47 protein-coding genes and 1 tRNA gene (1 of these 48 running past the window's edge) are annotated in these 56651 nt (G+C 65.9%); 12 read left to right on the top strand and 36 right to left on the bottom strand.

Annotation, left to right across the window (positions count from 1 at the left end; translation table 11 throughout):
- Positions 1–70: 70 nt before the first annotated feature.
- The 3 genes from ACFPOU_RS14730 to ACFPOU_RS14740 all read right to left on the bottom strand — a co-directional run bounded on the left by ACFPOU_RS14730 (position 71) and on the right by ACFPOU_RS14740 (position 3513).
- Positions 71–144: transfer RNA gene (locus tag ACFPOU_RS14730), tRNA-Gly, on the bottom strand.
- Between the two features lie 1075 nt (positions 145–1219).
- Positions 1220–2305, bottom strand: coding sequence for a sugar-transfer associated ATP-grasp domain-containing protein (locus tag ACFPOU_RS14735; protein ID WP_379722554.1), 1086 nt, complete (start codon positions 2303–2305; stop codon positions 1220–1222).
- Between the two features lie 167 nt (positions 2306–2472).
- The gene (locus ACFPOU_RS14740; RefSeq protein WP_379722557.1) at positions 2473–3513 is read right to left on the bottom strand and encodes a TraB/GumN family protein; all 1041 of its coding nucleotides are present in this window, start codon (positions 3511–3513) and stop codon (positions 2473–2475) included.
- 290 nt (positions 3514–3803) lie between these two features.
- Here ACFPOU_RS14740 and ACFPOU_RS14745 point away from each other — a divergent pair, with 290 nt between their 5' ends.
- Both ACFPOU_RS14745 and ACFPOU_RS14750 read left to right on the top strand, forming a co-directional pair.
- Positions 3804–4337, top strand: coding sequence for an LPP20 family lipoprotein (locus ACFPOU_RS14745; protein WP_379722560.1), 534 nt, complete (start codon positions 3804–3806; stop codon positions 4335–4337).
- Entirely contained in the window at positions 4327–5511 is a 1185-nt protein-coding gene (locus tag ACFPOU_RS14750; RefSeq protein ID WP_379722563.1) for a flagella assembly protein FlgT middle domain-containing protein, read from the top strand. The genes ACFPOU_RS14745 and ACFPOU_RS14750 overlap by 11 nt, the downstream gene beginning before the upstream one ends.
- Here ACFPOU_RS14750 and ACFPOU_RS14755 read toward each other — a convergent pair.
- The 17 genes from ACFPOU_RS14755 to ACFPOU_RS14835 form a co-directional block, all read right to left on the bottom strand.
- A complete protein-coding gene (locus ACFPOU_RS14755) occupies positions 5495–7009 on the bottom strand; it encodes a UdgX family uracil-DNA binding protein (RefSeq protein ID WP_379722566.1) in 1515 nt (504 codons plus the stop codon). The genes ACFPOU_RS14750 and ACFPOU_RS14755 overlap by 17 nt on opposite strands.
- Positions 7006–8238, bottom strand: a complete 1233-nt coding sequence (locus ACFPOU_RS14760) for a putative DNA modification/repair radical SAM protein (RefSeq protein ID WP_379722569.1) — start codon at positions 8236–8238, stop codon at positions 7006–7008. The genes ACFPOU_RS14755 and ACFPOU_RS14760 overlap by 4 nt, the downstream gene beginning before the upstream one ends.
- 115 nt (positions 8239–8353) lie before the next feature.
- Positions 8354–11128: a M16 family metallopeptidase gene (locus tag ACFPOU_RS14765; protein WP_379722572.1), complete on the bottom strand. Its 2775-nt coding sequence runs from the start codon at positions 11126–11128 to the stop codon at positions 8354–8356.
- A gap of 74 nt (positions 11129–11202) precedes the next feature.
- Positions 11203–12765 carry a tetratricopeptide repeat protein gene (locus ACFPOU_RS14770; RefSeq protein ID WP_379722576.1) on the bottom strand — a complete coding sequence of 521 codons (1563 nt, stop codon included), beginning with the start codon at positions 12763–12765 and terminating at the stop codon, positions 11203–11205.
- Positions 12766–12789: 24 nt separating this feature from the next.
- Positions 12790–15042 (bottom strand): EAL domain-containing response regulator, encoded by a 2253-nt coding sequence (locus ACFPOU_RS14775; protein ID WP_379722579.1) that lies wholly within the window; start codon positions 15040–15042, stop codon positions 12790–12792.
- A 7-nt stretch (positions 15043–15049) separates the two neighbouring features.
- Complete coding sequence (locus ACFPOU_RS14780) at positions 15050–17146, bottom strand: HDOD domain-containing protein (RefSeq protein WP_379722582.1); 2097 nt, start codon at positions 17144–17146, stop codon at positions 15050–15052.
- A 317-nt stretch (positions 17147–17463) separates the two neighbouring features.
- A complete protein-coding gene (locus ACFPOU_RS14785; protein WP_379722585.1) occupies positions 17464–18744 on the bottom strand; it encodes a multidrug effflux MFS transporter in 1281 nt (426 codons plus the stop codon).
- A 3-nt stretch (positions 18745–18747) separates the two neighbouring features.
- On the bottom strand, positions 18748–19977 hold the full coding sequence (locus ACFPOU_RS14790) for a THUMP domain-containing class I SAM-dependent RNA methyltransferase (protein WP_379722588.1): 1230 nt from the start codon (positions 19975–19977) through the stop codon (positions 18748–18750).
- A gap of 150 nt (positions 19978–20127) precedes the next feature.
- Positions 20128–20541, bottom strand: coding sequence for a CopD family protein (locus ACFPOU_RS14795; RefSeq protein ID WP_379722591.1), 414 nt, complete (start codon positions 20539–20541; stop codon positions 20128–20130).
- Positions 20542–20568: 27 nt separating this feature from the next.
- The gene (locus ACFPOU_RS14800) at positions 20569–21834 is read right to left on the bottom strand and encodes a glutamate-5-semialdehyde dehydrogenase (protein WP_379722594.1); all 1266 of its coding nucleotides are present in this window, start codon (positions 21832–21834) and stop codon (positions 20569–20571) included.
- A 55-nt stretch (positions 21835–21889) separates the two neighbouring features.
- A complete protein-coding gene (holA, locus tag ACFPOU_RS14805; protein ID WP_379722597.1) occupies positions 21890–22903 on the bottom strand; it encodes a DNA polymerase III subunit delta in 1014 nt (337 codons plus the stop codon).
- Positions 22904–22910: 7 nt separating this feature from the next.
- Positions 22911–23435, bottom strand: a complete 525-nt coding sequence (locus ACFPOU_RS14810; RefSeq protein ID WP_379722600.1) for an LPS-assembly lipoprotein LptE — start codon at positions 23433–23435, stop codon at positions 22911–22913.
- A gap of 3 nt (positions 23436–23438) precedes the next feature.
- A complete protein-coding gene (gene leuS, locus ACFPOU_RS14815; RefSeq protein WP_379722603.1) occupies positions 23439–26096 on the bottom strand; it encodes a leucine--tRNA ligase in 2658 nt (885 codons plus the stop codon).
- A 54-nt stretch (positions 26097–26150) separates the two neighbouring features.
- Entirely contained in the window at positions 26151–26951 is an 801-nt protein-coding gene (locus ACFPOU_RS14820; RefSeq protein WP_379722606.1) for a YdcF family protein, read from the bottom strand.
- 310 nt (positions 26952–27261) lie between these two features.
- Positions 27262–27588 carry a barstar family protein gene (locus tag ACFPOU_RS14825; protein WP_379722609.1) on the bottom strand — a complete coding sequence of 109 codons (327 nt, stop codon included), beginning with the start codon at positions 27586–27588 and terminating at the stop codon, positions 27262–27264.
- Positions 27589–27592: 4 nt separating this feature from the next.
- Positions 27593–28402, bottom strand: coding sequence for a 4-hydroxy-tetrahydrodipicolinate reductase (dapB, locus tag ACFPOU_RS14830; RefSeq protein ID WP_379722612.1), 810 nt, complete (start codon positions 28400–28402; stop codon positions 27593–27595).
- 7 nt (positions 28403–28409) lie between these two features.
- Entirely contained in the window at positions 28410–29045 is a 636-nt protein-coding gene (locus ACFPOU_RS14835) for an outer membrane protein assembly factor BamE (RefSeq protein WP_379722616.1), read from the bottom strand.
- Positions 29046–29125: 80 nt separating this feature from the next.
- Between ACFPOU_RS14835 and fur the strand changes: the two genes are divergently transcribed.
- Positions 29126–29563, top strand: coding sequence for a ferric iron uptake transcriptional regulator (fur, locus tag ACFPOU_RS14840; protein ID WP_379722620.1), 438 nt, complete (start codon positions 29126–29128; stop codon positions 29561–29563).
- Between the two features lie 102 nt (positions 29564–29665).
- Here fur and hrcA read toward each other — a convergent pair whose 3' ends face one another.
- Together hrcA and ACFPOU_RS14850 are read right to left on the bottom strand one after the other, a co-directional pair.
- Positions 29666–30688, bottom strand: a complete 1023-nt coding sequence (gene hrcA / locus ACFPOU_RS14845) for a heat-inducible transcriptional repressor HrcA (protein ID WP_379722623.1) — start codon at positions 30686–30688, stop codon at positions 29666–29668.
- 78 nt (positions 30689–30766) lie between these two features.
- Positions 30767–31483 (bottom strand): HAD family hydrolase, encoded by a 717-nt coding sequence (locus ACFPOU_RS14850; protein WP_379722626.1) that lies wholly within the window; start codon positions 31481–31483, stop codon positions 30767–30769.
- A gap of 208 nt (positions 31484–31691) precedes the next feature.
- Between ACFPOU_RS14850 and ACFPOU_RS14855 the strand changes: the two genes are divergently transcribed.
- Entirely contained in the window at positions 31692–32300 is a 609-nt protein-coding gene (locus ACFPOU_RS14855; protein ID WP_379722629.1) for a hypothetical protein, read from the top strand.
- 17 nt (positions 32301–32317) lie between these two features.
- A complete protein-coding gene (locus tag ACFPOU_RS14860; protein ID WP_379722632.1) occupies positions 32318–32959 on the top strand; it encodes a hypothetical protein in 642 nt (213 codons plus the stop codon).
- A gap of 224 nt (positions 32960–33183) precedes the next feature.
- Here the strand turns inward: ACFPOU_RS14860 and ACFPOU_RS14865 are convergent, their stop codons facing one another.
- The 5 genes from ACFPOU_RS14865 to ACFPOU_RS14885 form a co-directional block, all read right to left on the bottom strand.
- A complete protein-coding gene (locus ACFPOU_RS14865; protein ID WP_379722635.1) occupies positions 33184–33375 on the bottom strand; it encodes a hypothetical protein in 192 nt (63 codons plus the stop codon).
- Positions 33376–33588: 213 nt separating this feature from the next.
- Positions 33589–34383: a 16S rRNA (adenine(1518)-N(6)/adenine(1519)-N(6))-dimethyltransferase RsmA gene (rsmA, locus tag ACFPOU_RS14870; RefSeq protein ID WP_379722638.1), complete on the bottom strand. Its 795-nt coding sequence runs from the start codon at positions 34381–34383 to the stop codon at positions 33589–33591.
- An 11-nt stretch (positions 34384–34394) separates the two neighbouring features.
- A complete protein-coding gene (gene pdxA, locus ACFPOU_RS14875; RefSeq protein ID WP_379722641.1) occupies positions 34395–35495 on the bottom strand; it encodes a 4-hydroxythreonine-4-phosphate dehydrogenase PdxA in 1101 nt (366 codons plus the stop codon).
- A 73-nt stretch (positions 35496–35568) separates the two neighbouring features.
- Complete coding sequence (locus tag ACFPOU_RS14880) at positions 35569–36960, bottom strand: peptidylprolyl isomerase (RefSeq protein WP_379722644.1); 1392 nt, start codon at positions 36958–36960, stop codon at positions 35569–35571.
- Positions 36961–37034: 74 nt separating this feature from the next.
- The gene (locus ACFPOU_RS14885) at positions 37035–39260 is read right to left on the bottom strand and encodes an LPS-assembly protein LptD (protein WP_379722647.1); all 2226 of its coding nucleotides are present in this window, start codon (positions 39258–39260) and stop codon (positions 37035–37037) included.
- 95 nt (positions 39261–39355) lie between these two features.
- Between ACFPOU_RS14885 and ACFPOU_RS14890 the strand changes: the two genes are divergently transcribed.
- Genes ACFPOU_RS14890 through ACFPOU_RS14905 form a run of 4 tightly spaced genes read left to right on the top strand, consistent with a single transcriptional unit; the run spans position 39356 to position 43674 of the window.
- The gene (locus ACFPOU_RS14890) at positions 39356–40414 is read left to right on the top strand and encodes an aminoglycoside phosphotransferase family protein (RefSeq protein ID WP_379722650.1); all 1059 of its coding nucleotides are present in this window, start codon (positions 39356–39358) and stop codon (positions 40412–40414) included.
- Positions 40415–40433: 19 nt separating this feature from the next.
- Positions 40434–41153: an N-acetylmuramate alpha-1-phosphate uridylyltransferase MurU gene (gene murU, locus ACFPOU_RS14895; RefSeq protein ID WP_379722653.1), complete on the top strand. Its 720-nt coding sequence runs from the start codon at positions 40434–40436 to the stop codon at positions 41151–41153.
- Complete coding sequence (locus tag ACFPOU_RS14900; protein WP_379722656.1) at positions 41150–42481, top strand: aminopeptidase P N-terminal domain-containing protein; 1332 nt, start codon at positions 41150–41152, stop codon at positions 42479–42481. The genes murU and ACFPOU_RS14900 overlap by 4 nt, the downstream gene beginning before the upstream one ends.
- Entirely contained in the window at positions 42481–43674 is a 1194-nt protein-coding gene (locus ACFPOU_RS14905) for an FAD-dependent monooxygenase (RefSeq protein WP_379722659.1), read from the top strand. Before ACFPOU_RS14900 ends, ACFPOU_RS14905 begins: the two co-directional genes overlap by 1 nt.
- Positions 43675–43742: 68 nt before the next feature.
- Here ACFPOU_RS14905 and ACFPOU_RS14910 read toward each other — a convergent pair whose 3' ends face one another.
- Genes ACFPOU_RS14910 through ACFPOU_RS14920 form a run of 3 tightly spaced genes read right to left on the bottom strand, consistent with a single transcriptional unit; the run spans position 43743 to position 46679 of the window.
- Positions 43743–45215 carry an NAD(P)(+) transhydrogenase (Re/Si-specific) subunit beta gene (locus ACFPOU_RS14910; protein WP_379722662.1) on the bottom strand — a complete coding sequence of 491 codons (1473 nt, stop codon included), beginning with the start codon at positions 45213–45215 and terminating at the stop codon, positions 43743–43745.
- Complete coding sequence (locus tag ACFPOU_RS14915; protein ID WP_379722665.1) at positions 45212–45541, bottom strand: NAD(P) transhydrogenase subunit alpha part 2; 330 nt, start codon at positions 45539–45541, stop codon at positions 45212–45214. Before ACFPOU_RS14915 ends, ACFPOU_RS14910 begins: the two co-directional genes overlap by 4 nt.
- A gap of 10 nt (positions 45542–45551) precedes the next feature.
- Positions 45552–46679, bottom strand: coding sequence for a Re/Si-specific NAD(P)(+) transhydrogenase subunit alpha (locus tag ACFPOU_RS14920; protein ID WP_379722669.1), 1128 nt, complete (start codon positions 46677–46679; stop codon positions 45552–45554).
- 244 nt (positions 46680–46923) lie between these two features.
- Between ACFPOU_RS14920 and ACFPOU_RS14925 the strand changes: the two genes are divergently transcribed.
- The 3 genes from ACFPOU_RS14925 (at position 46924) to ACFPOU_RS14935 (ending at position 50555) form a co-directional block, all read left to right on the top strand.
- A complete protein-coding gene (locus tag ACFPOU_RS14925; RefSeq protein ID WP_379722673.1) occupies positions 46924–47433 on the top strand; it encodes an NUDIX hydrolase in 510 nt (169 codons plus the stop codon).
- Position 47434: 1 nt separating this feature from the next.
- Positions 47435–48547: a tRNA 2-thiouridine(34) synthase MnmA gene (mnmA, locus tag ACFPOU_RS14930; protein ID WP_379722676.1), complete on the top strand. Its 1113-nt coding sequence runs from the start codon at positions 47435–47437 to the stop codon at positions 48545–48547.
- A 274-nt stretch (positions 48548–48821) separates the two neighbouring features.
- The gene (locus tag ACFPOU_RS14935) at positions 48822–50555 is read left to right on the top strand and encodes a methyl-accepting chemotaxis protein (protein ID WP_379722679.1); all 1734 of its coding nucleotides are present in this window, start codon (positions 48822–48824) and stop codon (positions 50553–50555) included.
- Positions 50556–50645: 90 nt separating this feature from the next.
- Here ACFPOU_RS14935 and ACFPOU_RS14940 read toward each other — a convergent pair whose 3' ends face one another.
- From ACFPOU_RS14940 to feoB, 6 genes are all read right to left on the bottom strand, one after another.
- A complete protein-coding gene (locus ACFPOU_RS14940) occupies positions 50646–52460 on the bottom strand; it encodes a putative bifunctional diguanylate cyclase/phosphodiesterase (protein WP_379722682.1) in 1815 nt (604 codons plus the stop codon).
- Between the two features lie 198 nt (positions 52461–52658).
- A complete protein-coding gene (locus ACFPOU_RS14945) occupies positions 52659–53066 on the bottom strand; it encodes a response regulator (RefSeq protein WP_379722685.1) in 408 nt (135 codons plus the stop codon).
- A gap of 55 nt (positions 53067–53121) precedes the next feature.
- Positions 53122–53910, bottom strand: a complete 789-nt coding sequence (locus ACFPOU_RS14950) for a 5'-3' exonuclease (RefSeq protein ID WP_379722688.1) — start codon at positions 53908–53910, stop codon at positions 53122–53124.
- Between the two features lie 5 nt (positions 53911–53915).
- Entirely contained in the window at positions 53916–54587 is a 672-nt protein-coding gene (locus ACFPOU_RS14955; protein ID WP_379722691.1) for a glutathione S-transferase family protein, read from the bottom strand.
- A 94-nt stretch (positions 54588–54681) separates the two neighbouring features.
- Positions 54682–54993 (bottom strand): DUF6587 family protein, encoded by a 312-nt coding sequence (locus ACFPOU_RS14960; RefSeq protein WP_379722694.1) that lies wholly within the window; start codon positions 54991–54993, stop codon positions 54682–54684.
- Position 54994: 1 nt separating this feature from the next.
- On the bottom strand, positions 54995–56651 hold the 3' portion of the coding sequence (gene feoB / locus ACFPOU_RS14965; protein ID WP_379722697.1) for a ferrous iron transporter B. 224 nt of this gene lie beyond the right edge of the window; only the last 1657 of its 1881 coding nucleotides appear in the window; the start codon falls outside the window, past its right edge; it ends in the stop codon at positions 54995–54997.

A 56651-nucleotide genomic window follows, 5' to 3' on the forward strand; every position in this document is an offset into this window, starting at 1 on the left:
GCTGGTCTTTGCCGCAAAAAAAGGGAGGTCCGCTGAAAATCGTCAATTGATCAGCGCTTCCCTAGGTGACTGGAGCGGGTGAAGGGAATCGAACCCTCGTCGTAGGCTTGGGAAGCCTCTGCTCTACCATTGAGCTACACCCGCCTTGTCCCAAAGGGATAGACGCATTTTCCCCGACGGGGATATACGTTATCCCCGTGGGTGTGATTTTACAGACCTATCTTGCGACAGATCACCTGATGGAAGTCTGCACGCTTTCGCGTCAGGGCGATCGTTTCATCCCCTATCCCCTCCGTTACAGAGAGGCGTTCGCTTTTTCCATCATCCTTTACCTGCTTGCGACATCAGACCGTTCTCTCGTTCAGTCCTTGTCTGCGAACCACACAGACGGTCACATCAGGCTTACCTCGTTCCGTATAAGCAACAGAGTTGGGAAGGTCCTGCCTTTTCACCGGTGATGTTATGTCAGCGTGTCTGGACCAAGCAGCCAGACAACCAATCACTTGCCATTTTGGCAGAGCCCAGTTGCGTTTGGCTCGTTAAGCTTGACGGTGTTTACTAGCAGTTCACATTACATTAACCATCCAACCCAGCCTAGCTCCTCATCCGGGTGCAACTCCCGAACTCACGCCAGACCCCTCGCGGGATATGGCGTACCCCGTAAGGTGGCTTCATTGTCAGATCGCTATAACACCCCACCGTTGCCAGTGACGCGCCGATCCTAGGCTACAAAGGGCTGAACCCTTGGTCTTGTCAGGTACTCCACTTGGACATCCAGATCATGAACGAACAAAATTCATAATATGAACGCCGGCGCTTCGCAGCCAGCAAGACAATTTCTTATACGGCCTTCGCCGTGTGTACAACTTACAACAATGCCGGACTTCTCACACTCTTAACGTGGTGTGAAGGGTCGACAGGGCCTGTACGCGACTCGAGTCGCACGCTTGGGAAGCTTCTGCTCTACCATTGAGCTACACCCGCATTGCCGCGTATTCTACGCGACTCCTGGCCATTTTGACACAGCAACTGATGCCGCCTGGCCTGCGCCTACTCACTCGACCGGAAATAAATGTGAATTTTTGCGAACAGAACCGGATGCGCTGCAAGCCGGCACGTGCAACGCAGTGCGGGCACTGCAAGCCCTGCAAGCGGAGCGGAGCCAACACAGCAACGCGCCGGTTCTGGAATCAAAAAACATTGATGCGCGGTCGAATACTTAACAGTCCAGTTTCTCGTCGATGACTTTCCGAAACCCCCGCTTATAGGCGACCTGCAGGATATCGATATCGTAGCGCCAGTTCGCTTCGACAATGACCGGACCGTCTTCCAGGATCGCGACATCCCAGCCGACCGTGTGCAAGCCCTCGATCGATTCGTGGGCTTTGGTCACCAGCGCCAGCACTTCAGGCCAGCAGGGAAGCATGACGCCGAGGATGGGTGCGCCCGAGCCGGGGTGGACCGCGACGTCCTGCATGGCGGGCCAGGTCTTGGACTTCGACCCGATCGAGGTGATCATCTCGCCGGTGCCGATATCCACGGCCGCCACCAGGTTGCCGCTGGCGCCGTGCGAGAAATTGTCGACGTCGGACTCGCCGACGACGATACGGACGGCGCCGGCAATGACATCGATCCTGCCTCGATGCCGAATCGTGACGACGCGGATCGTCGACAAGCCTTTCGACTGCGTGATGCCCTTGATGACATGGTGGTTCGACAGCTTGGGCTGGACGATCAAGGCCCGCGTGTAGGCGAGCGCCTCTTCGCAGTAGTGCCGCAGATCGTCGAAACTGCCGCTGTGACCGCCGCTCCAGTGCACGCTCGACGTCGTCACGCTGAGCGAAAACGCGCCTTTGCCGTGCGAACCGCTGGCGGGCTTGACGAAGTATTCACCGGGCGCCAGCACCCTGGCCAGGTCGGCTGCCGCCAGCACATGGGGAATCGTGCTGTCGCCGGCAGGCGCTCTGGTAATCAGCGCAACAATGTTCGCCGTCGGTATCGCGTGCCGGCTGCAATGCTCGAAGAACTTGATCTTGTTGTCGGCCAGCTCGCACCCCTCTTTCGAGGCGATGGCGGCATAGCGCTTCTTCAGCGGCTCGTTGTCGAGGTAATCCGACCAGGTGTGCTTCGGCACGTCGGCCAGGCTGTAGAGCGAAAACAACTTGGCGCCGAGGCCGAGATTCGTACGCGCATAGAGGGGGCCCCAAAGCAGATGCATGTCGGACGGACGTCTGATCGACGAGAGGGCATATCGCTGCGCGCGCATGTACTGCGAGGCGACATCCAGTACTTTTGACAGCTTCATTGCTCTACCCTTTACTTGACAGGTTTGCCCCTGGGCCCCGCACCAGTGCGGATCGTGCACGAACGGGGGCAAACATGATAACGCATTAACAGTTCAGCCCGCTTCAATCGGGCCTTGCCGGACGGGCGCTGCGCAACGACGACGGGCGCGCACAGGACCTTGTGGGATTATTGCGGCGCTTCGACCGTATAGCCCCTGGCCTGCAGCGTCGCGATCACGCCTTTCGGATTGAGGATTTCCTTGATATGCACGACCGTGAAGGTGCTCGCATTGGTGGCGAGCGCCTTCTCGGCAGCGGCGACCCATTGCGCCAGGGCAGTCTCCTGCGCGGTCTTGAGTTCCGGCTGATTTCTCCCGAGCGAACCCGTACTCAGGGCGTGGATGCAGGCATTGGCCCGGTCGTCGAAGCTCAGCTTGCGAATGTCGTCCAGGTCGCCGATCGCCCAGGCATTGGCATGGGCGCGCATGGCCTCGACGTCGGTGTCCAGGCTTTCAATCGTTTTCAGCAGACAAGGCACATCGTCCATTGCCGACTTCTTGAACTCGCGCGCCGCCTTGCCGGGATCCTTGATGGTGACGCGATAGGTGGCGTCCGTGAACTTGAGATTGTGCTTCTCCGCCAGTTTTCCGACCTGGATGCGCACCGCGTCGCCGCCCGAAAGTCCGGCTTGCTTCAGGGCGCGTGCATACAGTTCCCCGGCGACGAAGGCGGGGCGTTGGCGTTCGATACCGCTGTCGTTGGCGAAAAACTTGGCCTTCAAGGGCTCCCAGCGCGCATACAGCGCCGGTGGCAGCACGTCCTTGAGTTCGGCGCCGTCCGGATTCTTCTTGATTCCGATCAGGAAGGGCAGCGCCGTCACGGCTCCCAAGCCGACCTCGATCGAGACACCCGGCGCCTTCAGGTATTCCTGGGAGGTCGCGATGACCCGCTCGACCCTGCTCGAGCGCCATTCCATTTGCGCCGGCAGCGGCGCATAGGTGCCGAGCACCCACATCACCTTGCCGTCCTTCGATACCTTCCACAAACCCGGTCCCGGGCGGCTGCCGGAAACGAGGATCGTTTGCGGGATCGCCTCGCCATCGTCCATGGTCGGCACGGCCGCCGCGCTCGCCGCGGCCGGCGAAGCGACCGGCGGCGCCTCGGTTTGTGCCCATGCGGGCAAGCGCAAGAAGCACAGGCACAAGGCGGGAATGACGTGTTTCAACATCGTGGCATCTTTCTAGTTGTTAGCCGAACGATATTGTGTTGCCACTAATCGATATATGCAAGCGACAAGATGTTACAAGAGCCATATGCATGGCTAATAACTCGGGCAGGCGGCTTTCGCGTGCCGCGCGCGCGGGACGGTGCGCGAGGGAAGCGCGACACGCTGGCAACCCACGCACGGACAGGCGCGATTTTGGGATAAATATTTCCTGCAGCCATCAAGATCCGGCGCCAACGGCCGTTATCCAGACTGATAGCGCCACCTGGCGCCTGCACTTACCCGGATCGATCATGAAACTCGCCGCTGTCCTCATCCTTGCCGCCGCTTCGCTGCTGTCCGCCTGCGGCGCCATGCGCATGTCGAAACCCGTCCCGGCGCAGCCGGCCATCGTGACCCTGAACGCCACCGGCTACGGCGCCGTCAACATGGCCGCCTGCGACGGCCAGTGCGACCGCGTCGCGCCGGCCCAGCGCAAGCTGCTGGCCATGCGCGCCGCGCGCCTGGACGCTTACCGCGCCATGGCCGAACAGGTCTACGGCCTGCGCATCGAAGGCGGCAGCACGGTTGGCTCGCTGGCGCTGAAAGACGACAGTTTCAAGGTGTATATTGACGCCTTCATCCGTGGCGCGCGCGTGACGAACAACGTCCAGCGCGAAGACGGCACCTACGAGACGACCGTGGAGATGGATTTCGACACCAATGCGGCCCAATCCCCCGCTCCTTCCGCGCATGCCGCCCCGACGGCGGCCAAGAACGCGCGCACCCTGGTGGGCAATGCCGGTTCCGGCGCCGCCTACGGCGCGTCGTTCTACCATGCCCGGTAAGTCCGGATTGCTTGGCGGCGCCTTGCTGGCGCTGCTGCTGAATCTTTCCATCCCCGCCCGCGCCGCGCCGATCGAAGCCGAAGGCGTGGCCTCGGTCGCCGACGGCGGCCTGGCGCGCGCCCGCCAGAACGCCATCCGCGACGCCCTCGAACAGCTCGGCCTGCGCAGCGGCGCCCGTGTCGACCTGGCCGCCGGCGCCGCCACTGGGGGCAAGACGGTCGGCAGCAGCCGCGTCCAGCCGACCGCCGATTTTTCGCGTTATACAGTGCTGCGCGAATGGCAGGCCGGCCAGCTGCTGCACGTGCGAATCGCGGTGGACGAAGCCGACGCGCGCCCGCGCGGCAGCGTCGATCTCGGCTACAAGAAAAAGCTCGTCGTCACGCCCTTCCACGTGCGCCGCTCGCCGCAGCTCGACGACGTCGACGACATCGCCATCCGCCTGCCGCAGGAGCTGCTGCGCCGCATGGGCGCTTCCGGCAAATTCCTCGGCAAGGAAAGCCCCTACGTCCTCTCGCCCGGCGCCACCGGCCCGAGCGCGGACACGGCCGCCGTGCGCCGCCTGGCCGCGCTGTACGAAAGCCAGTTCGTCGTGTCGGGCGAGATCGTCGACGCCAGCCGTTTCGAGCAGCCCACGTATTACGGCTTGATCAGGAAGAACGCGCGCCGCATCGAGCTCGCCTTCTATGTGCACGACGGTCTTTCCGGCGCCCTGCTGGCACAGCGTACGGCCATGGTCGAACAGGTGGGCGCACAGCGCATCGGGCGCGACAAGCCTTTCGGCAGTGCCAGCTTCGCCGCCACCCCCTTTGGCGGCGCGATCCTGCGCGCGCTGGACGAGGGCATCGCCGGCATCGCGGCCGATATCGCTGCCTTGCCCTTCATGGCCAGGGTGGTGCAGGTGCAGGGCGAGCGCATCTTCATCGACGCCGGCAGCACCTCGTCGGTCGCGCCGGGGGACCAATTGGTGATCTACCGCCAGGACGCGCGCCAGCAGGTGTACGGCGCCGATCCGCGCGTGCCGCTCGGGACCGTCGAGTCGCCGGTGGGGACGCTGTCGATCGTGCAGGTGCAGCCGGGGTTTGCGATCGGGACCGTGACGCCGCCCGCGGCCGCGCGCCAGGTCAGCGCCGGGGATATGGTGCGCTTCGATGTCGCGGTCATGCCGGACCGGTAGATGACGCCGACGGTTCTTGCGGCGGCCGCTCCAGCAACTGCTGCGCCAACTTGAACCCCTCCACCATCACATTGAACGCCTGGCGCTTGGTGGCCTCGTCCGGCACGCGCAGGATATACGACGGGTGGTACACGGTCACCACCCAGCGGTCCTCATGCCGGATCGCCTTGCCGATCGACTCTCCCAGCTTCGCATTCCCATTGCCCAGCACGGCCTTTAATGCCGTCGCCCCCAGCGCCACGATCACCCTGGGTTTGACGGACGCCAGTTCCTTGTCGAGCCAGTAGCTGCAAGCCTCGACTTCCTTCTGCGCCGGCGTCTTGTGCAGGCGCCGCTTGCCGCGCGGCTCCCACTTGAAGTGCTTGACGGCGTTGGTCAGATAGATCTCGCGCCGCTCCAGCCCGGCGGACGCAAATACCCGGTCCAGCAGCTGGCCGGCCGGCCCGATGAACGCCTTGCCCGCCAGGTCTTCCTGGTCGCCCGGCTGCTCGCCCACCAGCATGATCTGCGCCTTCGCGGGTCCTTCCCCGCCCACGGCTTGCGTCGCGTGCTGCCACAAGTCGCAGCGCCGGCATTCGTCGAGTTTCGAGGGCTGCTGGCGTTCGGGCTGGGCATCGGCCGGGGCAATCGGAATGGTAAAACCGCTTTTCCTGCCGACGGCCTGGGCCTGGCCGGTGCTGCGCGCGCCCAGCTCGGCGTTGCTGACCATAGCCGGCACGATCGCGCCTTCCGGCAGATTTTTCCAGAAGCGCGACGGGATATGGCTTTGCATCAGCTGGGCGTTGACGCGCGCCGGATTGAAGATGCTGCGGTAATAGGTGAGCCAGAGCGCTTCGCCGGCATCGTCCAGGTCGGCCGCGCTGCTCATCAACGGGCCGGTATGGTGCAGCGTGGCGCCGTCCCACATCACGCTGGCCTCGGGCGTGCCGATCATCCAGGTGACGCCGCCCATGCGCTTGACGAAGTGTTCGGCCACCTGCGGCAGCACGTCGTGGCGCGGCTCGAACCAGGCGGCAAAGCGCGGCGGACCGGCATCGACGGGACGCTCGCGAAATCGGATATAGGCATGCATGTCGTGCTCCTCGCGGCGCACCGCTTTCACCATCGCCGCGAGCTTGACGCCGTCGACGTCGGCCGGCGATTGCACGTCGTGCTCGCCGTGCTGCCAGCGCCAGATCACGCGGTACAGGAAAGCCCAGCGGTCGGGCACGCGGCAGCAGGCGGCCGACTGCAGCATGTCCATGAACGCGCGCGGGATGCGCGGCGACTGCGCCGGTGCGGGCGGTGCCGGGGCCGGCCCGGCAGGGACATTATCGGCGGAAGGATCGGCCGCCGGCGCACCCGAGAACAGGTCGACGGCGTGCGTGCCGGCCTCGTTCCACGTCACCAGTTCCGGCGCGATGTCGTGCATCAGGAGGTCGCGCGCGGCCGTACGCCACTCGGGGAAGCTGGAGACCACCAGCGGCTGGCCGGCGGCAACGAGGGCCGCCGCGTTCATGCCGCCTGCAGTTCAGGCCACAGGTTCATCTGCTCGGCCGGCGCGCCCAGGTGGCGCCGCAGCAGGTCGGAACTGGCCAGGCCTTGCGCCGGCTTGTAGTCGGCGGTGACGACGAAGGGCGCGACTTTCTTCATGCTGCAGCGCAGGCGCGACAGGTCTTCCCAGCGAATGCGGCGCAGGCGGCGCAGGTCGACGATGCGCTTGGCGTTGCGCAGCCCGATGCCGGGCACGCGGGCGATCATCTCGGCATCGGCGCGATTGAGGTCCATCGGGAAATGGTCGCGGTTCGACAGCGCCCAGGCCAGCTTCGGGTCGACGTCCAGCGCCAGGTTGCCGGCCGCCGGCATCAGTTCGCCTGCCGTGAAGCCATAACTGCGCAGCAAAAAGTCGGCCTGGTAGAGGCGGTGCTCGCGCAGCAGCGGCGGCGGCGCGAGCGGGACGCTGTCCGGGCTGTACGGAATCGGGCTGAAGGCCGAATAGTACACGCGCTTGAGCTTGTAGCTGCCGTACAAGGTCTCGGCCGTGTTCAGGATGGTCTGGTCGTCACTGGCATCGGCGCCGACGATCATCTGCGTGCTTTGACCGGCCGGGGCAAAGCTTGGCGCCTTCGGCTCTTGCGCCTTTTCGTCGAGCTTGCGGCGGATCGCACCCATTGCCAGCTTGATGGTGTGAACGTTCTTTTCCGGGGCCAGGCGCGTGACGCTGTCATGGGTCGGCAGCTCGATGTTGACCGACAGGCGGTCGGCGTAGCGGCCGGCCTCGGCGATGAGCGCCGGATCGGCGTCGGGAATGGTTTTCAGGTGAATATAGCCACGGAAATTGTGGACTTCACGCAGGGTGCGCGCGACGGCAACGAGCTGCTCCATCGTGTAATCGCTCGACTGGATGATGCCGGAACTGAGGAACAGGCCGTCGATGTAGTTGCGCAAATAAAAATCGTGGGTCAGTTTCACCACTTCGGCCACCGAAAAACGTGCCCGCGGAACATTCGAAGTACGGCGATTGACGCAGTACTGGCAGTCGTAGACGCAAAAATTGGTGAGCAGGATTTTCAGTAGCGAAACGCAGCGGCCGTCGGGCGTGTAGCTGTGGCAAATGCCCATGCCGCTAGTTGCGCCAATGCCGCCATCGCTGCCGTCGGAAGCGCGCTTGGGCGCCCCGCTGCTGGCGCAGGAGGCGTCATATTTGGCGGCGTCCGCCAGGATTTCAAGCTTGTCGGAAAGTTTCATCGGGCCGGAGAAACTGTATGGGTGTACAGTATATCGCAGCCCGGAAAGCTGCACCGGCCGCACGCGCAGGGCGGCGGGACAATCCCGGTTCAGGCACCGGAACCGTCGCACTAACCTAGCGTAACGGCTTGCCGTCCTGGTCCAGCACGACGACGTCGCCCCAGCCCAGCGCACGGATCCCCGCTTCCACCTTGCGCAAGTCGCCGATCACCATCCAGACCACCTGCTGCGGCTGCACGAACCTGGCCGCGGCCTGCCCCAGCTGCTGCGGCGTCAAGGCCTTCAAATCGGCCGCATACCGGCGCCAGTAATCCTCCGCCAGGTTCAGGTTGACGCTGGCAAGGGCCGCGCTTTCGAGCGCAGCCAGGGTTTCGAAGCGGCCGGCCAGGCGCGCGGTCATGTTGCGCATGACGCTGTCGTACTCGGCGCCGGCCAGCGGACGCTCGCCTGCCACGCCCTTGATCTCCTTGGCCACTTCGCGCATCGCCTCGACGGTTTTATCCGTCTGCACCGGCGCCGTCGTGATGAAGCTGCGCTGGCCGCGCACGTCGAGCAGGCGCGCGCTGGTGCCGTAGCTCCAGTGTTTGTCGAGGCGCAGGTTGCGGTTCAGGCGCGAGGTCGCCATGCCGCCGAAGTTGTGCATCACCGGCTCGATCGCCAGGTCTTCCGGCTGGCCGTGCGGCAGCGACAGGTGGGCCGCGACGATGGTCGATTGCGGCGCGTCCGGCTTGTCGATCAGGTAGACCTTGCTGCCGGCGCTCGTCGCGGCATGCGCGGACGGTTTCTTCGGCGCGCTGCCGGCGGCCCAGCGGCCGAACGAAGCTTCCAGGGCCGGCAGCAGTTTGTCCATCGTGGTGTCGCCGGCGACGATGATGGTGGCGCTGCCGGGACGGAACCAGGCGGCATGCCACTGCGCCAGGTCCTCGCGCGTGATCGCTTCGATGCTGCCGGCAAAGCCGCTGGCAGGCTTGCCGTAGGCATGCTCCTGGCCGTACAGCAGGGCCGGCATGACGCGCATGGCCAGGCTGTTCGGCTGCGCCTTCTCCTGGCCGATCTGGGCCAGGCGGCGCGACTTCTGGAGCAGGAACTGGTCTTGCGGGAAGCTTGGCGCCAGCGCGGCGTCGGCCATGATACCCAGTGAAGTCGCCAGGTTGGCCGATGGGGTCTGCAGGCGCACCAGCGACTGGTCGGCGCTGGTAGCGGTCGACAGGCGCGCGCCCAGGTTTTCCAGGGAGTCCGACAGCGCGAAGGTGTCGCGCGTCGTCGTGCCCTTGTCGAGCAGGTCGAGCGCGAGCGAGGCGGCGCCGGCCCTGGCGCTGCTGTCCGAGGCCGCGCCGGCGTCGACCGCCAGCGTCGCGTTCACGATCGGCGCCGTGTGGCGTTCGAGCAGGATCACTTTCAGGCCGTTCTTCAGCTGCGCGCGCTGCATGGCCGGGAACTTGACGTCGGGCGCCGCGCCCAGCGCCGGCAGCAGCTTGCGGTCGATCGTCGATTTCACTGCCGCCAGCCTGGCGAACGGGCGCACCGTCATCGTGTAATGGTTCGCCCGCAGCCAGCGGTTGCCGGCCGCTTTTACCTGCGCCGGAGTGGCATCGGCCATTTGCTCCAGGCGCGTCAGGTAGGCGTCCGGCGTGCCGCCGTAGGTCATGCTCTCGGCCAGCACGTCGGAACGGCCGCCGAAGCCGCCCAGGCGCTCGAGGCTGCGCGAGAAATCGGCCAGGGTGCGCGTCTTCACGCGCGCCAGTTCGGCCGCGCTCGGCCCCTTGGCCAGGAGCTCGGCGACGATGGCGTCGATCTCGCGTTCGACTGCCAGCGGGTCGACGCCCGGCTTGACAGTGGCGACGATGTTGAAAGTGCCGCCCAGTTCGGCGTCGTTGACATGGGTGCTGACACTGGTCGCCAGGCCCTGGTCGTAGACCAGGCGCTTGTCCAGGCGCGCGCTCTTCGAGCCGGCCAGCACGTCGGCCAGCAGCGCCAGGCGCGGGGTGTCGGCGTCGCGCCAGGCAGCGGCATGCCAGCTGCGGTAGATGCGCACCTGCGGCGCATGGTCTTGCATCTCGTCGCGGATATTGCGTTCGAGCGTGGGGATCCAGCGCTCGGTGCGCGGCAGCGGCGGGCCGGGCGGGATCGCGCCGAAATACCTGGTCACCAGTTCCAGCGCCTTCTCCGGCGTGATGTCGCCGGCCAGCGAGATGACCGCGTTGTTCGGGCCGTAGTAGGTGCGGTACCACTCGCGGATGTCGTCCAGCGAGGCGGCCTGTAAGTCTTCCATGCTGCCGATGGTCGACCACGAGTACGGGTGCGAGTGCGGATACATCTTGGCGCCGATTTCGTTGCGCACGCGGCCATACGGCTGGTTCTCGCCCTGGCGCTTTTCGTTCTGCACAACGCCGCGCTCGCGCTCGAGCATCTCCTTCGAGATGTAGTTGCCGAGGAAGCCCATGCGGTCGGACTCGAGGAACAGGGTGCGCTCGAGCGCGGACACCGGCACGTCCTCGAAGAAGTTGGTGCGGTCGGTATTGGTGGTGCCGTTGCGGTTGTTCGCACCCAGGTCGTCCATCGCCTCCCGAAAGCCATGCGGGTAGTTTTCGGAACCGTTGAAGAAGAAGTGCTCGAACAGATGCGCAAAGCCGGTCTTGCCGCGCTTCTCGTTGCGCGAACCGACGTGGTACCACATGTTGACGGCGACTACCGGCACGCTGTGGTCTTCATGCACGACCAGGGTCAGGCCGTTCGGCAGCACGAACTTCTTGTGGGCGATCGTGTAGGCCTTGCGGTCGAACGATGGTGTCTTGCCGGCGGCGGCTGCCGGTGCCGATGCGGCGGGCACCGGCAGCGTGGCGGCCGAGGCGCAGGCAAGGGCCAGTGCGGCGAGTAGCGCTTTGTTCATGGGTCTCCGTGGGGTGGTGTGCTTATGGTGGGCGGATGCGGTGCAAGGCGGCGGGTGCGCGGCAGTGCGAGTACTCAGGCCGCCTCTTGCGACAAGCCCTGCGCCAGCGCCAGCTGGCCCGCATCCATGCGCGCCGTCATCCGCTTCAGGTAAGGCTCGGCGCCCGCCAGGCCGGCGCCGGCGGCGCGCGCCAGCCAGCCGTAGGCTTGCAGCAGATCGCGCTGCGCGCCCTGTCCCGCCGCGTACATCACGCCGAGGTTGAACTGCGCGCGCGCATGGCCCTGGCGCGCCGCGCACAGGTACCAGAAGTGGGCAGCTTCGTAATCGCGCTCCACGCCGTGGGCACTGTCGTAGCGCAGCGCCAGCGCGAACTGGGCCAGCGCGTGGCCCTGGTCGGCCGCCTTGCGGTACCAGCCCGCCGCCTCGCGCGGGTCGCCCGTGCCGTCGCGTTCGAGCAGAACGCCCACCATGTGCTGGGCCGGCGCGTATTCCTGGTCGGCCGCGCGCCGGTACCAGCCCAGGGCGCGCGCCGCATCCTGCGCCACGCCTACGCCGTTCTCGTAGCGCAGGCCGAGATCGAACTGGGCGCGCAGATGCCCCTGCTGCGCCGCCTGCAGGTACCAGTGGACCGCCTGGGCCGGATCGTGTTCGACGCCATTGCCGTTATCGTAGAGCTGGCCGAGATGGTATTGCGCCGCCGGCAGTCCTTGCGCGGCGGCCTGGCGGTACCAGTGGGCGGCCAGCGCCGGGTCGCGGTCGACGCCCTGGCCGTGTTCGCAGCGCAGCCCGAGGTTGTCCTGGGCGGCGGCGTGCCCCTGTTCGGCGGCACGGCGGTACCAGCGCAAGGCGGCCGCTTCGTCGCGCGCCACGCCGTGGCCGCTGTCGTGGATCAGGGCGAGATTGAACTGGGAACTGGCGTGCCCCTGCTCGGCGGCGCGTTGATACCAATGAATCGCCTGCGCGCTGTCCTGCGCCAGGTCCTGGCCCTTGTCGAAGCGCAGCGCGAGATTGAACTGGGCCGGCGCGTGGCCCTGTTCGGCGGCGCGGCGCAGCCAGTCGAGTGCCTGGACCGGGTCGCGCGCCACTCCCTGGCCGCCGTCGTAGCGCAGCGCCAGCGCGAACTGGGAGCGCGCATAGCCCTGCTCGGCCGCGCGCCGGTACCAGCTCAGGGCCGCATCGGTATCCCGGGCCACGCCCTTGCCGCCGTCGAACATCATGCCCAGGTTGTGCTGGGCGCCGGGGTCGCCCTGGCCGGCCGCCTGGCTGAACCAGTGCAGCGCCTGCCCGACGTCGGCCGCCGTGCCCTGCCCCTTCGCATACAGCCAGCCGAGGTTGTACTGGGCCGGCGCATAGCCCTGGCTTGCCGCGCAGCGGTACCAGTACAGCGCCTGCGCGTGATCCTGCTCGACGCCTTGCCCCTTCTGGTACATGACGCCGAGATTGTACTGGGCTTGTTCGAGGCCGGCGGCGGCGGCCTTGCGGTACCACGCCACGGCCAGCGCATAGTCGCGCGGCACGGCCTGGCCGTTGACGTACATGAAGCCCAGCTGGTGCTGGGCGCTGGCGATGCCGCGCTCGGCCTGCGCCCTGATGCGCAAGAAATCGGCGGTATGGCGCTCGGCGCCAGGCTCGGGCATGGCCGCGCTTTCCATGGGCCGCGCTCAAGCGCGCATCGCGCGCGGGACGGGGAACACGATCGGCTGTCCGGCGCCGGGCAGCGCGGACGCCGGCGGCGCCTGGCCGCGCAGCACGCCGATGAAGTTCGATAACGAAATCGGGCGGTGGAACAGGTAGCCCTGCATCGTCTCGCATCCGTTGGCGCGCAGGTAATCGGCTTGCGTGTCGGTCTCGACCCCTTCGGCCACCAGGTGCAGGTTCAGGCCGCGCGCGATCGAGATGATCGCCAGGATCACCGGATAGTGGCCGTCCGGATCGTGGATCTCTTTCACGAAGGACTGGTCGATCTTCATCGTGTGGATCGGGAAGCGGTGCAGGTAGGACAGCGACGAGTAGCCGGTGCCGAAGTCGTCGATCGCGACCGACACGCCGAGCTGGCACAGCTTGTTCAACTGCTCGATCGCGTACTGCGGATTGCGGATGCAGATGTTCTCGGTGATCTCGACCTCGATCTGCGCCGGCGAAATCCCGTAGCGCACCAGCGCCCCGCGCATCTTCTCGAAGAAGTCGCCGCGGTCCAGGTATTGCGGCGACAGGTTCAGCGACAGGCGCACCGCCTGGCCGCTGGCCAGGTTCCACTGCAGCATGTCGCGGCACAGCGCGCCGATCATCCAGTCCGAGATCGGCAGCATCAAGCCGTTCTCTTCGGCGAAGGGCAGGAATTCGCCGGCCGACAGCAAGCCGCGCGTCGGATGGTTCCAGCGCATCAGCGCCTCGGCGCCGACGATGCGCCCGCTCGTCGAATCGATCTGCGGCTGGTAATACATCTCCAGCTCGTTGTGTTCGAGTGCGCGGCGCAGCGCCTGCTCCAGCGCGATCTTCTGGTGCGACACGTCGAGCATCGAGTCGTGATAAAAACTGTGGCCGTTCTTGCCCAGCGCTTTCACCTGGTACATCGCGATGTCGGCGTGGCGCAGCAGTTCGTCGATCGATTCGCCGTCGCCGGGATAGATGGCGATGCCGATCGAGGCCGAGATGTGCACTTCGTGGCCGTCGAGGTCGAACGGACGGTGCAGGCTTTCCAGGAACTTGTCGGCGATGATGCGCGCGTCGTCGCGGTCGCGCAGTTCGGGCAGCACGATGGTGAATTCATCGCCGCCCTGGCGCGCCAGCGTGTCGCCCTTGCGCAGGCATTCCTTCAAGCGCACCGCCACCTGCTGCAGCAGCTCGTCTCCCTTGACGTGGCCGAGCGTGTCGTTGACCAGCTTGAACCGGTCGAGGTCGATGAACATCACCGCCAGTTCGGTCAGCTTGCGCTTGGCCTGGATCACGGCAAGGCCGAGGCGATCCTTGAACAGGATGCGGTTCGGCAGATCCGTCAGGATATCGTGGTAGGCCTGGTAGGAGATGACTTCCTCGGCGCGCTTGCGGTCGGTGATGTCGCGCGCGACGCCATAGGTGCCGAAGAATTCGAGCTTTTGCACCTCGCTGTCGGGCACGTGCATGCCGATCGAGTTCAGCGAGATCGTCATCAGGGTATTGTTGAAGGTGCGCTCGCCGCTGTTGCTCTTGGCGCCGCGGCACTTCAGGCGCAGCTCGACGTTGCGCGAGGCGCGTTCATCGACGCGGCGCTCGTTGAAGACATAGCGCGCCCGTTCCAGGTCTTCGTCGTGCACCAGGATCGAATAGTGTTTGCCGATCAGTTCGTCGCGCGAGAAACCGAGCAGCTGGTAGGCGCGGTCGTTCACGAAGGTGAAACGCCCTTCGTGATTGAGCGTATAGATGATGTCCGGCGAGCTGTCGACCAGGTAGCGGTACATCTTCTCGGAGTTTTCCAGCTGCTGGGCCATGCGCGTGTTGGCCGCGGCCAGGCGGCGCTGCGCGAGCGCGTTGCCGACCGTTTTCATCAGCTCTTCACGGCTGTAGGGTTTGCGCAGGTAGTCGTAGGCGCCGCGCTTGAGGGCGCCGATCGCCGCGTCGATGCCCACTTCGCCGCTCATCACGATCACGTCGGCGTCGAGGCCGCGCGCGTTCATGAAGTCCATGATCTCGTGGCCACCGATGTCGGGCAGGCGCAAGTCGAGCAGGACCAGGTCGAAATGGCCGCGCGACAGGTGGGCGATGGCCTCGGTGCCGGAGCCGGCCGTGGTCAGGTCGAAGCCGCGGTCGCGCAGCAGCTCGTAAAGCGAGGCAAGCAGGCGTGGCTCGTCGTCAACCAGCAACAGGCGCGCCTGGGGAGCGCTATCGTCGCACTGGCTAGGCAAGGCCGGATGTCCACTGGCGCGGTACTCGTTCATCATGACCCTAAACAGAACCCAGGGCGCGCGCCATCAAGGCCGGCACTGTGCTGGCGCCGGACCAGGCCGGCAGCAGGATTTCGAAGGCGGTGCCACCCCTGCCGCTGCGGCAGGCGATCTGTCCGTTCATTTTTTTCACCAGGCCATGCACGATCGACAGGCCCAGGCCGCGGTGCGCGCCGTCCTTGGTGCTGCGTACGCTTGAAAACAGGTTGGCCATCACTTCCGGCGCCAGGCCCGGCCCGGTATCGGTCACGGCCAGTTCCAGGTACAGCCTGCGTTCGCGGTGGACGATGCCGCGGTTGACGATGTCGATGCGCCCGCCGCCGCTGCCGGCGAGCGCCTCGACCGCGTTCTTGACCAGGTTGACCAGGACCTGCTTGAGCAGGTCGGCGTCGCCTTCGACCAGGCGCGCATCCTCGCCCATGGCGGTGGCAATCTGGACGCCGTCCGGTACGAACTGGCCGGCGCGGAACAGGCGCACCACCTCGTCGACGACTTTCGCCACGTCGAGCGGGCGTGGCCCGCTTTCCTGCGGCTTGAGTTCGGCCAGGCTGCCGATAAGCTGGCCGACGCGGTCGATCTCTTCGTTCAGCACCGACATCTCGGTGCTGACAGGTTCGTGGCGCGCCAGTTTGCTATCGAGGACACTCAGGTAGTTCTTGATGATCGAAAGCGGGTTGTTCACCTCGTGCACCACGCGGCGCGAGGCTTCGCGGTACTCCTCGACCACGCTGGCGAGCTGGCGGCGCGCGTTGCCGCGCTCCGCGAGCGCGGCCTCGAGCGCGGCGGCGGCCTGGGTGCCGAACGACTGCAGGAAGCGCTCGCGCTTCTGGCAGCCGGCTACCTGCCAGGCGGCCACGCCGCCCACCATCACGCCCAGGCAGCGGTTGCCGGCCACCAGCGGCAGGCAGACCAGGCTGTCCGTGCCGAGCATGCGAAACAGCTGTTCTTCGGCCAGGCCGAGCGGCTGGCCCGCGCGCTGGACATAGGCGGTGCGGCGCTCCAGGGCGGCGCCGGCGACCGGCCCGCCCTTGTTCAGGGGGATGGTGAATTCGGCGATGCGCTGGGTGCTGCCGATGGGCGCGCCGATCAGCATCTGCCCGGTCGGGTTCTCCAGCAGGATCACGGTGGTATCGAAGTCGAACAGGATGCGCGCCGAACGCGTCATCGATTCGAGCAGGTCGGACTCGCCCTGCTGGCGCGCGAAAGTCTGCCCCACTTCCGAGACCAGGACCAGGTTGCGCACTTCTTCGGACAAGCGCTGCTGGACCGGGTCGACGACGGGCGGGGCATACGCGGGCGGGGTCGGGATGTCGTCAGCGCCGCTGAGATCGATGCCGAGGTGGGCGGCGGCCTGGTCGACCTGGCGCGCGGCGGCGCTCAGCATGGCCGGCAGTTCGCCTGCATCCAGCCCGCACAGGGCGGCGCCGCCGGCCAGGGCCGCGCTGTCGTTTGCATGGCTCGACATCAGGTGCGCCATGCGCACGATGCGGATCAGGGGATGGGCCGATTCGAGGCGCTCGCTCGACTCGTGGTGGTACAGCACGGCGTCGGCCAGGAAGGAATCGAGCTGCCAGCGCTCGACCAGCCAGGCGCCGGCTTCGGCGTGGGTGATCTGCAGCGTGCGCTGTTCGACGGCGCACAGGTCTTCGTCGTCCAGCGCGGTGAAGTTGAACGCGTATTCCTTGGGCGCGGCGGCAAGCAGGGCCAGGCGCCCGACATTGTGCAACAGGCCCGCCAGGTAGGCTTCTTCCAGGTGCGGGTAGTCGATGCGGCGCGCGATGTCGCGCGCGATGACGGCCGCGGCCAGCGACTTCTTCCAGAAGGCGCGCAGGTCGGTGCTGCCCGAATGCGGAAAACTGTTAAAGGTCTGGAATACCGAGTCGCTGATGACCAGCGTCTTGATCATGTCGGTGCCGAGAGCGACGAGCGACTGTTCGAGATTGACGCCGCGATGGCTGCGGTGGTAGGCCGAGCTGTTGGCGGTGGTCAGCAGCTTGCCGGTCATGCCAGCGTCGTTCGCGATCAGGGCGGCCAATTCCGGCATGCCCAGGTCGTCGGCCTGCAAATGCCCGATCAGCTTGATGAGTATCTGCGGCATTGCGGGCAGCCGGGCAATCAGCAGCCGATTGCGGATATCCTGGTCAGGTAGGTGCATTGTCTAAAACGGCGCCACAGTACGAAGTTTTCGGGGTGGCATTCCCGAGCAGGGCTACCACAACATGACACTTATGCATCTCTGGAGCAGATGGCGATTCCTATTGTTGATCCAGATAAAAACGAAGGTCTTAGCATATAGACATTTCTGATTGGGAACAATACTTTCCGTCAAAAGTGCGTATTTTGACGTATGTATGACGCATGTGGGTGACAATTTATTAATTTAATGTCAACAATGTGGGTCATTTCCTGGACATTTCACCTTCCATTGCGGGCCAGCACGCGCCGGTAATGGCGCGAGGTCGACCAACAACCCAGTGCCAGCACGGCAAACCCGGCCTGGCCGAGCGCCAGCGCCAGCACCGAGTGCGACAGCGCCGGCGCGATCACTCCGGCGACGATCGCGCCCAGCAGCGTGACGATGAAGGACTGGCAGGACGCGGCCGTGCCGCGGATGTGCGGAAACAGGTCGAGCGCGAGCAGCGTGGCGCCCGGCGAAATGAGCGCGCTACCGAAAGTGAAGAAGAACATCGGCAGCACCGTCCAGGGCAGTGCCGGCGGCAGCAACAGGTGGTAGCCGACATTGAAGGTGACGGCGCCGAGCATGAAGGCGAAACCGATCCCGATCTGGCGCGCGAAGCTGGTCTTGCCGGCCATGCGGTTGGCCGTCATCGAACCGAGGAAGATCCCGCCCACGGTCGGCACGAACAGCCAGGCGAATTCGGACGGACCGAGGCCCAGGTGCACCGGCAGCAGCACCGGCGAGGCTGTAATGTAGAGGAACAGGCCGGCGAAGTTCAGGGCCGTGACGCCCGCTTTCATGTGGAACAGGAAGGAGCCGAAGATGGCGCCGTAGCTCTGCGCCAGGAAGCGCGGATTGAAGGGCTGGCGCCGGCTTGGGGGCACGGTTTCCGGCAAATGCTTCCAGCTCACCCAGAACAGCAGCACCGTATAGGCGCACAGCGCCAGGAAAATCGCGCGCCAGTCGAACCAGGTGACGATCCAGCCGCCCAGCACCGGCGCGACGGCCGGCGCGATCGAGAAGATCATCGTCACCATCGACAGCAGGCGCGCGGCCGGTGCGTCCGAATACAGGTCGCGGATGATGGCGCGTCCGACCACGACCCCGGCCCCGGCCGACACCCCCTGCATGATGCGGAACACCCACAGGTAATGGACGGTGGACGCCGCCGCGCAGCCGAAGGTGCCGATCGCGAACACGACCAGGGCCACCAGGATCACGTTGCGGCGCCCGAAGGCGTCCGACAGCGCGCCATGCCACAGCACCATGCCGGCAAAGGCCAGCATGTAGGCCGTCAGCGTCTGCTGCACTTCCAGTGGCGAGGCGTTCAAACTGGCCTCGATCTGCGGGAAAGCCGGCAGGTAAGCGTCGATCGAGAACGGTCCGAGCATCGACAGCCCGGCCAGCAGGGTTGCCAGGCCGCCGGCCGACAGCATGACGATCCGGTGCGGCGCCGGCAGGGGCACCGGAAGCACCGGATCTTTCGGCAGCTGGTCCGGGTCGGTCGGCGGCAGCATCGTTTATTCCTGGGCCGGGTTCGCGCTCGCGTCCTGCTTCGGCCTGGCTTCCGCGCGGCGGTTGTAGCCGGCCACCATGTCGAAGCGGAACAGGCGGCATTCGAGGGCGCCGTTGAAGAACGGCGTCTTGCGCGCTTCCTTCAGGCGCAGCAGCTTGGGCAGCGACAGGTCGGCCGTGAACAGGAACACGGTCCAGCCGGCGAAGCGCTGCTTGAGCGTGGTCCCGAGCGCCGAATAGAAGGAAACGGCCATCTCGTCGGCCGGCACGGTCGAGTCGCCGCGCACGCCGATGCGCTCGCCGTAGGGTGGGTTGGTGAGCAGGATGCCCGGGCCCGCCACAGGCGGGCTGACATGCTGGGCTTCGATCTGCTTGAGGGGCACGTCGAACAGGATGCCGGCGATGTTCAGGTTGTGACGTGTCATCTCGACCATGTCGCCCGAGATGTCGGAGCCGAAAATCGTCGGTTCCGCCGGCAGCGGATTGGCCTTGATCGCGCCCTTCATCGCCTGCCAGGCCGCGCGGTCGAAGTCGGCGAATTTCTCGAAGGCGAAGCGGCGCCGCGCACCCGCCGGAATGCCCTGCACCATTTGCGCCGCCTCGACCAGGATCGTGCCCGAGCCGCACATCGGGTCGAACAGCGGCATGCCCGGCTTCCAGCCGGCCACGCGCAGCAGGCCGGCCGCGAGGTTCTCGCGCAGCGGCGCATCCCCGGTTTCCTCGCGCCAGCCGCGCTTGAAGAGCGCTTCGCCCGAGGTATCGAGGTAGATGATGAAATTGCGCGCGTCGAGGAAGCCGACGATACGCATGTCCGGCTCGCGCGTGTCGACCGAGGGCCGCTTGTTGAACTGGTCGCGGAAGCGGTCGCAGATCGCGTCCTTGATCTTGAGGGTCGTGAATTCGAGGCTGCGCAGCGGCGACTTGACGGCGGTGACGTCGACCCGGATCGTGTGGTCGACGCCGAACCAGTCTTCCCAGGGCTGCTCGAGCACGAGGTCGTAGATGTCGTTCTCGGTCGAATAGCTGCGCTGGCCCATGCGCATCAGTACGCGCGAAGCGATGCGCGAGTGCAGGTTGACCAGGTAGGCGTCGACCAGGGTCCCGGAGCAGTGCACGCCGCCAGGGACCTGGTTGTGGACTTTCAACGTGCTGCTGTGCGCCTGGGCGATTTCAGCGAGTTCTTCGGCCAGTGCCGCTTCCATGCCGCGTGGGCAGGGGCAAAAATAGGAGGTCATGGGGTACCCTTTGTCCGTTGATGAAAAAGATGGGCCGGAAGCGCCGCCGCCGCCGGCCAATTGCATTTGCTTGGGTCGCGATCCCGAATCAGACCCGTTGGGTGGGCGGCTCTGCCGCCCGTGGGTTCAACGCAGGTCGGCGCCGTAAAATCAAAACGGCTTGACGACCACCAGAATCACGATCAGCGCCAGCAGCACGACCGGCACTTCGTTAAACCAGCGGAACCAGGTGTGGCTGCGCCGGTTCACGCCCGCCTCGAACTTCTTCAGGATCGCGCCGCAGGCGTGATGGTAGCCGATCGCCAGCACCACCAGCGCCAGTTTCGCATGCAGCCAGCCGCCCTTGATGTCGAATCCCAGCCATAGCCAGATGCCCAGCAGCAGCGCCGGAATGGCGAGGATCGACGTAAAACGGTACAGGCGGCGTGCCATGCCGAGCAGCCGCGTGGTCGCTGCCGCATCGCTTTCCTGTGCCAGGTTGACGTAGAGGCGCGGCAGGTAGAACAGGCCGGCAAACCAGGAGGCGATGAAGATGATGTGGAAGGCTTTGATCCAGAGGTACATGGGTTCCTTGTGGGTTTTTATCGTTGATCAGCTGCGTACTTCGCCGTGACCGAACACGACGTACTTGAGTGAAGTGAGGCCTTCCAGCCCCACCGGGCCGCGCGCGTGCAGCTTGTCGTTCGAGATGCCGATCTCGGCGCCCAGGCCGTATTCGAAGCCGTCGGCAAAGCGGGTCGAGGCGTTCACCATCACCGAGGCCGAATCGACCTCGCGCAAGAACCGCAACGCCGCGCTGTAGTCCTCGGTCACGATGGCTTCCGTGTGCTTCGACGAATAGCGGTCGATGTGGTCCATCGCCTCGTCGATGCCGGCCACGACTTTCACGGCCAGGATCGGGGCCAGGTATTCGGTGCTCCAGTCTTCCTCGACGGCCGCGGCCAGGTGCGGATAACCGGCCAGGATCGCGCGCGCTTCCGCGTCGGCGCGCAGCTCGACTTCCTTGGCCTGGTAGAGCTGCGCCAGTTGCGGCAGCACCGTTGGCGCCACCGAGCGCGCCACCAGCAGCGTCTCCATCGTGTTGCAGGTGCCGTAGCGGTGGCATTTGGCGTTGAAGGCGATCGGCAGCGCTTTCGCCACATCGGCCTTGTCGTCGATGTAGACGTGGCAGATGCCGTCCAGGTGCTTGATCATCGGGACCGTGGCCTCGTTGATCAAGCGCGCGATCAGGCCCTTGCCGCCGCGCGGGACGATGACGTCGACATACTGCGGCATCGTGATCAGGGCACCGACGGCGGCGCGGTCGACGGTGTCGACCACCTGCACCGCGTCCAGCGGCAGGCCGGCCCTGGCCAGACCTTCGGTGACGAGTGTGGCCAGCGCCCGGTTGCAGTGGATCGCTTCCGAGCCGCCGCGCAGGATCGCCGCGTTGCCGCTCTTGATGCACAGCCCGGCGGCATCGACCGTCACGTTCGGGCGCGCCTCGTAGATGATGCCGATCACGCCCAGCGGCACGCGCATCTGGCCGACCTGGATGCCGCTCGGGCGCGACTTCATGTTCGAGATCTCGCCGATCGGATCGGGCAGGGTCGCGATCTGGCGCAGGCCTTCGATCATGGTGGCGATCGCGCCGGGCGACAAGGCGAGGCGGTCGAGCAGCGCCGGCGCCAGGCCGGCGGCGCGGGCTGCGTCGAGGTCGAGCGCGTTGGCGGCGGACAAGGCGGCCGCATCGCGTTCGATCGCCTCGGCGATCAGGAGCAGCGCGCGGTTGCGCGTGGCGCCGTCTGCGCGCGCCATCGCACGCGACGCGGCGCGGGCCTTGCGGCCCAGCGTGTGCATGTAGTCGGTGATGTCCATGGTGTTCGATTCCAGTATGCGTCCAGGGGTGGGGGAGACGGGCCGATGAACCAGATTAGCGCGCCACCTTCAGGGCCAGCTGCAGCATCGCATCCCAGGCGTCCCCGGCAAAGGCCTTGGCGCGCAGGCCCTTGACCATCTTGTCGACCTGCGCCGCCTCCTGCAGCGCCGCTTCCAGCGTGGCCAGCGGGAGGCGGCGCAAGGCCGGATCCATCATCCGTTCGCGCGGCCCCCAGATACGGTACTCCTTGAGCAGCGCTCCGAGCGGCCGTCCCTGCGCCATCCCGGATTTCAATTTTAACAGCGTGCGGATTTCTTCGGAGACCGCCCACAAGACCAGCGGCAGCGCCTCCCCTTCCCCTTTCAGCCCTTCGAGCATGCGCGCCAGGCGCGCCGGGTCGCCCGCCAGCATCGCTTCGGACAATTTGAAGACGTCGTAGCGCGCCACGTTCAGCACGGCGTCCTGCACCTGCTCGCCGGTCAGCTTGCCAGGTTCGTGCAGCAAGCCGAGCTTCTGGATTTCCTGGTGCGCGGCCAGCAAGTTGCCCTCGACGCGGTCGGCGATGAAGTCGAGCGCGCCCCGGTCGGCGCTCTGCCCCTGCGCGGCCAGGCGCTGGCCGATCCAGCCCGGCAGCTGCGCGCGTTCCACGTTCGGAATCTCGATATAGACGGCCGCCTGCTGCAGTGCGGCCACCCAGGCCGCCTTCGCCGTCTGCCAGTCGAGCCTAGGCAGCGTGATCAGCGTCAGGTTGTCGGGGCTGAGGTCTTTCGCGTACGCCTGCAGGGCGGCGCCGCCGTCCTTGCCGGGTTTGCCGCCCGGGATGCGCAGCTCGATCAGTTTCTTGTCGCCGAACAGCGACAGCGCCTGGTTCGCCGCCAGCAGCTCGCCCCATTTGAAGGTGCGCTCGACGGTGAGCACGTCGCGTTCGGTATGGCCGGCGGCACGCGCGGCGCGGCGGATCCGATCGGCCGCTTCCAGCGCCAGCAGGTGTTCGTCGCTGGTGATCACGTACAGCGGCGCGAGCCCCTTTGCCAGATGGGGCTCGAGCGCCTCGGGCCTTAATTGCATTACGGTCTCACGGCGCCGGTTGCGGCTTCAGGGCCGCCAGGCGGCGCATGATCTGCTGCACCAGGTCGGACTGCATGTCGCGGTACAGCAGCGCTTCCTCGCCTTCCTTGGCCAGCAGGACTTCCTCGCTGAAGGCCAGGTTGCGGCGCAGCGTGATCTCGGTCGGGCCGAGCATCAGGTTGCCGGCAGCGTCGCGCACCTGGAAGACCAGCGTGTAGCTGAGCAGGTATTCGCGCACGCGGCCCAGGTTGTTGAGCGACAGGATCGCCTTGTTGCGCGCCTCGGAGATGACTTCGAAGCGCGCCTGCGCGCCCTGCTGGGTCGGCGAAATGACCACGCGGTCGCCCGCGCGCAGGTTGCGCTTGAGCTCATTGCCCAGCGGCGAGGTGTCGGGGAAGGCCAGGTGGATGCTCGAGAAGGGCATGTTGTAGCGCCCGTCCGAGCCGCGCAGATGGAAGCCGCAGGCCGCCACCGTGGTGGCCAGCAGCAGTGCCGCGCAGGCGCGCTTGAGGAGGGGAAAATGAGCGCGCATGCCTTAGACCACGATGTTGACGAGTTTGCCGGGCACGACGATGATCTTCTTCGGCGTGCCTTCGATGAATTTCTGGACCGCTTCCGAGGCCAGGGCAGCCGCCTCGATCGACGCCTTGTCGGCGTCTTTCGCCACCTTGACCGAGCCGCGCAGCTTGCCGTTTACCTGGATCATCATCTCGATCTCGGCCTGCTCGAGCGCTTGCGGGTCGACTTCCGGCCACCGCACGTCGAGGATGTCGCCGTGGACACCGGCAAAGCCCAGCTCCTGCCACAGCACGTGGGTGATGTGCGGCGCAATCGGATTGAGCATGCGCAGGAAGATCGACATGCCTTCGGCCACGACCGCATCGCCCGCCACCGTATCGACCGACCGGCCTTCCGGCAGCTTCGCCGATTCGAGCGTGTTGAGCATCTTCATGCAGGCCGAGACGACCGTGTTGTACTGGATGCGCTTGAGGTCGTAGTCGGCCTGCTGCAGGATCTTGTGCACTTCGCGGCGCAGGGTTTTGTGCGCTTCTTCCAGGGTGCCTTGCTGCTGGCCGGCCAGCGCCGCGGCGATGCGTTCGCGCTGCGCGTAGCCATAGGCCCAGACGCGGCGCAGGAAGCGGCTCGCGCCTTCGACGCCGCTGTCCGACCATTCCAGGGTCTGCTCCGGCGGCGAAGCGAACATCGTGAACAGGCGCGCGGTGTCGGCGCCGTACTGTTCGATCTGCGCTTGCGGGTCGATGCCGTTGTTCTTCGACTTCGACATCTTCTCGGTGCCGCCGATTTCGACCGGCTGGCCGTCGGCCTTCAGGGTCGCGCTTCGCGGACGGCCCTTGTCGTCGAAAACGAGTTCGACGTCGGCCGGATTGAACCAGGTTTTCTTGCCCGAGGCGTCGTCGCGGTAGTAGGTCTCGTTGAGCACCATGCCCTGGGTGAGCAGGTTGACGAAGGGCTCGTCGAATTTGACCAGGCCGAAGTCGCGCATGACTTTCGTCCAGAAGCGCGCGTACAGCAGGTGCATGACGGCGTGCTCGATGCCGCCGATGTACTGGTCCATCGGCATCCAGTAATCGTTGCGCGCGTCGACCATGGCATCGTCCGAGCCCGGCGAGGTGTAGCGCATGTAGTACCAGGACGAGTCGATGAAGGTGTCCATCGTGTCGGTCTCGCGGCGCGCCGGCTTGCCGCACTTCGGGCAGTCGCACTTGAGGAAGGCTTCGTCCTTGTTGAGCGGGTTGCCGGTACCGTCCGGGACCAGGTGCTCGGGCAGCACGACCGGCAGGTCGCTTTCCGGCACCGGCACCACGCCGCACTCGGCGCAGTGGATCATCGGGATCGGCGTACCCCAGTAGCGCTGGCGCGAGATGCCCCAGTCGCGCAGGCGGAACGTCACCTTCTTGTCGCCCAGTTCCTGCGCGGCGAGGTCGCCCGAGACCGCGTTCACGGCCGAGGTATAGTCCAACCCGTCGTACTTGCCCGAGTTGACGGTGCGGCCGCGCTCCTTGTCGCCGTACCACTCCTGCCAGGCGTCCATCGAGTATTCCTGGCCTTCGACCTCGACCACCTGCTTGATCGGCAGGTCGTATTTCTTGGCGAATTCGAAATCGCGCTCGTCGTGGCCCGGCACGCCCATCACGGCGCCGTCGCCATAAGTGATGAGGACGTAGTTGCCGACCCAGACCGGCACCTGCTCGCCGGTGACTGGGTGGGTGACGAAGAGACCCGTCGGCATGCCCTTCTTTTCCATCGTCGCCATGTCGGCTTCGATGACGGAACCGAGTTTGCACTCGGCGATGAAGGCGGCGAGCTGCGGATTGTTTTTCGCGGCGTGCTGGGCCAGCGGGTGTTCGGCGGCCACGGCGCAAAAGGTCACGCCCATGATGGTGTCGGCGCGGGTGGTGAAGACATGGAGTTTGCCTTCGTTGATCAACTCCCCGGCGTCGTCCATGATCACGTGCGGGAAGGCGAAGCGCACGCCGACCGACTTGCCGATCCAGTTGGCCTGCATGGTGCGCACGCGCTCGGGCCAGCCGGGCAGCTTGTTGTCGACGTAGTCGAGCAGTTCGTCGGCATAATCGGTGATGCGCACGTAGTACATCGGAATTTCGCGCTTCTCGATCGGCGCGCCCGAACGCCAGCCACGGCCGTCGACGACCTGCTCGTTGGCGAGGACGGTCTGGTCGACCGGGTCCCAGTTCACGGTGCCGGTCTTCTGGTAGATGATCCCCTTCTCCAGCATCTTGAGGAACATCCACTGGTTCCACTTGTAGTACTCGGGCTTACAGGCCGTCATCTCGCGCGACCAGTCGATCGCCAGGCCCATCGATTCCATCTGCCGGCGCATGTGGGCGATGTTCGAATAGGTCCACTCGCTGGGGGGCACGTTATTCGCCATCGCCGCGTTCTCGGCCGGCATGCCGAAGGCATCCCAGCCCATCGGCATGAGCACGTTGTAGCCGTTCATCCGCAGGTAGCGGTACATCACGTCGTTGATCGTATAGTTGCGCACATGGCCCATGTGCAGCTTGCCGGATGGGTAAGGCAGCATCGAACAGGCGTAATACTTGCCCTTCGGGAACCGTGGATCGTGCTCGACGGCCTTGTAGGCATCGATCGACTTCCAGTATGCCTGCGCGGCCTGTTCAACTTCGGCGGGACTATATTTATCTTGCATGATGTTCTGCGGACGAATTGGGAGGGTTGAGCAGAACATTATACAGAGCTGGTGTCAGGTCTGACATTTGGACACGACCTCAAGCACACCTGCCAGCTTGCATGCGGTTGCCGGTTTTGGGAGGCGAAGCTGGGACCCAAGGCAGAGCTTGTGTCTGATGCCCCCTGTCCGGCGTGCTGCTAACGCAAAGTCAACATCAGCGAGCGGTATCCCGACGCTGTCATCGAGCAAGCCCTGGTGAAGGCGTATTCGTGCGGTAAGCGCGCCATGCAGGAACAGGTTGTGCGCATGCCCATCCAGCTCCCGCAGGAAGTCCTGCTCCAGGTAGCGCGGAATCTTGCCGAATTCGCTGAGCACGCGCGCACGAAATTCCTCGTGTTCATGCCAGCGCTCAACCGGCAGGCCAAAATAATTGATGGCGCAGGCCGAGACGGCAATTCCCGGCCAGTGGCGCGCCAGTGTCATCAGGTAGCGCCGCATGGCGCAAACCTTGCCGATCACCAGCACGCTGTCGATGTCGGCCAGGTCCATGCTTTGCGCGACCTTGTTCCGGCCGAGGATGACGTTTTCGCCGGTGTTGGTCGCCTCGGTTTCGGGGATCAGGATGGGGGCCGGCACGCCGCGTTCGACGAGGCATGCGGCGATGACGAGTGCTTCCGGCTGCGCTTGCCCTGCCGTCGCGCCACCCGAGATCAGCAGCCGTTCGAACATGCCGCGCTGCCAGAGGGAATGCGTTTCGCGGCAGAATTCGTCGACGCCATGGCGCGTGCCGAACAGGAAACCGAGCTTCGCAGGACGCAGCGGCAAGGCCGGCATCACATAGCAGGAGATGGCAAGAAGGTCCTCTGCAGTCATGGCAGCTGGGCTTAATGGCTCAGGTCGTGTCCGAATGTCAGCCCTGACACCAGCTTCAGGAAACCGAGCTTCGCAGGACGCAGCGGCAAGGTCGGCATCACATAGCAGGAGATGGCAAGAAGGTCCTCTGCAGTCATGGCAGCTGGGCTTAATGGCTCAGGTCGTGTCCGAATGTCAGACCTGACACCAGCTTCACCAGAAGGTCCTCTGCAGTCATGGCAGCCGGGCTTAATGGCTCAGGTCGTGTCCGAATGTCAGACCTGACACCAGCTTCACCAGCTTCTCGGCGGACACCAGCTTCTCGACGTCGTTAGCGCAGCACGAGTTCCAGTGCCGGTTTCTCGCCGTAATCCTCGTAGCGCTCGTTGATGCCGCCCACGCAGAACACGATCTCGTCGATCAGGTCCGGCAGGCGATTGCGCAGGGCGGCGCTGTCGCTGATGACGATTTCCAGCACTTCGTCCGGCTGCAGCCGGAACTTGGTCATGTTCTCTTCGTCGCGCAGGTAGCTCAGGCAATCGACCCAGGTGTCGATCGTGTCGCCCGTGGCCGTGTGGAAACCGAAAGCGTTGCGGCTTTCGGCCAGGAAGCTCGCTTCGTCGACGATTGCCGCGCCGTTCAATTCTGCCACTGCCATGCGATTACCCTTTCAGGGACAGGACGTCCTGCATGTCGTACAGGCCGCTCGCCTTGTCGGCGATGAAGCGCGCGCCGCGCAGGGCGCCGTGGGCGTAGGTCACGCGGCTGCTCGATTTGTGGGTGATCTCGATGCGTTCGCCCGTGCCTGCAAACAGGACCGTGTGGTCGCCGACGATGTCGCCGCCGCGCACGGTGGCAAAGCCGATCGTCGATGGATCGCGTTCGCCGGTGACGCCTTCGCGCCCGTAGACCGCGCATTGCTTCAAGTCGCGCCCCAGTGCGCCGGCGATGACTTCGCCCATCTTGAGGGCGGTACCGGAGGGCGCATCGACCTTGTGCCGGTGGTGCGCTTCGATGATTTCGATGTCATAGCCCTCGTTGAAGCTTTTCGCGGCCATTTCAAGCAGCTTCAAGGTGACGTTGACGCCCACGCTCATGTTCGGCGCGAACACGACCGCGATGCTTTCCGCGGCGGCGGCGATCGCCGCCTTGCCGGCGTCGTCGAAGCCGGTGGTGCCGATCACGATCTTGACATTGTTCGCCGCGCAGAAGGCCAGGTGTGCGAGCGTGCCTTCCGGGCGCGTGAAATCGATCAGGCAGTCGGCGTCGCCAAGCGCGCGCGCGAGGTCGGACTCGATCGTCACGCCGGTCAGCTGGCCGGAAAAGGCGCCGGCGTCCTGGCCGACGAAGGGGGAACCGGCGACGTCGAGCGCGCCGGCGAGCACGGCGTCGGGAGCGGCGGCGATCGCCTCGATCAGCATGCGGCCCATGCGCCCACTGGCGCCGGCAACCGCGATTTTCAGTTGCGTCATGGCTGTTTTAGGGAGTGTTCGTGGAAGTGGCGGGCGTCGCGGCGGTCGACGGCTCGACCGGGCGGGCGCTGGTGGCGGCAGCGGCTTTTTTCGCCTCCTTGCCGGCGTTCTTCACGGGACCGGCAAGGCGGTCGATGTATTCGCGCTCGGTCGGCAGGTTGCCGCCTTCGAAGCGCTCGACCACGTCATCCTTGAAGAAGACGGTCACGCGGCTGGTGGTCAGCTCGCCATTGCCGCGCGCCAGATAAAACGGATAGTCCCAGCGGTCGGCGTGGAACATGTCCATCAGCAGCGGCGTGCCGAGCAGGAAGCGCACCTGTTCGCGGGTCTGGCCGACTTTCAGCTGGTTCAACATTTCTTGCGAGACGAAGTTGCCCTGCTGGATGTCCGGACGGTAAGGCGAGAAAATCCACAGGAATTTCTGCAGCTTCGTGCCCTGGGTCGTCTGCGCGCCGGCATTGGCCAGCGAGGCCGAGCGCCCGGCATCGGCTTCGATGGCGGCGGCGGAAGTGTTCACCGGTGCAGCCGGCTTGGTCTGGTTGCGCCACGACGCGCAGCCGGACAGTGCCAGCGTGCATGCAAGGCCCGCGACGAGCGCAGCCCGGGCATAAAAACGATGAACAACGGCATCAAAGACGCGCATAAGTAACCTCGAAAACGTTTAAGCGGGAGCTTCCAAAACGCTATATCATAAAGCACTCCGCCCATCTGCGAGTAACAAACATGAGTAACAGCCCCACCGACCTGAAGGCGAGCGGCCTGAAGGCCACCTTGCCGCGCCTGAAGATCCTTGAAATTTTCCAGAACAGCGAAGTGCGGCACCTGACGGCGGAAGACGTCTATAAAATCCTGCTGGCCGAGAACATGGACGTCGGCCTGGCCACCGTCTACCGCGTGCTGACCCAGTTCGAGCAGGCCGGCCTGTTGAACCGCAATCACTTTGAAACCGGCAAGGCGATCTATGAACTGAACGCCGGCTCGCACCACGACCACCTGGTCTGCCTCGACTGCGGCCACGTGGAGGAATTCTTCGACGAAGCGATCGAATCGCGCCAGAACAGCATCGCCGCCGAACGCGGTTTCAAGATCGCCGATCACGCGCTGGCGATTTACGGCCACTGCATCAAGCCGGCCTGCCCGCATCGCCGCGGCGGCAATTGACCGGCTGCGCCGTGCCATGAAGAACGGCGCCGATGGCGCCGTTCTTTGCTGGATCGATCGTGCCGGGCGCTGCCGGCGCAGCGCGGGCGCGGGGCGCCTCTCCTACGAATTGCTCAACGCATTCGACAGCAGCTTGGCCGTGATGTCGACAATCGGAATCACACGCTCGTAGGCCATGCGCGTCGGACCGATGACGCCGAGGGTGCCGACGATCTTGCCGTTGACCTCGTACGGGGCGGTCACCACGCTCATCTCGTCCATCGGCACCAGCTTCGATTCGCCGCCGATAAAAATCTGCACGCCGCCGGCCTTGCTCGACATGTCGAGCAACTGCATCAGGCCGGTCTTTTGCTCGAACATCTCGAACATCTGGCGCAGCGAGCTCATGTTCGACGACAGGTCCGATACCGACAGCAAGTTGCGTTCGCCTGAAATGACCATCTCTTCCTTGCCTTCGGCCATGGCCTCGCTGCCCGCCTCGACCGCGGTGTGCATCAGGCCGCCGATATCTTCCTGCAACTGGCGCAGTTCGCCGGTCAGGCGCCGCCGCACTTCCTCGAAGGTCAGGCCGGCGAAATTCTGGTTCAGGTAATTGGCCGATTGCACCAGCTGCGCGGGCGTGTAGTCGACCTCGGTGAGCAGCAGGCGGTTCTGCACGTCGCCGCGCGGGTCGACGATGACGAGCAGGATGCGCTTTTCGGACAGGCGCAGGAATTCGATTTGCTGGAACACCGATTCGCGGCGCGGGCTTTGCACGACGCCGGCGAACTGGGTGAGCGAAGACAGCATTTGCGCGGCGTTGGCGATCAGTTTTTGCGGCTGCTGGGCCGGCAAGTGCATGCGCCCGGCGTCCACGCCGTGCTGGCCGTCGAGGTGCTGCACCGTCAGCAAGGTGTCGACGAACAGGCGGTAGCCGCGCGGCGTCGGCACCCGGCCGGCCGAGGTATGGGGACTGGCCACGTAGCCCATCTCCTCGAGATCGGCCATGATGTTGCGGATCGTGGCCGGGGACAGGTCGAGTCCGGAAATCTTGGAGAGCGCACGCGACCCGACCGGCTGTCCGTCGGCAATGTAGCGCTCGACAAGGGCTTTCAGCAGGGTTTGGGCTCGGGGTTCAAGTTGCATGGACAATGATGGCGCGCGGAATGGTTGCGTGTCTATTATGCACCCTCGCACCGACCGTGTGGGCGCAGAGCGTCGCTCTCAAGCGTGTTCGCGCTTCAGCCAGTCGAGCAGTTGATCCATGTTCGCCACAATCGCGTCCGGCTGCACGCCTTCGTCGAGATGGCGCCGGCTGGCGCTGCGGTTCATCCAGGCCGCGCGCAGGCCGGCGCGCTGGGCGCCGTGTACGTCGAGCAGCAGGTCGTCGCCGACGTGCAACGTGTCCGCCGGCGCCACGCCGAGCGCCGCGCAGGCGGCATGGAAGATCGCCGCGTCCGGCTTGGCGCGCCCGAAGCTGGGCGCGGCCACCGATGCATGGAAATGGTGGGCCAGGCCGATCGTCTGCAAGTCGGCATTGCCGTTCGTAACCGAGCCGACCAGCACCCGCCCTTTCAGGCGCAGCAAGCCCGGCAGCACATCGTCATAGGGAATCACGGCATTGCGCGCGGCAAAAAACTCCGTCATCGCCAGTTCGACCTTGTCCGCGTCTTCGCCGGCTTGCTCGAAGGCGGCGACCAGGCCGGCGCGGCGCAGCGCGCCCAGGTCGAGCTGGAATTCGGGGCGGCGCGCCAGCAGTTCGAGACGCGCCTGGCGCAAGCTGTCGATGGTGAACCGTTCGGCCACGCGCGGTGCGTTGCTGGCCAGCCACGCGAACAGCGTCTGTTCGGCCTGCACGATGACGGGCGCGATCGGCCACAGGGTGTCGTCGAGGTCGAACAGGATGGCTTTGGGCCAGGGGCGGCGGTTAAAGGGCTTCATCGGTCGCGGTCGTAGAGATGAGTCCAGCATAGCGAGGCCAGCGGCGAAATGCAAACGCGCGCCGGCGCGAACGCCCCGCCGACAGGGTGATACACAGCGCAATGAGCCCGGGGGGTGTCAAATGCTCTAAAATGATGGGCAAACTTCTACCATGCGGCCGGGCGCCTCGGGTTTGCGCGCCTGGTCCCTTCCCTTTTTTGGAGAAATTATGATGCGTTTCCCCCTGCGTGCCGGCATTGCGCTGGCGTGCGCGCTGGGCCTGTCTGCCTGTGGCGGCGGCGACGGCGATGTCTATATCAGCGGCACCGTGAGCGGCAATACCAAGGCTGGCCTGGTCCTGACGAACAACGACGGCCCGCGGCTCGAAATCGCGGCGAACCAGAGCAGTTTCACCTTCCCGCAACTGGTCGAGACCGATGCCAGCTACAACGTCAAGGTCGTTGCCGCGCCCGACAACACGCAGCCCTCGAATCCGGCCGATCCGTCCACCGGCTGCAAAGTGGTCGAAGGCACCGGCAGCGGCAAGGCGGTGTTCAACGTGACGAGCGTGCGCGTCGTCTGCACCCTGAAGACCTATAGACTCACGGCCCGGATCATCGGCAGCCACGGCGCCGGCCTGGAACTGGTCAACGGCTCGGACCGCAAGGTGGTCGATCCCGCCGCCACCAGCGTCGAGATGGCGCCCATCCCCGAAGGCGCGGTCTACGGCCTGGCCGTGCTGAGCTCGCCTGCCGGCCAGACCTGTACCGCCGCAAACGCTTCCGGCACGATGACCGCCGATGGCAAGACCGTCGACGTCACCTGCACGACGCCTTAACTCTATCTCTGGAGAGCATGTTGAAGAAATCGATCCTGGCGCTGTGCGCGCTGACCCTGGCTGCCGGCCTGAGCGCCTGCGGCGGCGGCACCTCGAGCTATACGATTGGCGGCACGGTCACCGGCCTGCGCTTCCCGGGCCTGGTGCTGACCAACAATCTGAGCAACGAGGTGGCCGTGGCCCCGGCCGGCCTGGAGGCGGACAACACGACGCCGAAAAGCGTGTCTTACCGGTTTTCCGAGCAGCTCGATTACGGCAAGCCATACAGCGTGACCATCAAGACCCAGCCCCTGCACCAGCAATGCGTTGCCGCCGGCGGCAACGCCGACACGGCCGGCCGCCTGTCGGTCGTCGATGCGATCTTTGTCTGCAGCCTGGTCAGCAATTCGATTGGCGGGACGGTCTCCGGCCTGGCCGCCGACGGGCTGACCCTGACCAACGGCAGCACGGGCGGTACCGTGACACTGGCCAAGGATGCGGCCGGCGCCTACCCGACGACCTTCACCTTCACCAACCCGGTCACCTATGACCAGACCTATGGCGTGACGGTGCTGGCCAATCCGGCCGGCCAGACGTGTACGGTCACCAACGGCGTCGGCACGATGGGCGACAATGCGGTGACGAACATCGCGGTAAGCTGCGTCACGAATCGAACCTGAGCGCGGACTTGAGCGCAGACACATGCGCGGACTCAAGCGAACTCGACGAGACATTCACGGCGCCTATGTCGACTATTCGGAAAGAAAATTAGACGTATATGCTGTAGTGCAGCATACTGCACCTGTCTCCTCCAACTCTCCTCAGAAAAGAATTGGATTTAGCCCACCCGCAACGGTGGGCTTTTTTTTTGGCGCATTGTGCTTGCCGCATTCCTGAAACAGGCTCAGCCGAATTTGGCGGCCGGGGCGACGCGCTTGCCGACCACCTTCACCACCGCCATTTTCTCGCTGCCGACCGAGACCATCGCAGCGGCGCGCACTTGCGCCTTGTAGCTCTCCGCACTGGCGTAGGTGCCGACGCAGACGACCAGGGCGGCGGCCAGGAACAGCGATTCCATGTGTTTGAGAACGTTCATTGCATACTCCCTTGGGTGAGACAGCGCGCCGTTGCGGCTGTCGATGGGAGTACTCTAGCAATCGACCGGGATGCAGGCGACCGGCCTGCGACGAACTGCAAAAAGCGCGCGATGAAGCGCGCCAGGCGGGGATATGCAGGGTTTGTGCGCCGCGGCACGGATGAGGTGCGAGGGACGCGCCGCGGCAGGCGGACCGGGGTCCACCCTACTCCGTCATGCCGGCGTCGCCGCTTGTACCGGTTTCAGGATATTCGACAGCGCCACATACTGCTCCAGGCTGACATTCTCCGGCCGCACGCCCGGATCGATGCCTGCCTCGCGCAGCTGCGCCTCGGTCAACATCCCGGCCACGCAGTTGCGGATCACCTTGCGCCGCTGCGAGAAGGCCTTTTGCACGACCGCCGAGAGCGTCGCGCCGTCGACGGCTAGTTTTCGCCGGGTCGGCACCATGCGCACGATGGCCGACTCGACCTGGGGCGGCGGGTCGAAGGCGGTCGGCGGCACGATGAACAGCAGCGACATGTCGTAACGCCATTGCAGCATCACCGACAGGCGGCCGTATGCCTTGTTGCCGGGCTCGGCCACCATGCGCTCGACCACTTCCTTTTGCAGCATGAAATGCTGGTCCTCGACCAGGTGAGCGAATTCGGCCAGGTGGAACAGGAGCGGGCTCGAGATGTTGTACGGCAGGTTGCCGACGATGCGCAGCTTTTGCCCTTGCGGCACGGGAATCGAGGCGTAGTCGAATTTCAGCGCGTCGCCCGAGTGGATCGTCAACCGTTCGCGCGGATAGGCTTGTTCGAGCCGCGCCACCAGGTCGCGGTCGAGCTCGACGACATGCATGTGGTCGAGTTGCTTCAATAGCAGCGCCGTCATCGCCGCCAGGCCCGGGCCGATCTCGACCATCGCCTCGCCGCGGCGCGGATCGATCGCTTCGATGATGCTGGCCAGGACATGGTTATCGGTCAGGAAGTTCTGGCCGAAGCGCTTGCGTGCTACGTGTTTCATGCATGCTTTCGTTAATTGGAACCTTGGACGCTCTCGGTGCGGCTGGCCGCGACCATGCCCACGGCGGCGCGGACGGCCTCCTCCATGCTGCCGCAGTCGGCCAGGCCCGGGCCTTGCGCGGCCAGGTCGAGCGCGGTGCCATGGTCGACCGAGGTACGGATCAGCGGCAGGCCGAGCGTGACGTTGATGCCGCGCCCGAAGGTCGCGTGTTTCAGCACCGGCAGGCCCTGGTCGTGGTACATGGCGAGCACGCAGTCGGCATCCTGTAAATACTTGGGCTGGAACAGGGTATCGGCCGGATAGGGCCCGCGCGCATCGATGCCGCGCGCCCGGGCCGCCGCCAGGCTCGGCGCGATCACCTCGATTTCCTCGCGGCCCAGATACCCGTTTTCACCGGCATGCGGGTTCAGCCCGGCCACCAGGATGCGCGGGTGCGCAATGCCGAATTTGCCGCGCAGGTCGGCCTGCAGGATGTCGAGCACCTGCGCCAGTCCTTCCCGCGTGATCGCATCGGGCACGGCGCGCAGCGGCAGGTGGGTGGTGGCCAGGGCCACGCGCAGGCAGGGCTGGCCGGCGCCAGGCTGGCCGGCCAGCATCATCACGACGCGCGGGGTACCGGTCTTCTCGGCCAGGTATTCGGTGTGGCCGGAAAACGCCACGCCGGCCTGGTTGATCGTGCTCTTTTGCAGGGGCGCGGTGACGATGGCGTCGAACCAGCCGGCCTGGATGCCTTCGAGCGCGAGGTCGAGCGTGGCCAGCACGGCGCGCCCGTTTTCCGCGTCGAGCACGCCCGGCACGACATGGGCGGCAAGCGGCACGTCGATGACGGCGATGCGCTCTTTGCCGAAATGCGGCAGGCCGCCATTTCTCAGCGCCTGGATCGACAGCGCCGCCAGGCGGATCGTGGGGTCGATCAGGCTGGCGGTGAGCGCCAGGAAGGCGGCGTCGCCGACCAGCACGCAGTTGGCCTGCTCGCGCAGCGCCCAGGCCGCGCGGATCGAGATCTCGGGGCCGATGCCGGCCGGTTCGCCGACGGTGAGCGCCAGCGTAGGGCGCGCTGCCTGCGGCGCCGCCACGGGCGTGCGGGAAAATCCTTCCTGGCCGTGTTGCATCGTCTCGCCGTGCGCGTGTGCTGTCGCCGACGATGTGCCTTGCCCCGGAGGTTTTTTCGCACGCTCCACGGTATTACGACTCCTCGCGGTACTCGACGTAGGCGCGGTCGCGCAGCTGGCGCGCCCAGTCCTCGACGGCTTCACCGAGTTTGCGCTCGCGGATCACCTGGCGCGCGCGCAGGCGCTCCCTTTCCTTGGTCTGGTCTTCGCTCTTGCGCTCGAGGACTTCGATCAGGTGGAAGCCGAACGGGCTCTCGACGACATCCGACACTTCGCCCGGCTTGAGCGCGTTCATGGCGGTGACGAACTGCGGCGGCATCGCCTCGAGGTCTTCCGGCGCCAGCCAGCCCAGGTCGCCACCCTTGGCGGCGGTGCTGTCCTGGCCGTTCTGGCGCGCCAGCTCCTCGAAGGTGGCGCTCTTGCTCTGGATGCGGGCACGCAGCTCGGCCAGCTTGGCCTTCGCTTGCGCGGCCGGCATGGCCGGCGAGGCCTTGACCAGGATGTGGCGCGCGCGCGTCTGCTGGACCACGGCCTGCTGCGGTTCCTGGGCCAGGCTGCGCTTGCCGATCAGTTTGACGATGTGGAAACCGGTATTGCTCTTGATGGCCGGGGTGACCTGGCCCGGGCTCAGCTTGCGCAACTGGTCGGCGATCAGGGGCGGCAGGCGGTCCGGGTCGCGCCAGCCGATGGCGCCGCCCTTCAAGGCGTCGGGCGCGTCCGAATAGGTGGCGGCGATCTTGGCGAAGTCGGCGCCGGTGCGCAGCTGGCGCAGTACTTCCTCGGCGCGCGCGCGGCGGGCGGCGATCTGCTCGGGCGTGGCATTGACCGGGATGCCGACCAGGATCTGGGCGATGTCCATCTCGACCTTCTCGGCCGCGGCGGCCTTTTCGGCCGACAGGTAGGTATCGATCTCGGCTTCCGAGACCTGGATCTTGCTGTCGACCTCATGCTCGCGCAGGCGCTGCAGCATGATTTCGCTGCGAATTTCTTCGCGGAACTGGGCGAAGGTCAGGCCTTCCTTCTCCATCTGGTTGCGCATTTCCTGGACGCTCATCTTCTGGCCCTCGGCGATACGGGCGATGGCGCCGTCGAGGACGCGGTCATCGATGCGCACGCCCATCTCCTTGGCCATCTGCACCTGGGCGCGTTCGACGATCATCGATTCGAGCACCTGGCGCTCGAGGTCGGCCTGCGGCGGCAGCTGGGCGTTCTGGGCTTGCAGGCGCTGCACGATCTGGGCGACCCGGTTGCGCACCTCGTTCCTGGTGATGACTTCGTCGTTGACGACGACCCGGATCGAATCGATGACGTTGGCGCTGCTCGCGGCCGGCGGCAGGAAACCGCTGCCGGGCTGGGTGGCCGCGGGGGCCGGGCTCTTCGGTCCCTGGGCAAGGGCGGCATTGGCCGTGAGCGCGCACAACAGCGCCGCGGCGACCTTAAGGTGATGCAAACGGGTAGTACGCATAGTCTGGGAAGCACTCATTCAGGGTCAAAAATCATCCGTGGTTCTGGTCCGGGGCGTCGAGCGTCGGGCGCCGGTTAGGGACGGCCGACGTTGCTGTTGAGCCGCGTGTAGCCGGGGATACTCTTGTAAAACGACTCCAGCGGGTTGCCCAGCCCGAGACGCGACAGGCCGCTGAGCTCGAGCTGGAAGAAGGTCGACGTCGAGGTCGTCCGGGCCGCCGTCACGAAGCGCTGCGCGCCCATGCGGAAGATCCAGCAATCGGCCTTGTACTCGAGCCCGAGCAGGCTTTCGAGCACCTTGTGGTCGCGCAGCGAATAGCTCACGCGCCCGACGCCGTACCAGCGCGCCGCCAGGGGCCACTGGCCCGATACATCGGCATTGCGGAAGCTGTCGCGTACGTAGCGGTACTCGGCATTGAGCACCTTCAGCGGGGCCGGCGCCCAGCGCACGCCATGGTTCTGCGCATACACGCTCTTGTTCGTCGCATCGTATTGTACGCTGCTGTCGAAGTTCCAGTGATTGACGATGCGGCCCGATGCCGCCAGCAGCAGGTCGGAGCGGCCGATCTCGCGGCCGGTCAGCACGCGGCCGACGCGCGGCTCGGTGAAATAAAAGCGCTGGGCGATGGCCATGCGCAGGCGCTCGGCGCCGTCGGGCTCGATATAGCGCGACACCAGGGCCGCCGTCAGCTGGTTCGCGTCGGAGACACGGTCGCCGCCGACATAGCGGTTTTCGCTGAACAGCTGGGCATAGCTGAAGCCGGTCTCGGCCGTATCGAAGAGCGGGAAGTCGTCCTGGTTCTTGTACGGCGTCTTCACGTAGAACAGGCGCGGCTCGAGGGTCTGGGTGGCGGCTGCGCCGAACAGCCTGGTCTCGCGCTCGAACACCATGCCGCTGTCGACCGAGAAGATCGGCAGCGTGCGCGACAGGCTGTCGGCGCGCCCGGCCACATTGTTTTCCAGGTTGTACTTGGTCGCGTGCAGCATCAGCTTGGGCGTGACGTAGTAACCCGGACGCAGCCAGGGATAGCTGACCTGCGACACGGCCAGTGCACGGTTGCCGCTCAGGAGCGTCGGATGCGCAAAGCGCGTCGCTTCGGCGTCGATCGCCCAGTCGAAGCCCTTCACGTCGTAGCGGCCGGTGCGGAAGTTCACCTGCGGCAGACGGTCGTAGGGGCGCGCAATGGCCAGCGCCGGATTGGCCACCGCCGCCGGCTCCTGCAGCACCTGGATGTTCTGCGCACGCGCCGTCAGGCTCCAGTAAGGCCGGTTGTACGAGGTAAACACCTCGCGCACCAGCTGGCGTTCGGCGCTGGTGGCGACGGTGGGCGAAAAATCGCTCGTGTACTCGTCGTCGGAGGCGGCATGCAGGTTCCAGCCATAGGTCCAGTTCGGCGTGAGCGTCTGGTTGTGGAACGAGTCGATGCGCCAGCGGTCGGTCTTGGTGATGCGGTCGTCGAGCAAGCCCTCGACATGGGTCTGGCCGCTGTAGGGGCCGCGCCCGCCCGCCCCGATGTAGCGCGCCGTCGCACCCATCTGCAGGCCGCGGTCGAACATCAGGCGCGGATAAAGCGTCAGGTCGCGGTTCGGCGCGATGTTGAAATAATACGGCACCATCAGCTCGGACTTGCCCTTCGAGCCGAAGCCGACCGAGGCCGGCAGCCAGCCCGAGCGGCGCGCGCCCGAGAGCGAGAACGACAGCGCCGGCGTGCCGAGAATGGGCACGTCCTTGAAATAGATGATGGTCTTGCCGGCGGTGCCGACATCGCGCCCGGCATCGAGGCGCAGCGTGCTCGCCTTCAGGTACCAGTCGGGATCGGGACCTTCGCAAGTGCTGTAGGTGCCGTCCTGGACCAGCGCTTCGTCCTCGCTCAGGAAGTCGATGCGGTCGGCACGGCCTTGCGCATTGTTCATCTGCAGCTTGTACTGCGGATTGAGCACCCAGCCACGGCCGGTCGACATGTTCAGCTGCAAGGCGTCGCCCTGGTAGCGGTCGCCGAAACGCCACATGTTGACATTGCCGTTGGCCGTGACCTCGTCTTCCACCAGCCGGTAGCAGGCGGTGTCGGCCGTCAGTTTCGACTGGCCGCGCGTGATTTCGACATTGCGTTGGAGATTGATCTCGCGGTCCGGACGGCCGCCGATCTCCTCGGCGCGTACGGTGACGGGAAGCTCTTGTTCGTCGGCATGGGGCGGCGGCGGCGCAACTTGCGCATGCGACGGCCCCGAGGCCATGGTGACGAGGGCGGACAAGGCAACTGCCCGCCGCCGCGGGAATGGTAGGGCCGTAAACCAGCTCATGGAATCTGTGGCTGCACCATAAAAGGCGATTTTTTGGATTGAATCCCTTATTATATGGGAATTGCCTTCCTCAACCGGTTTTACCTGGACGCGTCATGTCTTCTCTGCCTCAAAACACTCCCACTTCCGCCGAGCAGGACGCGCGCCTTGCGCTCCTCAACGAATGGCTCAGCTCGCTTGACCTGGTGGAAGCCGGTTCGCTCCGTCCAGCTTCGTCCGATGCGAGCTTCCGCCGCTACTTCCGCCTCGATGTGGCGGCGGCGCTACGCGGCAAACTCGGCGACACCCTGATCGCGATGGACGCGCCGCCCGAGCGCGAGAACGTGCCCGCCTTTATCCAGGTGGCAGGCTTGCTGCAGGAAGCCGGCGTCACGGTGCCGGCGATCGTCGCGCGCGATGTCGAACGCGGCTTCCTGCTGCTGTCCGACCTCGGCACGACGACCTACCTGGCGCGCCTGAACGCGGACAACGCCGCCTTCATGTATTCGGACGCGGTCGATGCCCTGATCAAGTTCCAGCTCCACAGCCAGCCTGGCGTGCTGCCCGAATTCGACCGCGCCTTCGTGCTGCGCGAGATGAACCTGTTCCCGGAATGGTTCGTCGGGCGCCACCTCGGCGTGACCATGACCGCGGCCCAGCAGGCCCAGTTGGACAAGGTGTTCGAGGCGATCACGTCCAACGTGCTGGCCCAGCAGCAGGTATTCATGCACCGCGATTTCCATTCGCGCAACCTGATGTTCCTCGACCAGGGCAATCCAGGCGTGCTCGACTTCCAGGATGCCGTCTACGGTCCCGTCACCTACGACCTCGGCTCGCTCCTGCGCGACGCCTACCTGCAATGGGACGAAGAGCTGGTGCTGGACTGGGTGGTGCGCTATTGGCAAAGCGCCAAGCAGGTCGGCCTGCCGGTCAATCCGGACATCGACGCCTTCTACCGCGACTTCGAATTCATGGCCTTGCAGCGCCACCTGAAAATCCTCGGCATTTTCTGCCGCCTGAACTACCGCGACGGCAAATCCATCTACATGGGTGACCTGCCGACGGTGATGGATTACGTGCGCAAGACCGCCAACCGCTATACCGAACTGAAGCCCTTGACGCGCCTGCTCGACACCTTCGAGGACAAGGCGCCGCAGGTCGGCTACACCTTCTGAGCGCATTTCCGAGAATCCCATGAAAGCCATGATCCTGGCCGCCGGCCGTGGCGAACGCATGCGTCCGCTGACCGATACTTGCCCGAAACCCCTGCTCAAGGTGCGCGGCCGTCCGCTCATCGCCTGGCACATCCTGAACCTGGTGCGCGCCGGGATCACCGAGATCGTCATCAACCACTCGCACCTCGGCCACATGCTGGAAGAAGCGCTCGGCGACGGCAGCCAGTTCGGCGCGCGCATCGTCTATTCGCACGAGCCGACCCCGCTGGAAACGGCCGGCGGCATCGCCAACGCCCTGCACCTGCTGGGCGACGCACCCTTTGTCGCGCTGTCGGGCGACATCTATGCGCCCTATTTCGATTTCTCGCAGGTGTTCGACGCCCTGCCCGACAACGACGCGCGCGGCCAGCCGCTCGCGCCCGGACAGCGCGACATCGCCTGGCTCTACATGACGCCGAACCCCTGGCACAACCCGGACGGCGACTTCGGCCTGGAGCTGTACACGCTCTCGAACGAGGGAACACCGAAATGGAACTTCGGGAACATCGGCGTCTACCGCCCTGAAATGTTCGACGGCATCGCCCCTGGCGAATTCGTCAAGTTCGGCCCGCTGATGCGCAAGTTCATCGCGCAAGGGCGCATCGGCGGCGAGGTCTACACCGGCCCCTGGGTCAATGTCGGCACCGTCGCCCAGCTCGAGGAACTCAACGCGCCGCCCGGCAGGAAGGCCGGCGCGTGAACCCGTTTGCCGCGCGCCGCGCACGCCTGGCGGCAAGCATGGAGCCGGGCGCGGTGGCGGTGCTGGCGACCGCCCCGGAAGTGGCGCGCAACGGCGACAGCGACTACCCCTACCGCCACGACAGCCATTTCTATTACCTGACCGGCTTTACGGAACCGGAAAGCGTGCTGGTGCTCGTGGCCGGCCAAGGCGAGGCGCCGGCCCGCTCGATCCTGTTCTGCCGCGAGAAGAATGCCGAGCGCGAGATCTGGGACGGCTTTCGCCACGGTCCCGCCGCCGCGCTCGACGCCTTCGGCTTCGACGCAGCCTTTCCGATTGGCGAACTCGACGCGCAGATGGCGCGCCTGCTGGCCGACGTGCCCGTTTTGTATTACGCCGTGGCCCGCAATGCCGCGCTCGACGCCCAGGTGGCGCGCTGGCTGCAGGCGGTGCGCGCCCGCGCGCGCAGCGGCATCGCCGCGCCCGGCCGCACCCAGCACCTGCTGGCGCTGGTCGACGAAATGCGCCTGCTGAAGGACGAGACCGAACAGGGCTTGATGCTGCGCGCGGCGACGATTGCCGGCGCCGGCCACGTGCGCGCGATGCAAGCCGTGCGGCCCGGCATGTTCGAATACGAACTCGAGGCCGAGCTGCTCTACGCCTTCCGCAAGGGCGGCGCCCAGTTCCCGGCCTACACGCCGATCGTGGCCAGCGGTGCCAACGCCTGCGTGCTGCACTACAGCGCCAACAATGCCCGGATGCGCGACGGCGACCTGGTCCTGATCGACGCCGGCTGCGAATTCGACAGCTATGCCTCCGACATCACGCGCACCTTCCCGGTCAATGGCCGTTTTTCGGACGCCCAGAAAACCCTGTACGAACTGGTGCTGGTGGCGCAGGCGGCGGCCTTGCGCGCCATCGTGCCGGGCCGTCCCTACAGCGACGTGCACGAGGCGGCGCTGGCCGTGCTGGCCGAAGGCATGCTCGATTTGAAACTGCTCGACCGCGCCAGCTACGGCAGCGTCGACGACGTGCTGGCCGAGCGCGCCTACACCCCCTTCTACATGCATGGCACCGGCCACTGGCTCGGGCTGGACGTGCACGATAGCGGCAGCTACCGCGACCTCGACGCCGCAGGCAAGCCGTCGCGCGCGCTCGTTCCCGGCATGGCGCTGACGGTCGAACCGGGCATCTATGTGCGTCCCGGACCGGGCGTGCCGGAGCGCTTCTGGAACATCGGCATCCGCATCGAGGACGACGTGATCGTCGGCGAAGCGGGCGCGCGCGTGCTCTCCGGCGCGGCGCCGAAGACGGTGCCGGAAATCGAAGCCCTGGTGGCGCAGCGATGATGGAACAGCACAATGACACGGTCGACGTGGCGATCTGCGGCGCCGGTCCGGTCGGCCTGGCCCTGGCCGCCCTGCTTGCCCGGCGCGGCCTCGACGGCGCGCGCATCGCCGTCATCGATGCGCGGGCGCTGGGCCAGTCGATCTCGGACCCGCGCTCGATCGCGCTGGCCTGGGGCAGCCGCCAGCTGCTCGAGGAAGTCGGCGCCTGGCCTCTTTTGCCAAGCTCTTCGGCCACCCCGATCCACACCATCCACGTCTCTCGCCGCGGCCGGTTCGGGCGCAGCCTGCTCGACCGGTCCGAGCACGGGCTCGATGCACTCGGCTACGTCGCGCGCTATGGCGACGTGGTCGATGCGCTGGCGCGCGCGGTCGAACGCGCCGGCGTCCAGGTGATCCGCCCGGCGCGCGTGGCGGCGATGGACGAGACGAGCGGGCACGTGGCCTTGTCGCTCGACGACGGCCGCATGCTCACCGCGCAGGTCGCGGTCGGCGCCGAGGGCGGCGTCTTCGGCCAGCGCGAAGACAAGGGCAAGACGCGCGACTATGGCCAGAGCGCCGTGATCGCGCGCGTGTGCGCCAGTGCGCCGATCGCGCACCGCGCCTTCGAGCGCTTCACCGACGAAGGACCGCTGGCCCTGCTGCCGCAGGACGGCGCCGACGGTTTCCAGTATGCGCTGGTCTGGTGCGTCGAGCCCGGGCGCGCCGCCGCGCTGCAGGCGATGGAAGAGACGCGTTTTCTGCAGGAACTGGGCGAAGCCTTCGGCGGCCGGCTGGGCCGCTTTACCAGGGTGTCGGCACGCTTCGCCTATCCCCTCGGCCTGAACGCCGAAGCGCACGCCACCGCGCGCACGGTCGCCATCGGCAATGCGGCGCAGACGCTGCATCCGGTGGCCGGACAGGGCTTGAATCTCGGCCTGCGCGACGCCGCCGTGCTGGCACGGTTGCTGGCGCGCTGCGCCGGGCCGGAAGGCATCGGGCGCTTCCTCGGCGAGCGCGCGCAGGACCGGCAGCTGACGATCGCGATGACCGACGCCATGGCGCGCGCTTTCGTCGGCGGCGGACCGCTGCAAGCGGTATTGGGACTGGGACTGGCAACGCTGGACGCGGTGCAGCCGGCGCGCACCATGCTGGGCGAACTGATGATGTACGGGAGGCGTGGCGGCTCGCCGCTGCTGCCGCATCGCCAGGGATAAGCCACGGCAGCCACGGCAGCCGCGCCACGGCGGCCGCATGCACGGCCGCCGTGGCGCGCGGCGGCGACCTACTCGACCGCCTTGACCATCGACTCGATCACCTTCTTGGCGTCGCCGAACACCATCATCGTGTTCGGCATGTAGAACAGGTCGTTGTCCAGACCCGCATACCCCGAGGCCATCGAGCGCTTGTTGACGATGATGCTTTTCGCCTTGTACGCCTCGAGGATCGGCATGCCGGCAATGGCCGACTTCGGATCCTTGGCCGCCGGATTGACCACGTCGTTCGCGCCCAGCACCAGCACGACGTCGGTCTGGCCGAATTCGCCGTTGATGTCTTCCATTTCCGCGACCTGGTCGTAGGGCACCTCGGCCTCGGCCAGCAGCACGTTCATGTGGCCCGGCATGCGGCCGGCCACCGGGTGGATCGCGTAGCGCACGTGCACGCCGCGCTCGGTCAGCTTGTCGACCAGCTCCTTGACCGAATGCTGGGCGCGCGCCACCGCCAGGCCGTAGCCGGGAACGATGATCACCGATTCCGCATTCTGCAAGATGAACGCCGCGTCTTCGGCGGAACCGGATTTCACCGGCCGCTGCTCCTTGGCGTCGCCCGACTCGGCGGCGGCCTCGCCGCCGAAGCCGCCCAGGATGACGTTGAAGAAGGAGCGGTTCATCGCCTTGCACATGATGTACGAGAGGATCGCGCCGCTCGAACCGACGAGCGAGCCGGCGATGATCAGCATCGAATTGTTGAGCGAGAAGCCGATGCCGGCCGCCGCCCAGCCCGAGTAGGAGTTGAGCATCGACACCACCACCGGCATGTCGGCGCCGCCGATCGGGATGATGATCAGCACGCCCAGCACGAAGGAGAGCGCGGCCATGATGACGAAGGGCGTCCAGGCTGGCTCCACGGCGTCGGAGAAGCAGAACACGAGGCCCAGCGCGACGATGGCGACCGCAATGACCAGGTTCAGGATGTGCTGGCCGCTGAACCGCACCGGCGCGCCCTGGAACAGGCGGAACTTGTACTTGCCCGACAGTTTGCCGAAGGCGATCACGGAGCCCGAGAAGGTGACGGCGCCGACGAAGGTGCCGATGAACAGCTCGAGCCGGTTCCCGAAGGGCAGCGCGCCGCCGCGCTCGGCGATGTTGAAGGCCCAGGGTTCGGACACTGCCGCCACCGCGATGCACACGGCCGCCAGACCGATCAGGGAGTGCATGGCCGCCACCAGTTCCGGCATCTTGGTCATCTCGACCTTCTTTGCCGCGTAGGCCCCGATCGCGCCGCCGACGACGACCCCGATCAGCACCAGCGGAAAGCCGATGCCGCCCGCGCCGCTACGCGCGGCGTCGGCGAACTCCGCCTGCATCTTGAAGATCAGGGCAACCGTCGTGGCCACCGCGATGGCCATGCCGGCCATGCCGAAGGTATTGCCCAGACGCGCGGACGAGGGCGACGACAGCCCTTTCAGGGCCTGGATGAAGCAGACCGACGCCACCAGGTACAGCAGCGTGACCATATTCATGCTGATGTAGTTCATGCGGCCTCCTTGGTCGCGGTCGCCTTGGGTGCGGCCTTGGGTTCCTTCTTCTTGAACATCTCGAGCATGCGCTGGGTGACGAGGAAGCCGCCGAACACGTTGACGGCGGCCAGCGCGACGGCGAGCGTGCCCATGGTCTGGCCGAGCAGGCCTTCGGTCAGGCCGGCGGCGAGCATGGCGCCGACGATGATGATCGCGGAGATGGCATTGGTGACCGCCATCAGCGGCGTGTGCAGGGCCGGGGTGACGGTCCAGACGACGTGGTAGCCGACGTAGATCGCCAGTACGAAGATGATCAGGTTGATGATGGTGTGGCTGATTTCCATGGCAGTTCCTTTATGTGCGCAGCGGATCGCCGCCCGGCGTTGCGCCGTTATGGCAAAGCAATGTGGCGCGCACGATCTCGTCCTCGCGGTCGATGACGAACTTGTCGTCCTTGTCGATCACGAGTTTTAAAAAGTCGAGCACATTGCGCGCGTACAGGGCCGAGGCGTCGGCCGCGACCAGCGCGGCCAGGTTCGGCTCGCCGATGATGTAGACGCCGTGCTTGACCACTGTCTTGCCCAGTTCCGTCAGCGGGCAGTTGCCGCCCTGCTCGATCGCCATGTCGACGATCACCGAGCCCGGCTTCATGGCCATCACCGTTTCTTCGCGGATCAGGACCGGCGCCGCGCGGCCGGGGATCAGGGCGGTCGTGATGACGATGTCGGCCAGCTTGGCCCGTTCGTGCACCAGCTCCCCCTGCCGGCGGATCCAGTCGGCCGGCATCGGGCGCGCATACCCGCCCACGCCCTGGGCGATTTCGCGCTCCTCGTCGGTCAGGAAAGGCACGTCGATGAACTTGGCGCCGAGCGACTCGACCTGTTCCTTCACGGGCGGACGCACGTCGGACGCTTCGATCACGGCGCCCAGCCGCTTCGCGGTGGCGATCGCCTGCAAGCCGGCCACGCCGACCCCCATGACCAGCACGCGCGCCGCCTTCACGGTGCCGGCGGCGGTCATCAGCATCGGCATGAAGCGCTGGTAGGTGTTCGCGGCCAGCATCACGGCCTTGTAGCCGGCGATGTTCGCTTGCGAAGACAGCACGTCCATCGACTGCGCGCGCGAGATGCGCGGCGCCGCTTCCAGCGCGAACGCGGTCAGGCCGCTGGCCGTCATGGCGGCGGTGTTGTCCTTATCGAAAGGATTGAGCATGCCGACCACCACCGTGCCCGGGCGCATGCGGGTGCGTTCGAGCTCATTCGGGGCGCGCACCTTCAGCACCAGGTCGGCGCCAAAGGCGTCTTCCATGCTGCCGATGGTGGCGCCGGCGGCGGCGTAGGCTTCGTCGGGAACGGCGGCCCGCACACCGGCGCCGGACTGCACGACGACCTGGTGGCGGGTTGCCAGTTTCTTCACTGTTTCCGGAGTCGCAGCTACGCGCGTCTCGCCCGGCCGTATTTCGGCCGGAATGCCAATTCTCATGCATTCCTCCTTCATGTTGTTGTGTTCACAATTTACCACGTAACCATGGCTCTTTTACCATTCCTTTGTTGTAGCGTGGCCAGCCGTACGCTTTCCGGGTCAATCCGATACAGCCAGGCTACAGTGCCTCCGTTTTGTGTATCAAATCGATGCGATTGACGCTTTTTTGTTGCACTGCACAGGTACTTGCGAGCAACGCTTTGATGGCCGCTGTAGAATATCGGCTCATTTGTCGAGGACGCGCATGACCCATACCTTCAGACCGTCAGTCACTGTTGCCGCCATCATCGAACGGGATGGCCGTTTTCTCCTGATCGAGGAAGAAACGAGCGAAGGCATCAAGCTGAACCAGCCGGCCGGCCACCTCGACGAAAGCGAGTCGCTGGAGCAGGCGGTCGTGCGCGAAGCGATGGAAGAGACGGCCTACGAATTCATTCCTACCGGCCTGGTCGGGATGTACATGTCGCGCTATTACTCGCGCTCGCGCAATGCCGACATCACCTATTTGCGCTTCACCTTTTGCGGCAACGCCGGCCGGCAGTACGACCAGCCGCTCGACGACGGCATCCTGCGCACCCTGTGGATGACGCGCGACGAGATCGCCGCCTCCAGCGAGCGCCACCGCAGTCCGATCGTGCTGCAATGCGTGGACGATTACCTGGCCGGCCGGCGCACCGACCTGGCGCTTCTTTATACCCATCCATCGGTGTTCGAGTGCGCCGAGCTGGCGATGAACGCAATCAACCGGACGTAACATGAGCAAGAAAAAAGTCGTGATCGGGATGTCGGGCGGGGTCGACTCCTCGGTCGCGGCCTGGATGCTGAAGGAACAAGGCTATGAGGTCGTCGGCCTGTTCATGAAGAACTGGGAAGACGACGACGATTCCGAATACTGCTCGACGCGCCAGGACTGGCTCGACGCGGCCAGCGTGGCCGACGTGGTCGGGGTCGATATCGAGGCGGTCAATTTCGCCGCCGAGTACAAGGACCGCGTGTTCGCCGAATTCCTGCGCGAATACCAGGCCGGCCGCACGCCGAACCCGGACGTCCTCTGCAATGCCGAAATCAAGTTCAAGGCCTTCCTCGACCACGCCATGAAGCTCGGCGCCGACCTGATCGCCACCGGCCACTATGCGCGCGTGCGCGAAAACCCGCTCGGGAAGTTCGAACTGCTCAAAGCCTTCGACCACACCAAGGACCAGAGCTATTTCCTGCACCGCTTGAACCAGGCGCAACTTTCGAAATCCCTGTTCCCGCTCGGCGAGCTCCCGAAAACCGAGGTGCGGAAAATCGCGGAAAAGCTCAAGCTGCCGAACGCGGCGAAGAAGGATTCGACCGGCATCTGCTTCATCGGCGAGCGTCCTTTCCGCGACTTTTTGAACCGCTACCTGTCGCACGAGCCGGGCCCGATGAAGCTCGACAATGGACAAACGGTGGGCGAGCACATCGGCCTGTCGTTCTACACGCTGGGCCAGCGCAAGGGCATCGGCATCGGCGGCCTGAAAACCCACCGCAATGCCGACGGCACCAGCGAGCCGTGGTTTGTCGCGCGCAAGGACATGGCCACCAATACGCTGTACATCGTGCAGGGCCACGACCATCCATGGCTGCTCGCGAGCCGGCTGGAAGCGGGCCAGGCCAGCTGGGTGGCGGGCGAGCCGCCGGCACCCGGCCTGCTGTCGGCCAAGACCCGCTACCGCCAGGCGGACATGGCCTGCGCCGTCGCCGCCGCCGGCCCGGCGCGCTTCGCGCTGGACTTCAGCGAGCCGCAATGGGCGGTCACGCCGGGCCAGTCGGCCGTGCTGTACGACGGCGACATTTGTGTCGGCGGCGGCATCATCGACGGCGCCGGCGCGGCGGGCGGCTGATCGGCACGCTCACGCGCTGCAAGGAAGCACAGGCAGCGCGGGCGGCGCCGCTGAAACCATCTATCTGTCATCATAAAACTACTTCCAGTTAAAAAAGCGTCGTATCGGCGCACCAGTCCTGGACGTTCGTTTTAAAAGTTCAGCAGAATCATCAAAAATCCGGGCATCACGATTGAGTTTCCACAAAGAATGACGTTATTCTAGTTTCTAAGCGGAAATTGCAATTTCAACCCTGCGTTGTCGACTGCCACGCTATCACCGGAAAATGTTATTCATGAACATATCGAACCTGCGCGTCAGGACCCGGCTCTTTGCCGGCTTCGGACTCCTCTGTGCCCTCCTCCTCGTCATCGTCCTGTTCGGCACCACCATGCTCGGGCGGATCAATGCCGGAACCGAAATCATCGTCAATAACTACATGCCGAAGATCGAGGCGTCGAACGATACGGTGCACCAGGTCAACACGATCTCGATCGCGCTGCGCAACATGATGCTCAACAGCAACGCGGCCGACCGCCAGGCCCAGATGGCCGACATCGAAAAAGCCCGTGCCGCCATTGCCGCGAGCACGAGCCTGCTGCAGAAAACCGTCGTCAGCGAAGAAGGCAAGGCGCTGGTGCGCCAGGCCCAGGAATACCAGGTCAAGGCCATTGCCGCCCAAAACGAGCTGCTGCGCCGTATCGGCGCGTACGACATTGCCAGCGCGTCGGCCTACCTGACCGAGCAGTACCGGCCGCTGCTGGCCGACTACCGCAAGGTGCTCAACAACCAGATCAAGCTGCAGGAAGACCTGGCCGACAAGGCCGTCGCCGATGCCGAGCAGACCTACAACAACACCGTCACCATGATGTTCGGCCTTTCCGCCGCCATCCTGGCGCTGGCCGCCTTCACGGCCTGGCGCATCACGGCCTCGATCACGGTGCCGGTGGCGCGCGCCCTGGCCATTGCCGAGACGGTCGCCGCGGGTGACCTCACCAGCCGCATCGAGGTCACCACCAGGGACGAGCTGGGCCAGCTGCTGGGCGCCTTGAAAAAGATGAACGACAGCCTCTTGACGACAGTCTCGACGGTGCGCAACGGCACCGACCTGATCGCCTCGGCCTCGTCCCAGGTGGCGGCTGGCAGCCTCGATCTCTCGAGCCGCACCGAGCAGCAGGCGAGCGCACTCGAGGAAACTGCTTCTTCCATGGAAGAGCTGACCTCGACCGTGAAACAGAATGCCGACAACGCGCGCCAGGCCACGACCCTGGCGGCAACCGCCTCCAGCGTGGCCGAGCGCGGCGGCGAGGTGGTGAAACAGGTGGTCGGCACCATGGAAGCGATCAATGCCGCTTCCACGCGCATCGCCGACATCATCGGCGTCATCGACAGCATCGCCTTCCAGACCAATATCCTGGCCTTGAACGCGGCCGTCGAAGCGGCGCGCGCCGGCGAGCAAGGCCGCGGCTTCGCGGTCGTGGCCTCCGAAGTGCGCAACCTGGCGCAGCGTTCGGCCGCCGCAGCAAAAGACATCAAGGGCTTGATCGGGGACTCGAACAGCAAGGTCGGCGACGGCAGCCGCCTGGTCGGCGAAGCGGGCCACACGATGGAAGAAATCGTCACCAGCATCCGCCGCGTGACCGACATCATGGGCGAGATCAGTTCGGCCAGCCGCGAGCAAAGCGCCGGCATCGAGCAGATCAACCAGGCCATCGCCCAGATGGACCAAGTGACCCAGCAGAACGCCGCCCTGGTCGAGGAAACCTCGGCCGCGGCCGACGCCATGCGCACCCAGGCGGCGGCGCTGGCGACCACGGTGGCCGTGTTCCGCACCGGCGGCGAGGGGAAGAAAGCCGCCGTCGCACCCGCGGCGGTCGCGCCAAAAGCGGCCGCGCCGCGCCTGGCGAAACCAGCCGCTGCGCGCGCCGCTGCCGCGCCCGCGCCGGTTGCCCCGAAGGCGAAAGCGCAGGCCGCTGCGCGCACGCCGCAACTGGCCACCACCGCGGCCGACGGCTGGGAAGAGTTCTGATGCGGTAATGCCGCGTGCAGCTGCGCGCGGATACAAGAACGGCGCACCGATGGTGCGCCGTTGTCGTTTATGCCCGCGGCGCGTGCCCGGTCAGGCGTAGGCCGGCTGCGCGCTCGGGTGCGACGCGCGCGGGCGCGCCAGCGTCCACTCGGCGCAGATCCACTCCTCGAATTGCGCCGGCGCCATCGGGCGCGCATACAGGTAGCCCTGCACCTGGTCGCAGCCGGCGCCGGCCAGGAAGCGTGCCACCGGCGCCGTTTCCACACCCTCGGCCACGACCAGCTGGCCGAGGTCGTGCGAGAGCTTGATCATGGCCGCCACCAGCGCGCGCTTGCGCCGGTCGGTATCGAGGTCGCGCACGAAACTCTGGTCGATCTTGACCACGTTCGCCGGCACGCTCTGCAGGTAGGCCAGGCTGCTGTAGCCGGTGCCGAAATCGTCGATCGCCAGCTGCACGCCGCCAGCGCTCAGGGCGGCGAGCGTGGAGGCGGCCAGCACGCGGTTGATCATGAGCGCGCTTTCGGTGATCTCGATGGCCAGCGCCCCCGGCGCCAGGCCGTGCGCTTGCAGGCGGCCCAGCACGTGCGCGCAAAAATCCGGTTCGAGCAGGTTGACGGCCGAGACGTTGACAGCGACCTGGGTCACCAGGCCGGCGTGCCGCCAGGCGACCAGCTGGCGAAGGGCGCGCTCGAGCACCCAGCGCGTGGTGGCGCGCGCCAGCGCAGTCTGTTCGATCACGGGGATGAATTCGCCCGGCGCGATCTCGCCCAGCGCCGGATGGCGCCAGCGCAACAGCGCCTCGGCGCCGACGCAGCGGCCGGTGCCAAGTTCGATTTTCGGCTGGAACACGAGGCGCAGCTGGCTGTCGTCGGCGAGCGCGGCACCGAACTCGCTGGCGATGCGGAAGCGCCGCATGAACGCGGCGTTCTGCGCGGCCGAAAACACCCGCACCCGGTACGAGCCTTCGAGAGCGTCATGGGCGGCGCTATACATGTCGCGCAGCAGGTCGAAGGGGTCGGCCTGGCCGGCCGCGAACGGCGCCACGCCGGCGGTGGCAGTGCTGACGAAGCGGGCCGCGGGACTGTCGGCGCGCAGCGCGATCCAGGCGTCGAGCCAGTCGCAAAAGCGCGCCAGGTCCGCGCCCGGTTCGGCCAGGAAGGCGAACTGGGTCAGGCCGACGTGGTACAGCTTGCGCCCGGGACCGAGCGCCGCACGCAGCATATGGGCCGCGTCGCGCACCAGGTCTTCGACAAAGCCGGCGCCCAGCGCGCGCACCGCGCTGCTGACCTGCTCGGGCGTGGCCAAGTTCACCAGCGCGGCCAGGCGCGTCGCGCCGCCGGCCTGCTCGATGCCCAGGTCCGCCAGGTCGTCGGCGAACTGGTTGCGGTTCGGGATGCCGCTGACCGGGTCGATGCGGCCGATCGCGTGCTGCAATTCGATCTGCGCCATCACCATCGCCGCCAGGTCGGCCAGGCCGCCGCGCTCGGCCGCGCTGATGGTGCGCGGCTCGGTACCGAGCACGCACAGCGTGCCCAGGCAATGGCCGTCGCGCGTGAGCAGCGGCGCGCCGGCATAAAAGCGTATTCCGCTGGCGGCCAGTATGCTGTCACGGTAGCGGTCGTTTGCCAGCAGATCGGAAACGACCAGCATGCTGGCGGTACCGACTACCTGGCCGCAAGGGGCCTGCGCGCGCGGGGTCGCACAATGATCGATGCCGACGCGCGACTTGAACCACTGGCGGTCGACATCGGTGAGCGACACCGCCGCCATGGGCAGGCCGAACAGCTGGGCAGCCATGCGGGTGATGCGGTCGAAGGCCTCGCTTGCAGGGGTATCGAGCAGGTCGAGCTTGCGCAACGCATCAAGGCGGGCCGCTTCCAGCCGAACCGGGAGATGGGGATCCATGGCGTGAGGCTCCTTGCCGGCCTGGGAAAACTGATATGACGAAAATGATGACATGCGACATTTTGATCATAGAATTTCCGTAAGTCAACTTAATTGCAACGACACCCACGCCAATATATTGATTCGTGACGCGAACACGCGCGAACGTTGTATGCCATCATCAATTCCGGCATTTGGATTTTTTGCTCGGTTTACCTATCAGGCGCCGCCGGTATCGGGCGTGCCGCCGGCTTGCTGCTTGCGCACCACGGCGATGACGGTATTGCGGATGCTCTTCAGGACGGCGTCGGCCTTGAACGGCTTGACGATGAAGCCGTTGACGCCACGCGCCAGCGCGGCCTGGATGGTGGCGGCGTCGAGCGTGCCCGATACCATGAAGATCAGGGCTTTGGGCGAGCTCGCGCGCAGCGATTCGATGACGCCGCTGCCGTCTTCGGCCTGCTCGCGCGCGATGCAGATGATCTGCGGGCGCAGCCGGGCGGCCAGCAGCAGCGCACTGTGGCTGGTATGGGTCTGGCCGACGACCTCGTAGCCGCCGTCCATCAGCACGGAATTCAACAAGCCGCGCGAGATCGCGTTCGCGTCGACTATCACTGCCTTGAGCATGCCGGGTTTTCCTTTTCGTTTCGTGGAGCGTCAATCAAAGCCGCCATGGAGGATTTTATACGGCGCCCTCGTGTGATTCGTAAGCGAGCATCTTCCAGGTCACGCCCAGGCGCACGTCGGTTTTCAGCTGCACCAGCTGGCGCGACAGGTACAGGATGTCGCGCTCGGCGCGCAGGCGCTCGCCCAGCGGCGTCTTGAGGATGCCGGCGCCGGCCATTACCGCGTCCAGGCTGCCGTAGGCGGTGAGCAGGCGCGCCGCCGTCTTCATGCCGATCTTGGACACGCCCGGCACGCCGTCGGTGGCGTCGCCCATCAGCGCGAGCAGATCGTGGAGCTGTTCCGGCGCGACCCCGAACTTGTTGCGCACCCAGGGGTCGTCATGCCACTCGTTCTTGAAATGATCCCAGACCAGGGCGCCATGCGCGATCAGCACGTGCAGGTCCTTGTCGGTGGTGGCGACAATCGCCTCGCCCCGATTCTCGTTCAGCCAGCGCATGACGCACGTGGCGACGACGTCGTCGGCCTCGACTTCCGGCAGCATCGCCACCGGCACGCCGGCCGTGCGCAGGCGCTCCTGGAATGCCGGCAGGGCCTCCCTCAGTACCGAGGGCATGGGCGCGCGGTGTTCGCGGTAGCGCGGGTACAGCGCGTGGCGCCAGGTCTTGCCGCCGTAATCGAACGCGGCCAGCACGTGGGTCGGCGCGTGCGTCTCGAGCAGCGTGCGAAACGACGAAAAGGCGTGGCGCAGGGCAATGCCGGCCTTCAGGTCGGAGTCCGGCTCGGGGCTGGCTTCGTAGACCCGGCGCACGATGTTCAGTGAGTCGATCGCGAGCAGCTTGGCCATGCGTCCTACCTTGCGTAGTCGTACCTGCCGCCGCGTTCCAGCGCGCGCGCGTACGCCGGACGGGCGTGGATGCGCTGCAGGAAGGCGCTCAGGCGCGGGTACCGCGCGTCCAGGCCGCCGCGCGAGGATGCCGCCTCCAGCGGGAAGCTCATCTGGATATCGGCGGCACTGAATTGGCTGCCGGCGAACCAGTCGCGCGCCGCCAGCTCGGACTCGAGATAGTCGAGCTGGTTCTTGATGTTCGGATTGACGAACGTCTCCTTGACCTTGCGCGCGATCGAGCGCGCGATCGGTTTGGCGAAGAAAGGCATGGGGCCGGTCTCGATGCGGTCGAACACCAGCTTCATGAGCAGCGGCGACATGGCCGAGCCTTCGGCGAAGTGCAGGTAGAAACTGTATTGCAGTTTTTCCGGCGTGCCCGCGGCCGGGATGAAGCGCCCGTTGCCGTAGCGCTCGACCAGGTAGTCGACGATGGCGCCGGATTCGGCCACGACCGTGTCGCCATCGGTGATCACGGGCGACTTGCCGAGCGGGTGCACGGCCTTGAGTTCGGGCGGCGCCAGCATCGTCTTCGGATCGCGCTGGTACTTCTTGATCTCGTAGGGCAGGCCCAGCTCTTCGAGCAGCCAGAGGATGCGCTGCGAGCGCGAATTGTTCAGGTGATGGACGGTGATCATGGGCGCGCGGACGAAGAACGAAGGAGCGTTAGCTTAGCACTGTTGCGCCCTTGCCAAAAGGGCGCCCGCCCGCGCAGGTCCGGCAGAGCGCGGGTCAGCGCTCGTGTTTGTGGAGCTTGATGACGCGGTGCCGGCCACCCGCCGGCGGCGCCGGCGCTTGCGGCCTCTCGGACGAACTGGACGAATCGGACGAATCGGACGAATCGGACGAATCGCACGTATTGCAGGTGTTGCACCCGCCGCCACAACTGTCGGCCGTATCGAGCCAGCGCACCAGCGTCGACTCGGCGCCGCCGTGCGAGAGCCGGTTGACGGCCCGGATGCGCCAGGCCGCCGGCAGGTACCTGGCGCCGATGTAGACGGCAGCAACGAGCACGATCAGCGCGACGCTCAGTTCCTGCCACATGTCAGCCTCCGCCGAGCGCCAGGGCGATGCGGTAGGTGATGAAGGAGGCCAGGTAGGCCAGCGCGAACATGTAGCCGGCCATCATCCAGGCATATCGTGCGCTGCCGGTTTCGCGGCGCACCACCGACAGGGTCGCGATGCACTGCGGCGCGTACACGTACCAGGCCAGCAGCGACAAGGCCGTCGCCATCGACCACGAACCGGCGATCAGCGGACCCAGGGTGTTGGCCATTTCGTCGCCCGAGCCCGACAGCGCGTAGACGGTGCCGAGCGCGCCGACCGCCACTTCGCGCGCGGCCATGCCGGGCACTAGGGCGATGCAGATCTGCCAGCCGAAACCGATCGGCTCGAAGATCACCGCCAGCGCGCGGCCGAGCATGCCGGCCACGCTGTAGTAGATCGGCGGCTGGGTTGCGCCCTCGGGCGCGCCGGGGAAGCTCGAGAGGAACCAGAGCAGCACCATCAAGGTGAGGATCAGGGTGCCGACGCGCGTGAGGAAGATCCTGGCGCGCTCCCACAGGCCCAGGGCCAGGGTCTGCAGGTGCGGCCAGTGGTAGGCGGGCAGTTCGAGCAGCAGCGGATGCTGGCCGCCGCCGCTGCGGCGCTTCATGTACCAGGCCACGCCCATGGCGCTCACGATGCCCAGCGCGTACAGCGCGAACAGCACCAGGCCCTGCAAGTTCACGACGCCCACTTCGCGCGCCGGGATGAAGGCGGCGATGATCAGGGCGTACACGGGCAGGCGCGCCGAGCAGGTCATCAGGGGCGCGATCATGATCGTCACCAGGCGGTCGCGCGGGTTCTGGATGGTGCGCGCGGCCATCACGCCGGGAATCGCGCAGGCAAACGAGGACAGCAGCGGAATGAAGGCGCGCCCGGACAGGCCGACGCCGCCCATCATGCGGTCGAGCAGGAAGGCCGCGCGCGGCAGGTAGCCGCAGTCTTCCAGGACCAGGATGAAGAAGAACAGGATCAGGATCTGCGGCAGGAACACCAGGACGCCGCCGACGCCGGCGATGATGCCGTCCACGATCAGGCTGCGCAGCGGTCCCTCGGACAGGGCGCCGCCGATCCACTGGCCGATGCCTTCCACGCTGCCGGTAATGAAGTCCATCGGCGCTTCGGCCCAGCTGAAGACAGCCTGGAAGATGATGAACATCAGCGCGGCCAGAATGACCGGGCCGGCCAGCGGATGCAGGACGACCTGGTCGATTTTCTCCGACAGGTTGCCCTTGTCGTGGGCATAGCTGGCGCAGGCATCGAGGATGCGGCGCACTTCGCGCTGGGTCTGTTCGACCGGCACGGCGTCGATCGCCGCCAGCGGCCGCGGCGCGCCCGGGTGCTCGAGCGGCATGCGGTCGAGCGCTTCGAGCAGCGCCTGTTCGCCGCCGGCCTGGATGGCGACGGTCTCGACCACCGGCATGCCAAGTTCCTGCGACAGCTTGGCGGTATCGATCTCGATGCCGCGCTTCCTGGCGACGTCGACCATGTTCAAGGCAAGCAGCATCGGCAGCCCGAGGCGCTGGATTTCCAGCACCAGGCGCAGATTCAGGCGCAGGTTCGTGGCGTTGACGACACAGACGACGGCATCCGGCGCCTGCTCGCCGGCGCGCAGGCCGGCCACGACGTCGCGCGTGATGGCTTCGTCGGGCGTCTGG

Origin of the sequence: Massilia jejuensis, from assembly GCF_042656795.1 — a bacterium.
In the GTDB taxonomy this organism is placed as follows: Bacteria; Pseudomonadota; Gammaproteobacteria; order Burkholderiales; family Burkholderiaceae_D; genus Telluria; species Telluria jejuensis.

Excerpts from the sequence above, each read along its gene's own strand:
- ACFPOU_RS14735 (WP_379722554.1), bottom strand. The coding sequence starts at position 2,305 with ATGAAGCTGTCAAAAGTACTGGATGTCGCCTCGCAGTACATGCGCGCG.
- ACFPOU_RS14740 (WP_379722557.1), bottom strand. The coding sequence starts at position 3,513 with ATGTTGAAACACGTCATTCCCGCCTTGTGCCTGTGCTTCTTGCGCTTG.
- ACFPOU_RS14745 (WP_379722560.1), top strand. The coding sequence starts at position 3,804 with ATGAAACTCGCCGCTGTCCTCATCCTTGCCGCCGCTTCGCTGCTGTCC.
- ACFPOU_RS14750 (WP_379722563.1), top strand. The coding sequence starts at position 4,327 with ATGCCCGGTAAGTCCGGATTGCTTGGCGGCGCCTTGCTGGCGCTGCTG.
- ACFPOU_RS14755 (WP_379722566.1), bottom strand. The coding sequence starts at position 7,009 with ATGAACGCGGCGGCCCTCGTTGCCGCCGGCCAGCCGCTGGTGGTCTCC.
- ACFPOU_RS14760 (WP_379722569.1), bottom strand. The coding sequence starts at position 8,238 with ATGAAACTTTCCGACAAGCTTGAAATCCTGGCGGACGCCGCCAAATAT.
- ACFPOU_RS14765 (WP_379722572.1), bottom strand. The coding sequence starts at position 11,128 with ATGAACAAAGCGCTACTCGCCGCACTGGCCCTTGCCTGCGCCTCGGCC.
- ACFPOU_RS14770 (WP_379722576.1), bottom strand. The coding sequence starts at position 12,765 with ATGCCCGAGCCTGGCGCCGAGCGCCATACCGCCGATTTCTTGCGCATC.
- ACFPOU_RS14775 (WP_379722579.1), bottom strand. The coding sequence starts at position 15,042 with ATGAACGAGTACCGCGCCAGTGGACATCCGGCCTTGCCTAGCCAGTGC.
- ACFPOU_RS14780 (WP_379722582.1), bottom strand. The coding sequence starts at position 17,146 with ATGCCGCAGATACTCATCAAGCTGATCGGGCATTTGCAGGCCGACGAC.
- ACFPOU_RS14785 (WP_379722585.1), bottom strand. The coding sequence starts at position 18,744 with ATGCTGCCGCCGACCGACCCGGACCAGCTGCCGAAAGATCCGGTGCTT.
- ACFPOU_RS14790 (WP_379722588.1), bottom strand. The coding sequence starts at position 19,977 with ATGACCTCCTATTTTTGCCCCTGCCCACGCGGCATGGAAGCGGCACTG.
- ACFPOU_RS14795 (WP_379722591.1), bottom strand. The coding sequence starts at position 20,541 with ATGTACCTCTGGATCAAAGCCTTCCACATCATCTTCATCGCCTCCTGG.
- ACFPOU_RS14800 (WP_379722594.1), bottom strand. The coding sequence starts at position 21,834 with ATGGACATCACCGACTACATGCACACGCTGGGCCGCAAGGCCCGCGCC.
- holA (WP_379722597.1), bottom strand. The coding sequence starts at position 22,903 with ATGCAATTAAGGCCCGAGGCGCTCGAGCCCCATCTGGCAAAGGGGCTC.
- ACFPOU_RS14810 (WP_379722600.1), bottom strand. The coding sequence starts at position 23,435 with ATGCGCGCTCATTTTCCCCTCCTCAAGCGCGCCTGCGCGGCACTGCTG.
- leuS (WP_379722603.1), bottom strand. The coding sequence starts at position 26,096 with ATGCAAGATAAATATAGTCCCGCCGAAGTTGAACAGGCCGCGCAGGCA.
- ACFPOU_RS14820 (WP_379722606.1), bottom strand. The coding sequence starts at position 26,951 with ATGACTGCAGAGGACCTTCTTGCCATCTCCTGCTATGTGATGCCGGCC.
- ACFPOU_RS14825 (WP_379722609.1), bottom strand. The coding sequence starts at position 27,588 with ATGGCAGTGGCAGAATTGAACGGCGCGGCAATCGTCGACGAAGCGAGC.
- dapB (WP_379722612.1), bottom strand. The coding sequence starts at position 28,402 with ATGACGCAACTGAAAATCGCGGTTGCCGGCGCCAGTGGGCGCATGGGC.
- ACFPOU_RS14835 (WP_379722616.1), bottom strand. The coding sequence starts at position 29,045 with ATGCGCGTCTTTGATGCCGTTGTTCATCGTTTTTATGCCCGGGCTGCG.
- fur (WP_379722620.1), top strand. The coding sequence starts at position 29,126 with ATGAGTAACAGCCCCACCGACCTGAAGGCGAGCGGCCTGAAGGCCACC.
- hrcA (WP_379722623.1), bottom strand. The coding sequence starts at position 30,688 with ATGCAACTTGAACCCCGAGCCCAAACCCTGCTGAAAGCCCTTGTCGAG.
- ACFPOU_RS14850 (WP_379722626.1), bottom strand. The coding sequence starts at position 31,483 with ATGAAGCCCTTTAACCGCCGCCCCTGGCCCAAAGCCATCCTGTTCGAC.
- ACFPOU_RS14855 (WP_379722629.1), top strand. The coding sequence starts at position 31,692 with ATGATGCGTTTCCCCCTGCGTGCCGGCATTGCGCTGGCGTGCGCGCTG.
- ACFPOU_RS14860 (WP_379722632.1), top strand. The coding sequence starts at position 32,318 with ATGTTGAAGAAATCGATCCTGGCGCTGTGCGCGCTGACCCTGGCTGCC.
- ACFPOU_RS14865 (WP_379722635.1), bottom strand. The coding sequence starts at position 33,375 with ATGAACGTTCTCAAACACATGGAATCGCTGTTCCTGGCCGCCGCCCTG.
- rsmA (WP_379722638.1), bottom strand. The coding sequence starts at position 34,383 with ATGAAACACGTAGCACGCAAGCGCTTCGGCCAGAACTTCCTGACCGAT.
- pdxA (WP_379722641.1), bottom strand. The coding sequence starts at position 35,495 with ATGCAACACGGCCAGGAAGGATTTTCCCGCACGCCCGTGGCGGCGCCG.
- ACFPOU_RS14880 (WP_379722644.1), bottom strand. The coding sequence starts at position 36,960 with ATGCGTACTACCCGTTTGCATCACCTTAAGGTCGCCGCGGCGCTGTTG.
- ACFPOU_RS14885 (WP_379722647.1), bottom strand. The coding sequence starts at position 39,260 with ATGAGCTGGTTTACGGCCCTACCATTCCCGCGGCGGCGGGCAGTTGCC.
- ACFPOU_RS14890 (WP_379722650.1), top strand. The coding sequence starts at position 39,356 with ATGTCTTCTCTGCCTCAAAACACTCCCACTTCCGCCGAGCAGGACGCG.
- murU (WP_379722653.1), top strand. The coding sequence starts at position 40,434 with ATGAAAGCCATGATCCTGGCCGCCGGCCGTGGCGAACGCATGCGTCCG.
- ACFPOU_RS14905 (WP_379722659.1), top strand. The coding sequence starts at position 42,481 with ATGGAACAGCACAATGACACGGTCGACGTGGCGATCTGCGGCGCCGGT.
- ACFPOU_RS14910 (WP_379722662.1), bottom strand. The coding sequence starts at position 45,215 with ATGAACTACATCAGCATGAATATGGTCACGCTGCTGTACCTGGTGGCG.
- ACFPOU_RS14915 (WP_379722665.1), bottom strand. The coding sequence starts at position 45,541 with ATGGAAATCAGCCACACCATCATCAACCTGATCATCTTCGTACTGGCG.
- ACFPOU_RS14920 (WP_379722669.1), bottom strand. The coding sequence starts at position 46,679 with ATGAGAATTGGCATTCCGGCCGAAATACGGCCGGGCGAGACGCGCGTA.
- ACFPOU_RS14925 (WP_379722673.1), top strand. The coding sequence starts at position 46,924 with ATGACCCATACCTTCAGACCGTCAGTCACTGTTGCCGCCATCATCGAA.
- mnmA (WP_379722676.1), top strand. The coding sequence starts at position 47,435 with ATGAGCAAGAAAAAAGTCGTGATCGGGATGTCGGGCGGGGTCGACTCC.
- ACFPOU_RS14935 (WP_379722679.1), top strand. The coding sequence starts at position 48,822 with ATGAACATATCGAACCTGCGCGTCAGGACCCGGCTCTTTGCCGGCTTC.
- ACFPOU_RS14940 (WP_379722682.1), bottom strand. The coding sequence starts at position 52,460 with ATGGATCCCCATCTCCCGGTTCGGCTGGAAGCGGCCCGCCTTGATGCG.
- ACFPOU_RS14945 (WP_379722685.1), bottom strand. The coding sequence starts at position 53,066 with ATGCTCAAGGCAGTGATAGTCGACGCGAACGCGATCTCGCGCGGCTTG.
- ACFPOU_RS14950 (WP_379722688.1), bottom strand. The coding sequence starts at position 53,910 with ATGGCCAAGCTGCTCGCGATCGACTCACTGAACATCGTGCGCCGGGTC.
- ACFPOU_RS14955 (WP_379722691.1), bottom strand. The coding sequence starts at position 54,587 with ATGATCACCGTCCATCACCTGAACAATTCGCGCTCGCAGCGCATCCTC.
- ACFPOU_RS14960 (WP_379722694.1), bottom strand. The coding sequence starts at position 54,993 with ATGTGGCAGGAACTGAGCGTCGCGCTGATCGTGCTCGTTGCTGCCGTC.